General features: G+C 64.7%; 56 protein-coding genes (1 of these 56 only partly in view). 27 read left to right on the forward strand and 29 right to left on the reverse strand.

Annotation, left to right across the window (positions count from 1 at the left end):
* Positions 1-192: 192 nt before the first annotated feature.
* Complete coding sequence (locus P9272_RS07410; RefSeq protein WP_128256447.1) at positions 193-1,182, reverse strand: sugar-binding protein; 990 nt, start codon at positions 1,180-1,182, stop codon at positions 193-195.
* A gap of 57 nt (positions 1,183-1,239) precedes the next feature.
* Between P9272_RS07410 and P9272_RS07415 the strand changes: the two genes are divergently transcribed.
* The 12 genes from P9272_RS07415 (at position 1,240) to P9272_RS07470 (ending at position 11,662) form a co-directional block, all read left to right on the forward strand.
* A complete protein-coding gene (locus P9272_RS07415; RefSeq protein WP_278160010.1) occupies positions 1,240-1,509 on the forward strand; it encodes a hypothetical protein in 270 nt (89 codons plus the stop codon).
* 127 nt (positions 1,510-1,636) lie between these two features.
* Positions 1,637-2,380 (forward strand): ATP-binding cassette domain-containing protein, encoded by a 744-nt coding sequence (locus P9272_RS07420; RefSeq protein WP_128256449.1) that lies wholly within the window; start codon positions 1,637-1,639, stop codon positions 2,378-2,380.
* 40 nt (positions 2,381-2,420) lie between these two features.
* Positions 2,421-3,419 carry an ABC transporter permease gene (locus P9272_RS07425; protein ID WP_128256450.1) on the forward strand — a complete coding sequence of 333 codons (999 nt, stop codon included), beginning with the start codon at positions 2,421-2,423 and terminating at the stop codon, positions 3,417-3,419.
* Positions 3,420-3,565: 146 nt separating this feature from the next.
* Positions 3,566-4,393, forward strand: coding sequence for a helix-turn-helix domain-containing protein (locus P9272_RS07430; protein ID WP_278160011.1), 828 nt, complete (start codon positions 3,566-3,568; stop codon positions 4,391-4,393).
* Positions 4,394-4,498: 105 nt separating this feature from the next.
* Positions 4,499-4,942 carry an SRPBCC family protein gene (locus P9272_RS07435; RefSeq protein WP_278160012.1) on the forward strand — a complete coding sequence of 148 codons (444 nt, stop codon included), beginning with the start codon at positions 4,499-4,501 and terminating at the stop codon, positions 4,940-4,942.
* Between the two features lie 12 nt (positions 4,943-4,954).
* Positions 4,955-5,749 carry an FAD binding domain-containing protein gene (locus tag P9272_RS07440; protein ID WP_278160013.1) on the forward strand — a complete coding sequence of 265 codons (795 nt, stop codon included), beginning with the start codon at positions 4,955-4,957 and terminating at the stop codon, positions 5,747-5,749.
* A gap of 56 nt (positions 5,750-5,805) precedes the next feature.
* Positions 5,806-6,288 carry a (2Fe-2S)-binding protein gene (locus P9272_RS07445; protein ID WP_278160014.1) on the forward strand — a complete coding sequence of 161 codons (483 nt, stop codon included), beginning with the start codon at positions 5,806-5,808 and terminating at the stop codon, positions 6,286-6,288.
* Positions 6,289-6,299: 11 nt separating this feature from the next.
* Positions 6,300-7,667: a xanthine dehydrogenase family protein molybdopterin-binding subunit gene (locus tag P9272_RS07450; protein WP_278160015.1), complete on the forward strand. Its 1,368-nt coding sequence runs from the start codon at positions 6,300-6,302 to the stop codon at positions 7,665-7,667.
* Position 7,668: 1 nt separating this feature from the next.
* Positions 7,669-8,673 carry a molybdopterin cofactor-binding domain-containing protein gene (locus P9272_RS07455; protein WP_278160016.1) on the forward strand — a complete coding sequence of 335 codons (1,005 nt, stop codon included), beginning with the start codon at positions 7,669-7,671 and terminating at the stop codon, positions 8,671-8,673.
* Positions 8,674-8,680: 7 nt separating this feature from the next.
* Positions 8,681-9,562 (forward strand): MoxR family ATPase, encoded by an 882-nt coding sequence (locus P9272_RS07460; RefSeq protein ID WP_278160017.1) that lies wholly within the window; start codon positions 8,681-8,683, stop codon positions 9,560-9,562.
* Positions 9,563-9,638: 76 nt separating this feature from the next.
* Entirely contained in the window at positions 9,639-10,775 is a 1,137-nt protein-coding gene (locus P9272_RS07465) for a VWA domain-containing protein (RefSeq protein ID WP_278160018.1), read from the forward strand.
* Positions 10,775-11,662, forward strand: a complete 888-nt coding sequence (locus P9272_RS07470) for an amidohydrolase (protein ID WP_278160214.1) — start codon at positions 10,775-10,777, stop codon at positions 11,660-11,662. Before P9272_RS07465 ends, P9272_RS07470 begins: the two co-directional genes overlap by 1 nt.
* A gap of 7 nt (positions 11,663-11,669) precedes the next feature.
* Here P9272_RS07470 and P9272_RS07475 read toward each other — a convergent pair whose 3' ends face one another.
* From P9272_RS07475 to P9272_RS07505, 7 genes are all read right to left on the reverse strand, one after another.
* Positions 11,670-12,077 carry a carboxymuconolactone decarboxylase family protein gene (locus tag P9272_RS07475; protein ID WP_278160019.1) on the reverse strand — a complete coding sequence of 136 codons (408 nt, stop codon included), beginning with the start codon at positions 12,075-12,077 and terminating at the stop codon, positions 11,670-11,672.
* Between the two features lie 258 nt (positions 12,078-12,335).
* Positions 12,336-13,832 carry a sugar ABC transporter ATP-binding protein gene (locus P9272_RS07480; protein WP_278160020.1) on the reverse strand — a complete coding sequence of 499 codons (1,497 nt, stop codon included), beginning with the start codon at positions 13,830-13,832 and terminating at the stop codon, positions 12,336-12,338.
* Complete coding sequence (locus P9272_RS07485) at positions 13,832-14,887, reverse strand: hypothetical protein (protein ID WP_278160021.1); 1,056 nt, start codon at positions 14,885-14,887, stop codon at positions 13,832-13,834. Before P9272_RS07485 ends, P9272_RS07480 begins: the two co-directional genes overlap by 1 nt.
* A complete protein-coding gene (locus P9272_RS07490; protein ID WP_278160022.1) occupies positions 14,884-17,007 on the reverse strand; it encodes an SMP-30/gluconolactonase/LRE family protein in 2,124 nt (707 codons plus the stop codon). The genes P9272_RS07485 and P9272_RS07490 overlap by 4 nt, the downstream gene beginning before the upstream one ends.
* Before the next feature lie 82 nt (positions 17,008-17,089).
* Positions 17,090-18,115, reverse strand: a complete 1,026-nt coding sequence (locus tag P9272_RS07495; protein WP_278160023.1) for a sugar ABC transporter substrate-binding protein — start codon at positions 18,113-18,115, stop codon at positions 17,090-17,092.
* An 81-nt stretch (positions 18,116-18,196) separates the two neighbouring features.
* A complete protein-coding gene (locus P9272_RS07500) occupies positions 18,197-19,183 on the reverse strand; it encodes an ABC transporter permease (RefSeq protein WP_128256465.1) in 987 nt (328 codons plus the stop codon).
* A 280-nt stretch (positions 19,184-19,463) separates the two neighbouring features.
* Positions 19,464-20,906: an MFS transporter gene (locus P9272_RS07505; protein ID WP_278160215.1), complete on the reverse strand. Its 1,443-nt coding sequence runs from the start codon at positions 20,904-20,906 to the stop codon at positions 19,464-19,466.
* Positions 20,907-21,019: 113 nt separating this feature from the next.
* Here P9272_RS07505 and P9272_RS07510 point away from each other — a divergent pair, with 113 nt between their 5' ends.
* A complete protein-coding gene (locus P9272_RS07510; RefSeq protein WP_128256466.1) occupies positions 21,020-22,021 on the forward strand; it encodes an ornithine cyclodeaminase family protein in 1,002 nt (333 codons plus the stop codon).
* Positions 22,018-23,514, forward strand: coding sequence for a histidine ammonia-lyase (gene hutH / locus P9272_RS07515; RefSeq protein ID WP_278160024.1), 1,497 nt, complete (start codon positions 22,018-22,020; stop codon positions 23,512-23,514). Before P9272_RS07510 ends, hutH begins: the two co-directional genes overlap by 4 nt.
* Before the next feature lie 193 nt (positions 23,515-23,707).
* On the opposite strand, the gene P9272_RS07520 is transcribed toward hutH, so the two are convergent.
* The 9 genes from P9272_RS07520 to P9272_RS07560 form a co-directional block, all read right to left on the reverse strand.
* The gene (locus P9272_RS07520) at positions 23,708-24,769 is read right to left on the reverse strand and encodes an ABC transporter ATP-binding protein (RefSeq protein ID WP_278160025.1); all 1,062 of its coding nucleotides are present in this window, start codon (positions 24,767-24,769) and stop codon (positions 23,708-23,710) included.
* On the reverse strand, positions 24,769-25,557 hold the full coding sequence (locus P9272_RS07525; protein ID WP_128256469.1) for an ABC transporter permease: 789 nt from the start codon (positions 25,555-25,557) through the stop codon (positions 24,769-24,771). The genes P9272_RS07520 and P9272_RS07525 overlap by 1 nt, the downstream gene beginning before the upstream one ends.
* Positions 25,557-26,426 carry an ABC transporter permease gene (locus P9272_RS07530; protein ID WP_128256470.1) on the reverse strand — a complete coding sequence of 290 codons (870 nt, stop codon included), beginning with the start codon at positions 26,424-26,426 and terminating at the stop codon, positions 25,557-25,559. Before P9272_RS07530 ends, P9272_RS07525 begins: the two co-directional genes overlap by 1 nt.
* Before the next feature lie 28 nt (positions 26,427-26,454).
* Complete coding sequence (locus P9272_RS07535) at positions 26,455-27,519, reverse strand: ABC transporter substrate-binding protein (RefSeq protein WP_128256471.1); 1,065 nt, start codon at positions 27,517-27,519, stop codon at positions 26,455-26,457.
* A gap of 39 nt (positions 27,520-27,558) precedes the next feature.
* Positions 27,559-28,533 (reverse strand): PfkB family carbohydrate kinase, encoded by a 975-nt coding sequence (locus tag P9272_RS07540; RefSeq protein ID WP_278160026.1) that lies wholly within the window; start codon positions 28,531-28,533, stop codon positions 27,559-27,561.
* Positions 28,530-29,561: an ADP-ribosylglycohydrolase family protein gene (locus P9272_RS07545; protein WP_278160027.1), complete on the reverse strand. Its 1,032-nt coding sequence runs from the start codon at positions 29,559-29,561 to the stop codon at positions 28,530-28,532. Before P9272_RS07545 ends, P9272_RS07540 begins: the two co-directional genes overlap by 4 nt.
* A 2-nt stretch (positions 29,562-29,563) precedes the next feature.
* Entirely contained in the window at positions 29,564-30,289 is a 726-nt protein-coding gene (locus P9272_RS07550; protein WP_278160028.1) for a GntR family transcriptional regulator, read from the reverse strand.
* Between the two features lie 120 nt (positions 30,290-30,409).
* Positions 30,410-31,603 carry an MFS transporter gene (locus tag P9272_RS07555; RefSeq protein WP_278160029.1) on the reverse strand — a complete coding sequence of 398 codons (1,194 nt, stop codon included), beginning with the start codon at positions 31,601-31,603 and terminating at the stop codon, positions 30,410-30,412.
* Between the two features lie 109 nt (positions 31,604-31,712).
* Positions 31,713-32,483 carry an IclR family transcriptional regulator C-terminal domain-containing protein gene (locus P9272_RS07560; RefSeq protein ID WP_278160030.1) on the reverse strand — a complete coding sequence of 257 codons (771 nt, stop codon included), beginning with the start codon at positions 32,481-32,483 and terminating at the stop codon, positions 31,713-31,715.
* Between the two features lie 109 nt (positions 32,484-32,592).
* On the opposite strand from P9272_RS07560, the gene P9272_RS07565 reads away from it, so the two are divergent.
* From P9272_RS07565 to pcaF, 3 genes are read left to right on the forward strand one after another with little or no spacing between them, the layout of a single operon-like run.
* Complete coding sequence (locus P9272_RS07565) at positions 32,593-33,450, forward strand: CoA transferase subunit A (RefSeq protein WP_278160031.1); 858 nt, start codon at positions 32,593-32,595, stop codon at positions 33,448-33,450.
* Positions 33,447-34,250, forward strand: coding sequence for a CoA-transferase subunit beta (locus P9272_RS07570; protein ID WP_278160032.1), 804 nt, complete (start codon positions 33,447-33,449; stop codon positions 34,248-34,250). Before P9272_RS07565 ends, P9272_RS07570 begins: the two co-directional genes overlap by 4 nt.
* Positions 34,251-35,456: a 3-oxoadipyl-CoA thiolase gene (pcaF, locus tag P9272_RS07575; protein WP_278160033.1), complete on the forward strand. Its 1,206-nt coding sequence runs from the start codon at positions 34,251-34,253 to the stop codon at positions 35,454-35,456.
* Positions 35,457-35,469: 13 nt separating this feature from the next.
* On the opposite strand, the gene pobA is transcribed toward pcaF, so the two are convergent.
* The 6 genes from pobA to pcaD are packed head-to-tail and all read right to left on the reverse strand — an operon-like array spanning position 35,470 to position 40,274.
* Positions 35,470-36,642: a 4-hydroxybenzoate 3-monooxygenase gene (gene pobA / locus P9272_RS07580; protein WP_278160034.1), complete on the reverse strand. Its 1,173-nt coding sequence runs from the start codon at positions 36,640-36,642 to the stop codon at positions 35,470-35,472.
* A complete protein-coding gene (locus tag P9272_RS07585) occupies positions 36,642-37,694 on the reverse strand; it encodes a 3-carboxy-cis,cis-muconate cycloisomerase (protein WP_278160035.1) in 1,053 nt (350 codons plus the stop codon). The genes pobA and P9272_RS07585 overlap by 1 nt, the downstream gene beginning before the upstream one ends.
* An 11-nt stretch (positions 37,695-37,705) precedes the next feature.
* Positions 37,706-38,320: a protocatechuate 3,4-dioxygenase subunit alpha gene (gene pcaG / locus P9272_RS07590; RefSeq protein WP_278160036.1), complete on the reverse strand. Its 615-nt coding sequence runs from the start codon at positions 38,318-38,320 to the stop codon at positions 37,706-37,708.
* Positions 38,320-39,072, reverse strand: a complete 753-nt coding sequence (gene pcaH, locus P9272_RS07595; protein ID WP_128256483.1) for a protocatechuate 3,4-dioxygenase subunit beta — start codon at positions 39,070-39,072, stop codon at positions 38,320-38,322. Before pcaH ends, pcaG begins: the two co-directional genes overlap by 1 nt.
* A complete protein-coding gene (gene pcaC / locus P9272_RS07600) occupies positions 39,065-39,469 on the reverse strand; it encodes a 4-carboxymuconolactone decarboxylase (protein WP_128256484.1) in 405 nt (134 codons plus the stop codon). The genes pcaH and pcaC overlap by 8 nt, the downstream gene beginning before the upstream one ends.
* Complete coding sequence (pcaD, locus tag P9272_RS07605) at positions 39,462-40,274, reverse strand: 3-oxoadipate enol-lactonase (protein ID WP_278160037.1); 813 nt, start codon at positions 40,272-40,274, stop codon at positions 39,462-39,464. The genes pcaC and pcaD overlap by 8 nt, the downstream gene beginning before the upstream one ends.
* Positions 40,275-40,366: 92 nt before the next feature.
* Between pcaD and pcaQ the strand changes: the two genes are divergently transcribed.
* The 8 genes from pcaQ to P9272_RS07645 all read left to right on the forward strand — a co-directional run bounded on the left by pcaQ (position 40,367) and on the right by P9272_RS07645 (position 48,487).
* Positions 40,367-41,284, forward strand: coding sequence for a pca operon transcription factor PcaQ (gene pcaQ, locus P9272_RS07610; protein ID WP_128256486.1), 918 nt, complete (start codon positions 40,367-40,369; stop codon positions 41,282-41,284).
* A gap of 180 nt (positions 41,285-41,464) precedes the next feature.
* On the forward strand, positions 41,465-42,781 hold the full coding sequence (locus P9272_RS07615) for an ABC transporter substrate-binding protein (protein WP_128256487.1): 1,317 nt from the start codon (positions 41,465-41,467) through the stop codon (positions 42,779-42,781).
* A gap of 19 nt (positions 42,782-42,800) precedes the next feature.
* The gene (locus tag P9272_RS07620) at positions 42,801-43,541 is read left to right on the forward strand and encodes an ABC transporter ATP-binding protein (RefSeq protein WP_278160038.1); all 741 of its coding nucleotides are present in this window, start codon (positions 42,801-42,803) and stop codon (positions 43,539-43,541) included.
* On the forward strand, positions 43,538-44,266 hold the full coding sequence (locus tag P9272_RS07625; RefSeq protein ID WP_128256488.1) for an ABC transporter ATP-binding protein: 729 nt from the start codon (positions 43,538-43,540) through the stop codon (positions 44,264-44,266). The genes P9272_RS07620 and P9272_RS07625 overlap by 4 nt, the downstream gene beginning before the upstream one ends.
* Entirely contained in the window at positions 44,263-45,159 is an 897-nt protein-coding gene (locus P9272_RS07630; RefSeq protein WP_278160039.1) for a branched-chain amino acid ABC transporter permease, read from the forward strand. Before P9272_RS07625 ends, P9272_RS07630 begins: the two co-directional genes overlap by 4 nt.
* Entirely contained in the window at positions 45,156-46,217 is a 1,062-nt protein-coding gene (locus tag P9272_RS07635) for a branched-chain amino acid ABC transporter permease (protein ID WP_128256490.1), read from the forward strand. The genes P9272_RS07630 and P9272_RS07635 overlap by 4 nt, the downstream gene beginning before the upstream one ends.
* Positions 46,218-46,219: 2 nt before the next feature.
* Positions 46,220-47,005 carry a coniferyl-alcohol dehydrogenase gene (locus tag P9272_RS07640; protein WP_278160216.1) on the forward strand — a complete coding sequence of 262 codons (786 nt, stop codon included), beginning with the start codon at positions 46,220-46,222 and terminating at the stop codon, positions 47,003-47,005.
* A 36-nt stretch (positions 47,006-47,041) separates the two neighbouring features.
* A complete protein-coding gene (locus P9272_RS07645) occupies positions 47,042-48,487 on the forward strand; it encodes an aldehyde dehydrogenase (protein ID WP_128256491.1) in 1,446 nt (481 codons plus the stop codon).
* A gap of 34 nt (positions 48,488-48,521) precedes the next feature.
* On the opposite strand, the gene P9272_RS07650 is transcribed toward P9272_RS07645, so the two are convergent.
* The 5 genes from P9272_RS07650 to P9272_RS07670 all read right to left on the reverse strand — a co-directional run bounded on the left by P9272_RS07650 (position 48,522) and on the right by P9272_RS07670 (position 53,338).
* Positions 48,522-49,376, reverse strand: coding sequence for a sugar phosphate isomerase/epimerase family protein (locus tag P9272_RS07650; RefSeq protein ID WP_278160040.1), 855 nt, complete (start codon positions 49,374-49,376; stop codon positions 48,522-48,524).
* 1 nt (position 49,377) lies between these two features.
* Positions 49,378-50,154 carry an ATP-binding cassette domain-containing protein gene (locus tag P9272_RS07655; protein ID WP_278160041.1) on the reverse strand — a complete coding sequence of 259 codons (777 nt, stop codon included), beginning with the start codon at positions 50,152-50,154 and terminating at the stop codon, positions 49,378-49,380.
* Positions 50,151-51,143 carry an ABC transporter permease gene (locus P9272_RS07660; RefSeq protein ID WP_278160042.1) on the reverse strand — a complete coding sequence of 331 codons (993 nt, stop codon included), beginning with the start codon at positions 51,141-51,143 and terminating at the stop codon, positions 50,151-50,153. Before P9272_RS07660 ends, P9272_RS07655 begins: the two co-directional genes overlap by 4 nt.
* Before the next feature lie 67 nt (positions 51,144-51,210).
* Positions 51,211-52,200 carry a substrate-binding domain-containing protein gene (locus P9272_RS07665; RefSeq protein ID WP_278160043.1) on the reverse strand — a complete coding sequence of 330 codons (990 nt, stop codon included), beginning with the start codon at positions 52,198-52,200 and terminating at the stop codon, positions 51,211-51,213.
* A gap of 61 nt (positions 52,201-52,261) precedes the next feature.
* Complete coding sequence (locus P9272_RS07670) at positions 52,262-53,338, reverse strand: LacI family DNA-binding transcriptional regulator (RefSeq protein ID WP_278160044.1); 1,077 nt, start codon at positions 53,336-53,338, stop codon at positions 52,262-52,264.
* Between the two features lie 145 nt (positions 53,339-53,483).
* Here P9272_RS07670 and P9272_RS07675 point away from each other — a divergent pair, with 145 nt between their 5' ends.
* Entirely contained in the window at positions 53,484-54,515 is a 1,032-nt protein-coding gene (locus P9272_RS07675) for a hydroxyacid dehydrogenase (protein ID WP_128256497.1), read from the forward strand.
* Between the two features lie 6 nt (positions 54,516-54,521).
* Here P9272_RS07675 and P9272_RS07680 read toward each other — a convergent pair whose 3' ends face one another.
* Positions 54,522-55,208: a GntR family transcriptional regulator gene (locus P9272_RS07680; RefSeq protein ID WP_128256498.1), complete on the reverse strand. Its 687-nt coding sequence runs from the start codon at positions 55,206-55,208 to the stop codon at positions 54,522-54,524.
* Positions 55,209-55,346: 138 nt separating this feature from the next.
* Here P9272_RS07680 and P9272_RS07685 point away from each other — a divergent pair, with 138 nt between their 5' ends.
* Positions 55,347-55,917 carry the 5' portion of an amino acid synthesis family protein gene (locus P9272_RS07685; RefSeq protein ID WP_278160045.1) on the forward strand. 17 nt of this gene lie beyond the right edge of the window, so only the first 571 of its 588 coding nucleotides appear in the window; its start codon is at positions 55,347-55,349; its stop codon lies beyond the right edge, outside the window.

Below are 55,917 nucleotides of genomic sequence, written 5' to 3' on the forward strand. Positions count from 1 at the left end.
CCCCCCCCCCCCCCCCCCCCCCCCCCCCCCCCCCCCCCCCCGCCCCCCCCCCCCCCCCCCCCCCCCCCCCCCCCCGCGGCCGCCGCCCCCCCCCCCCCCCCCCCCCCCCCCCCCCCCCCCCCCCCCCCGGGCGGCGGCCCCCCCCCCCCCCCCCCCCCCCGCTTTTCCGATGGTTCCGGATGCAGCCTGCGCCTACTTCTGGATGCAGGTGTCGACCGTTTCCTTGGTGCATTCGTCGAGGCCGGTGAAGACCGGATCGTCGACCTTCTTGCCGCCGATGAGGTCGAGCATCACCGAAGGCGCCTTGTAGCCCATTTCGAACGGCCGCTGGCCTACCAGCGCGGTCACCAGGCCTTCCTTGGCGATTGCCACCTCGTCGCCGATCGTGTCGGCGGCACCGATGACGAACTCGTTCTTGGCGATCTTGTCGGCCATCGGCTTGAACAGATCGCGATAGGGCTGCGGGGCGCCGAACAACGGCCAGCCGCCCATGATGCCAAAGGCGTCGAGCTTCGGATTGGCGGCAAGGATGTCGGTCATAGCCTGCACGCCCTTGGCGCCGTCGTCGTTGGTGAACACCGGGCAGCCGGGGGCTTCGGTCCAGCCGCCTTCGCCGGCAAGTGCCGCGAGGCCTTCCTTGCCCGTCAGCGCGTCGCGCATGCCCTGCGCGCGGCGCAGGATGTTGTCGGCAGCCGGGTTGCCCTCGATGGTGCAGATCGTGCCGCCCTTCGGCTTGGCCTTCTTGATGTACTCGCCGATCTTCTTGCCCATCAGGTAGTTGTCGGTGCCGAGATAGGTCTTGCGAAGGGCGGCGTCTTCCTTGGTAAGGTCGGCGTCGACCGTCATGATCGGGATCGAGGGATTGGCGCTCTTGATCGTCTGCGCGATCAGCGGCGCGTTGGACGGCGAGATCGCCATCGCGGCCGTGTCGGGCTTGCTCAGCATGTCCTGCACGATCTGCGCTTCACCCGCCTCGTCCGAGGTCGATGCCGGACCGGTGTAGAAGCATTCATATTCCGCGCTGGCGTTCTCCTTGTTCCACTTCTCGCAGCCCTGATGAATGGCTTCGAAGAACGGATTGTCGAGACCTTTCACGACGATGACGAGCTGTTTCTTGGCCAAAGCCGGCCCTGCGCCCAACGCCATGGCGGCGACGGCGGCAAGCAAAAGTGTTTTCCTCATATCATTCCTCCCTTGAAACAAACGGACACCGCGTGCCCGCCACACCGATCAGACCCGATGCTCAAGAACGATGGCGAGCATCTTCGCAATGCTCGTGTCCCGGGCCGGGCTGATAAGCATTTGCCGATCCGTTTGCCCCAATACTGGCGCAGCCGAATCCTTGATCGTCAAGCCATTTGCCCCGTTCCACCCTATGCGCGGCTCGATGGGCAAATTGTTCCTCCGAGCCTAGCTAATATCGGCTTTTCGCCAACGGTCAATTCCTATTTGTCCTACAAAACCGATTTTTTGTCGAGTCTCGAAATTAATCGTCTGACAATTGATTGACGGCTTTGCCGGCTTTTGCCTTAATGCACGTATCGCGCCGTTCGTGAGGAGATGGACGGGCGGAACGCAAGCGGCGCCGGCGAGCCCGGCGAAAGGCTGCGTCAACAAATGGGGAGGCTTAAGGCTGGTGTCGGTTCTCGAACTCGCCAACATCTCGAAACATTTCGGCGCCATCCAGGCGGTCAACGACGTCTCGTTCTCGCTGGAGGCTGGCGAGGTCGTCGGCCTGATGGGCGATAACGGCGCCGGCAAGTCGACGCTGGTGAAGATGATCGCCGGCAATTTCCGCCCGAGCCACGGCACCATGCGTCTGGAGGGCAAGGAGATTGTCATGCATAAGCCGGCCGAGGCCCGCCAGCACGGCATCGAGATCGTCCACCAGGACCTTGCACTGTGCAACAATCTGACGGCCGCGGCAAACGTCTATCTCGGCCGCGAGCTGCGCCGCGGCATCGGCCCGTTCCGCATCCTCGACTACGCCGCGATGTACAAACGCGCGGGCCAGCTCTTTGCCGAGCTGAAATCCGAAACGCGGCCGCGCGACTTGGTCAAGCAGATGTCGGGCGGCCAGCGCCAGGCCGTTGCGATCGCCCGCACCATGCTGTCGCAGGCCAAAATCGTGCTGATGGACGAGCCGACGGCTGCGATCTCGGTCAGACAGGTGGCCGAGGTGCTCAACCTCATCCGCCACCTGCGCGACCAGGGCATCGCCGTCGTGCTGATCAGCCACCGCATGCCCGACGTGTTCGATGTCGCCGACCGCGTCATCGTCATGCGGCGCGGCCGCAAAGTCGCCGACAAGAAGATCGCCTTGAGCTCGCCCGAGGAAGTCACCGGGCTGATCACCGGCGCCATCGAACAGGTTGCGTGATCGCGTGGATCGAGCGTCACACCTTCAGGAAAGGTCGATAATGGCAGTTACCCTTGACCAGACGATCGCCCAGAAGCAGCACACCTTCCTGTCGCGACTCCTTGCCAACCAGACATTCTGGGTGGTGATAGCGGTCATTCTCGCCTGCCTGTTCCTCTCCTTCGCGACCGATTCCTTCGCCACGTCGAAGAACCTCTTCAACATCACCCGCAACGTCACCTTCGTCGCCATCGTCGCGCTGGGCATGACCTTCGTCATCATCACCGGCGGCATCGACCTGTCCGTCGGCTCGGTGCTCTGCCTGTGCTCCATGGTGCTCGCCGTCACCATGCATGCCGGCTATTCGATCGAGATCGGCATCCTCGCCACGATCGTCACCGCGCTCGCCATCGGCGCCTTCAACGGGGTGCTCATCGCCTATGTCGGCTTCCCGCCTTTCGTGGTGACGCTCGGCATGCTCTCGGTCGCGCGCAGCCTTGCGATGGTCGCCTCGAACAACACCGTGGTCTTCCAGTTCGGTCCGGATCACCAGAAGCTTCTGGCACTGGGCGGCGGCGCCTGGCTCTTCGGCATCGCCAACCCGGTCCTTTATATGATCATCCTGGCGCTGATCACCGGCTTCATCCTGCGCTGGACCAAGTTCGGCCGGCACATCTTCGCCATCGGCGGCAACGAGCACGCGGCGACGCTGACCGGCGTGCCGGTCAAGCAGATCAAGGTCGCCGTCTACATGATCTCGGCGCTGTCGGCCGGGCTTGCCGGCATCATCCAGACCGGCTGGCTGGGTGCGGTCACCACCAATCTCGGCACCGGCATGGAGCTGCAGGTCATCGCAGCCACCGTCATCGGCGGCGCCAATCTTGCCGGCGGCGTCGGCACCGCGCTCGGCGCCATCGTCGGCGCCGCCCTGATCGAGGTGATCCGCAACAGCCTCGGCCTGCTTGGCATCAACGCCTTCTGGCAAGGCACCTTCATCGGCGGCGCGATCATCCTGGCGGTGCTGTTCGACCGCATCCGCAACTTCAGGCGCAGCGACTAGCTCCTATCGCCCAGTCTGAAAATCGGTCCGGATGGGCGATGCGAGACGGCCATCATTCCTGCCCGCCTTGACGCAACCGCAAACTCAGCCGCACTATCCTCCGGCAGGCGAAGGGAGGCCAGTCGCCTGCGGGAGGAACGATACCCATGACGGACGCGATCAGGCTCTATTGGGGCCGGTTCGGACATGTTTCCGTGCTGAATGTCGCCAACGACTTCGTCACCCATGCCCATGGCGAGGCACATCTCATCATCTGGTTGGAAGGCACGGCAGGCGAAATGACCATCGGCCGCGAAACGGTCCGGCTTGGGCTTGGCACCGCAGCCGGCATCAATTCGTTCCAGCCGCACAGCCACGCCCTTTCCCGCGATGGCAAGCCCGGCCTCTTCCTGGCCTTTTACATTGATCCCGATTGGGCGCGCCGACGCCGCGACCTGCCCTCCTCGGCGCCGCTGTTCACGCGGGCCGCAATCACGCTGGAGCCCTGGCTGCACCAGGCGGCGGCCAACCTGCTCGATCATCTGACCGACAATGAGAGCATCGGCGACGTCGCCAATTACGAGATCGAGCGTTTCATCGACAGCGTGCTCGACGCGGCGGATGCCTCGTCGCCGCGGATAGCCCGCGAACGTATCAACACGATGCTCGACTTCCGAGTCCGCAAGGCGATCCAGTTGATGAAGGCCAATGTCTGCGAGCGCATCTCGTTCGACGATGTGGCTCGTTCGGTCGGCCTGTCCCGGCCGCACTTCTTCGCGCTGTTCAAGGAACAGACTAACCTGACGCCGAACGTCTACTGGAACACGCTGCGCATGGAGGAAGCTGTGCGGCAGCTGCAGTGGTCGCAGGAACCGCTGATCTCGGTCGCCTGCAATCTCGGCTTCACCACCCAGGGCAATTTCTCGCGCTTCTTCCGCGACCATGTCGGCGTGCCGCCAACGCTCTATCGTGAGGCCGCAAGAGTCACGGCCTAAGGCGTCTGTTTTTCCGACTGGTTGATACGCAGCCGAGACGAATTGATAAGCGCCGGCTCGACGGTCGCCCTAGCCTGTTCCCGATCGTTGCAAGGGAACCAGTCTATGGCGAAAGTAACCATTTCAAGCGTCATCGACGCGCCGGTCGGGCAGGTCTGGGCGCGCATCCGCGACTTCAACGGTCTCCCGGGCTGGCACCCGCGTATGGTGGAAAGCCATATCGAGGACGGCAAGGACGCCACCACGATCGGCTGCGTGCGTAATTTCAAACTGGTGAGCGGCGCTACGCTTCGTGAAAAGCTGCTCGAGTTCTCCGACGAGAATTTCCTGGTCAGCTATTCCATCCTCGAAACGCCGCAGCCGCTCACCAATCACAAGGCAACGTTGCAATTGCGCCGCGTCACCGACGGCGACCGCACCTATGCGGAATGGACGGCGAGCTTCGACGCGGCACCGGAGGACGCCGACAAGCTGGCTGACGGCATGGGTGCCAATGTCTTCCAGGGTGGCTTCAACGCTCTGAAGGCCCATTTCGCTGCCCAAAGCTGACGGGAGCGCGCCATGCCGCTTGCGCTGCAGACCTTCCCAACCGTGAAAGACGCCAATGCGACCTTGCAGGCCGCCGGCACGCGTTATCTCGGCGGCGGCACGCTGGTGATCCGCGCCGCCAATGAAGGCGATGTGTCCACATCCAGCCTGGTCCGCGTCACCGATCCTGGCCTTTCGCAAATCGCTGTTGCCGGCGGCAAGGTCCGGCTGGGCGCCTCCTTCACCATGGCCGCGATTGCCAGCCATCCCGAGCTTGCCGCGCTCGCGCCAGCCGCGCGCGCCGTCGGCGGGCCGGCGATCCGCAATATGGCAACCGTCGGCGGCAATCTGTTCGCCCCTGCCCCTTACGGCGATTTCGCGGTAGCGCTGCTGGCGCTGGACGCGACCGTCGTCACCGAAGACGGCGAGACGCCGGTAGAGACTTTCCTGGCCGTCCGCGACACCAGCCGCGCTATCGTTACCGCTGTCGGCTTTTCATTGCCCACGGCGGAGAGCTTCCGCTTCCTGAAAGTGTCGCGCGTCAAGCCAAAGGGTGTGTCGGTGCTGAGCATCGCCGCGCTTCTGGAAATGGCGGCCGACGGCACGGTGGCCTCGGTGCGGATAGCGATGGGTTGCATGGCCGATCGGCCGATTCGCGCTTTGGCCGCGGAGAAGGGGCTGCTCGGCCGCAAGCTCACGCCGCAGGGAATCGCGCCGGCGCTTGCCGCCGCGGCCGAAGGCACCGCGCCCATCACCGATCCGATCGCCAGCGCCTGGTATCGCGCCGAGGTGCTGCCGGTCTATCTCGGGCGGCTGTTGTTGAATTAGTCCGTGAGGGACGCGCGTCTGTTCGGTTCGTCCGGGCAGGCGCGCAAGGAGGAAAAATGGCGAAAGTCCCGGTTGAATTCACGCTCAACGGCTCTGAAAAGGCCGAGTTCATCGAGAGCGGCATGACGCTGCTCCACGCGCTCAGGGACAAGATCGGCGACACCTCGCCGAAAGGTGGCTGTCACCAGGGCACCTGCGGCGCCTGCTCCGTCATCATCGATGGTGAACTGAGGCTATCCTGCCTGACGCTGGCCGAGACCTGCAACGGCGCCAATATCAAGACCACCGCCGGCCTTGCCGAAGGCGGCGTGCTGCATCCGTTGCAGCGCGCCTTCCTAGATGCTTTTGCCACGCAATGCGGCTTCTGCACGCCGGGCATGATGATGGCGGCAAAGGTGCTGCTCGACCGCACGCCGAACCCGAGCCGCGACGATGTCGTCGAGGCGCTATCGGGCAACATCTGCCGCTGCACCGGCTACGAGCCGATCATCCAGGCAGTTTTGCTTGCGGCGCGCGCCAACTCGCAGAACGCCGCCTGAGGGAACGAGCCATGGAAATGCGCAAGGACTACTTCGCCGATGTGCGCCAGGACGGCCTGCACGAGATCGGCCAGGCTCGCCCACGGCTCGATTCGCCGGGACATGTCACCGGCAAGACTGCCTATTTCGCCGACCGGAATTTTCCTGGCATGCTGCATCTGAAGATGGTGCGCAGCCCGCACCACCATGCCCGCATCCGCTCGATCGATACGTCGGAAGCGGATAAGCATCCGGGCGTGGTGCGCGTGCTGACCGCCAAGGACGTGCCGCACAATGTCTACACCATCCTGATCCTGATCCAGGTCGGTCCCGAGGACGAGACAGTGCTCGCCGACGGCAAGGTGCGCTGGAAGGGCGAGGCCGTGGTGGCGGTGCTGGCCGAGACCGAGCGCGCCGCGCAGGAAGGTGCCGCCAAGGTCAAGGTCGACTATGAGGTTCTGCCGGCGGTCTTCGACATGGAGGAGGCGCTGAAGCCCGGCGCGCCCTTGGTCAACGAATATCACGGCCAGAACTATTATCTCTACGACAGCGGCGAATGCCGCAAGGTGCGCTTCGGCGATGTCGACGCGGGCTTTGCCCAGGCCGACCATATCCTCGAGCAATCCTACCAGTCCTCGCCGATCGAGCACGCGCCGACGGAGACGACCGGCTGCGTGGTAGCGCCCGAAGGCAATGACCGCTTCACCTGCTACACCAACACGCAGGCGATGTTCTTCACCCTCGACAACACCTCGATCATCCTGCAGATGCCGGGCTCCAAGCTGCATTTCGTCGGCGGCACGGTCGGCGGCGGCTTCGGCGGCAAGGTCGACGTCATCGTCGAGCCGATCGCCATCCTCGGCGCCAAGCTCACCGGACGCCCTGTCTCCTTCGTCTACACCCGCGAGGAGGAGATGCAGATCTCTTCGCCGCGCGCGGCCGAAATGGTCGTCATCAAGGACGGCGTGATGAAGGATGGCCGCATCGTCGCGCGCATGGTGACAGGCTACACTGACGCAGGCGCCTATTCGCGCCACTCGCCCTATGGCACGCAGAAGGGTGCCGCGCACTATCCAGGGCCCTACACGATCCCGAACGTCTGGATCGACACCTACTGCGTCTACACCAACCGGACGCCCTCCTCGGCCATGCGCGGCTTTGGCGTCACCATCGGCGACTTCGCGCTGGAGGTGCAGATGGACAAGCTGGCGCGGCTGATCGGCATGGATCCGCTCGAGTTCCGCTTCATCAACGCCTATCGCGACGGCGACATGAAAGCGCATCGCCAGCCGACCGAGGGGGCGGCGCTGATCGAATGCATGCAGGAAGCCTCGCGCGTCGCCAATTGGCCGGTGGCGGGAAAATACATGGCGATGTCCTCCTACAAGAAGGGAGCCTGACATGGCGATCCGGCGTGGACGCGGCGTCGCCGCGATCAACTATCCGACCGGCATGAACCTCGGCGGCGACCCGACCCAGGCGCTGGTGCATTCGACGCCGACCGGCAATTTCATGGTCACGCTTTCCAGCGTCGATCTCGGCCAGGGCATGAAGCAGATCATGGCGCAGATCTGTGCCGAGACGATCGGCGTGCCGACCGACCGCGTCATCATCGACACCGCCGACACCGACACCGGCCCGCACTGCATGGGCACCTTCGCCTCGCGCGGCACCCACCGCGCCGGCAACGCCGTCATCCAGGCGGCCAAGGAGGCCCGCCAGGTGATGCTGGAAGTGGCGGCCGAAGAGCTGGAGGTGAACGCCTCCGACCTCGAGACCGACGGTCAGGGGAACATCCAGGTGAAAGGCGCGCCGCAGAAATCGATCTCGATCTTCGATGTCGCGCTGTCGGCGCATTTCAAGCGCGGCCGCTCGATCTCGGGTCGCGGCATGTTCCTGATCCCGCGCTCCTATCCGGAAAAGGAGACCGGGGCGATGAAGCCATCGACCTGCTATGCTCATGCCTGCACCGTGGCCGAGGTCGAGGTCGACGACGAGACCGGCGAAGTGAGGGTGCTTAAGGTGAAGAACGTCTTCGAGATCGGCCGCGCGCTCAACCCGAAGATGGTCGAGCAGCAGCTTGTCGGCGGCTCCTGGATGGGCATCAGCCACGCGCTCTACGAAACGACCGAGCCCTATTATCCAAACCGCGACCACGGCGGCACCGATTTCAACCAGTATCTGATGCCGGGCCCCGGCGATCTGGCCGAGACCGAGATCATCGTGCTGGAGCGTCCTTCGGCCGACGGTCCGTTCGGCGCCAAGGGGCCGGGCGAGATGTGCGCCAACCCGCAGATACCGGCCGTCGCCAATGCCGTCTTCGACGCCGTCGGCGTGCGTATCGACACGTTGCCGATCACGCCGGAACGCGTCCTGCGCGCGCTGAAGGCGCAGGCCGCGGGCTGAGGGGACGATGGCAAACGCCGACGCTGTTGCGGTCGCGGCTTCACCAGAGGAGATAGCCGCGCGGCTTGCCGCCTCGCGCTATCTGGCCGACGACAGCCTTGCAACCGCGATCTTCCTGGCGATCCGCCTGCGCAAGCCGCTGCTCCTCGAAGGCGCGCCGGGCGTCGGCAAGACCGAGGCCGCCAAGGCGGTCGCCGAACTGCTCGGCCGCGAGCTGGTGCGGCTTCAATGCTATGAAGGCATCGATGCCGGGCATGCGCTTTACGAGTGGAACTATCAGCGCCAGCTGCTCGCCATCCGCCATGCCGGCGAGCATGAGATCGACATCTATGACGACCGCTTCTTGATCGCCCGGCCTCTGCTGCAGGTGCTGCGGGCGCCGGACGAGCGCGTGCTGCTGGTCGACGAGATCGACCGTTCGGACCACGAGTTCGAAGCGCTGCTGCTCGAATTCCTCTCCGACTTCCAGATCAGCATTCCCGAGCGTGGCACGATCCGCGCGGCAACGCAGCCTATCGTCATCCTGACCTCGAACCGCACCCGTGAGCTTGCCGAGGCGCTGCGCCGGCGCTGCGTCTACCACTGGATCGGCTATCCCGACGCCCAGCGCGAGGCCGAGATCATCATGCTACGCTCGGGTGATGTCGCCGAGGCGACGGCAAAAGCGGTGGCGAACGCAGTGCAGGAGATCCGCGCACGGCCATTGGCCAAGCCGCCGGGGATAGCCGAAGCAGTCGAATGGGCGAACGCCGCGACCATCCTTGAAAAAGGCGGCAGTCCGTGGCCGGAAGCCTTCCGGCGGGCCATCGGCGTGCTGATCAAGGACGAGGAGGATTTGTCCGCGATCGCGCCGGAGCTTGGGAGGATTGTCGAGGAGGCGCTGGCGTGATGGGCAATCGCAATGTGCTAGCGCAAAGCCCTAGGGTTAATTTACGCCGCCGGCAGTACAGAGGGAGCGCGAAGGAATGAGGCGCCCGCGAAGTCTGCGCCCTGCCGCCGCGCCTTTCCTCGGCTTCGCGCGTTTGCTCCGTGATCACGCCTTCCCCATCGCACCAGAACAGACCATCAGCTTCATGCAGGCGGTAACCCTGCTCGGCCCCCGCTCGATGGACGATATCTACGAGGCGGCGCTTGCCACGCTTGCGCCCTCGCTCGATCGCCGCGACGAATTCGAGGCGCATTTCCGCAGCTATTTCTACGGCGACGCCAAGCCCTCGATCGAGGGCCAGGAGGACGACGAAACCCGGATCAAGGACGACCGCGGCGCGCGCGAAGAAGAAAAACAAACCATCCGCCAGGAGAAAGGCGGCGAACTGTCCTCGGCGCTTGAACAATTAAGCAGCCGCGATTTCCAGCGCGATACCGATGGCCTCGGCCAGTTCCGCCGCAAGCTCGCCACCGCCGTGCCCGCGCGCCGTTCCTTCCGCGCCGAGCGCACCCGCTCACGCGGCACGCTCGACCTCAGACGTTCGCTCAGTGAAATCGTGAGCGCCGACGGCGACATCCCCTCGCCGCTGCTGCGTCGCCGCCAGACCATATCGCGGAAACTGCTCCTGCTTATCGACGTTTCCGGCTCGATGAAGCAGCACACCGCCGACTACCTCAAGCTCGCGCATGCGGCGGTGCAAGGCGCGCACCGCGCGGAAATCTTCACCTTCGGCACGCGGCTCACCCGCATCACCTCGGCCCTGCGCATCCGAGATCGCGAGCAGGCGCTCGCCCGCGCCGCGGCCTTGGTCGACGACTGGGACGGCGGCACCCGCATGGGCCCGACGCTGCTCGCCTTCCTGTCTGTGCCACGCTTTTCCGCCTTCGCGCGCGGGGCCTGCGTCGTCGTCCTGTCGGATGCGCTGGAGCGTGGCGACCATTGCGACCTCGAAACCGCGATGCGGCGGCTCAGCGCCCGCGCCTTCCGTCTGTCGCTGGCGAGCCCGCTCGCCGGCGATCCGCGCTTTCGCCCGGAAACTGCGGCGCTACGGGCAATCCTGCCGGTCCTCGACGATCTCGTCGACGGCTCGTCGGTCGGGAGTCTCACCGACTTCATCCTGTCGCTCGCCAGCTCTGCCCCGGCGGCCGAGACCATATGGAAAAGGGTATCGTGATGCAGAAAGCCATCGACGCACATTTTCACATCTGGCGCCAAAAGGACCAGCCCTGGCTGGTCGGGCCAATGGTGCCGCGCATCTTCGGCCCCTATGAGCCGATCCGCCGCGACTATCCAATCACCGAGTTCCTCGAAGACCAGAAAGGCTCGGGCGTCGAGAAGGCCGTCTATGTCCAGACAAACTGGGCCAAGGAGGATTTCGAGAAAGAGGTCGCCTTCCTGCAGAAGACCGCGGACGAAACCGGCTGGCCCCACGCCGTCGTCGGCTATGCCGACATGACTGTCGACGATGTCCGCCCGCAAATCGACCGGTTGATGAAATACAAGCTGCTGCGCGGCGTGCGCATGCAGCTGCATTGGCACGAGACGCCTGCCTTCCGCTTTGCCGCCTCGGCCGACCAGGTGATCGATCCGAACGTGCGGAAGAACGTGGCGCTGCTGAAGGACTACGGACTGACCTTCGACCTGCAGCTTTTCCCGGCGCAGATGAAGGACGGCCTGACGCTGGTCGGCGAGAACCCGGAGACGAATTTCATCCTCACTCATGCAGGCATGCTGACCGGCATGGAGCCGGAAACCACCGAAGCGTGGAAGGCCGGTCTCCGTACGCTTTCGGCGGCGCCCAATGTCTACGCCAAGCTGTCGGGGCTCGGCACGTTCGAGCACCGCAACGACCCGAAGCTCATCGCCTACATCGTCGACAACGCGGTCGAGATTCTCGGCAGCAACCGGCTGATGTACGGCTCGAACTTTCCGATCGAAAAACTCTGGACCAGCCATGCCGAGCTGATCAAGGCGTACCGCGCTGCTGTGGGCAGGCACGGCGCGAAGGCCGAGGCGGACATCTTCTGGAACACGGCGGAGAAAGTGTATCGGCCGGTTTAGGGCGGGCTCACTTAACCTCAAATTGCGGGTCGAGCGGGATCTGCATGGCTGTCACCAGATGGTTGGTCTGCCCCGCTAGCCCGATGATCGACACAAGCTCGCCATGCTGCGCGTCGGTCATGCCCTTGGCGCGGGCAGCGGCCGTGTGCGAGTGGATGCAGTAGGAGCAGCCATTGGCGGTCGAGACCGCGATGTAGATCATTTCCTTGGTCAACGGATCGATGACGCTGTCGGCGACCATCACCGCCTTGAGCTGCTCCCAGACCCGCTTTAGCGCCGCCGGATCGTTGGAGAGACCGCGCCAGAAATTGTTGACGAAGTCGGATTTCCGCGTCGCGCGGATATCGTCGAACACGGCCTTCACTGCCGGGATCTTTTCGACCTCTGCATCGCTGAGCAGTTTTGTGGTGGCCATGGTGTTTTCCCTTTCAGTTTTTGATGCCAGAGGATTGAATCAGATGCTTAATAGCCTCTGATAATCCACTCACTTGATTGGCATTTTCACTTTCTGCGTGGCTAGGCGCTGCCGCCGAGGTGTGTAGAGATTCAGGTCAGGCCGAGTCGAAAATGGTGGGCTCCGAGAACCGGAGCGGAACGTACTTTTCGTACGTGGGCACCGGAAGCGCAGGAACCCGCCATTTGCAGACCGGCCTCACCTGAATATCGCCACACCCTAATGCACCGCCGCATACATAATCTTCTCCTCCGTCGCCTCCGCCGGCGAGAATTCCTCCACGATGCGGCCCTGGCGGCAGACGAGGATGCGGTCCGACAGGTTCATGATCTCCGGCAGGTAGGACGAGATGACGACGACAGCGAGACCTTCGTCGGCCAGCCGGTTGATGATCTGGTGGATCTCGGCGATCGCGCCGACGTCGACGCCGCGCGTCGGCTCGTCGAAGATGACGATGCGCGGCTGCTGCACCAGCCCTTTGCCGATCACCACTTTCTGCTGGTTGCCCCCGGAGAGCTCGACGACGCGCGCATTGTCATTGATCGCCTTGATGTTGAGCGTCTTGGTCCACTCGACCGAGAGCTGCCGCATCTCCTGCTGGTTGATCACCCAGGCCTTTTCTCGGCCGGCGGCGAGCAGCCCGCCGAACAGGTTCTCGGCGATGCCCATCGTCTCGAAGATGCCTTCGCTCTTGCGGTCCTCGGTGACGTAGACGATGCCGTCGGCCACCGCCTCGCTCGGCACCAGGTAGCGTACCGGCTTGTCGTCGAGTTCGATCGCGCCGCCGCGCAGGAAATCGCGCTTGTAGATGCCAGACACGATCTTGAACGTCTCGGTGCGGCCGGATCCGATCAGCCCGAACACACCGGTGATCTGGCCCTCGAAGATCGAGAAGGAATTGTTGCGCACGATGTTGCTCATCGAGATGTCCTGCACCGAGAGCACTTTCTTGCCGGCCTTGCGCAGTTTCGCCTCGTCGCGCTGCCGGTAGATCTGCCCCGACAGCGAGCGGCCCACCATGGCGGCGACGATCCTGTCGCGGTCGAAGGCCGATGTCTCGTCGGTGATCACCAGTTCGCCGTCGCGCAGGATAGTGATGCGGTCGGCGATCATCAGCGCTTCTTCCAGCGCGTGGCTGATGAAGACGATGGATACGCCGCGCGCCTTCAGCCGGCGGATCAGCGCGAAGAAATGTCGCTTCTCCTCAGGGGTCAGCGTCGCCGTCGGCTCGTCGAAGATAATTATCTCCGCATTGTGGTGGACAGCGCGCGCGATCTCGACCATCTGCCGCTTGGCGGCGCCAAGCGTCGCCACCATGGCACTGGGATCGACCGGAAAATTCAGCGACTGAAGGAATTGCTGCGCCGAGATATAGGTGCCGCGCAGCCGGTTGAGGAATTTTTCCGTGCCGAGATAGAGGTTCTGCGCGACCGTCATCGACGGCACCAGGCTGGTCTCCTGAAACACCATGGCGATGCCGGCTTCAAGTGCTGCATGCGGCGAGGCGTAAGCCGTCTCGACGCCCTTGTGAAACATCTTGCCCGAACTGGCGTCGACGACGCCGGCGATGATCTTGGTCAGCGTCGACTTGCCGGCGCCGTTCTCGCCGAGCAGTGCGTGGATCTCGCCTTTCCGCAAATCGAACGTGACGTTCTTCACCGCCGGCACGCCGCGATAGGTCTTGGTGACGTTTTCCAGACGGACGATCGGTTCCATCAGAAACCTCCCGCGATTGCGTCGAGCGCCAGCACGCAATCGCCGCCTTTCGAGGAGACGAACAGGCGGCCGTCCCGTTCGGCCACGCTGCAGATGCCGTGGCGCCTGCCGTTGGCGCGGCTGTGCAGGCTGAATTGCGGCTGCAGAGTCCGGTCGAGCTTCACCACGAGGCCGTAGGAGCGGCTGGGTGACCACGGCTTGTGGATGCCCATGGTGCGGATGCCGCCGCATTGCAGCGGTTCGAGGAAGCTGCGGTTGGAGGCCAGCGCCGGCGCGATCCAGTAGGCCGGCGGCACTTGGTCGATCATGTCCTGGCGATAATGCGTTTCCTGCAGCACGAATTCGATCAGCCGGTTGCGCGGCGCAAACAGCGTCAGCCACGCTCCGCCGTCGCCAGCCGGCGAGAGCCGCGCGGGGTAGCCGGGCAAATGCGTGAGCACTGTCGAACGGTTTCCGTTCGCGCCGTCGAAGCGGACAAGTTGATGGCGCCAGCTTTCGCTCACCAGCACGTCGCCTCCGTTCGGATGCAGCCCATAGGGAAAGGCAATGTCGCCGGCGATCCTTTCAAAACCGATCCCCCCTGCCCCGCAGCGCCACAGCGACCCGGACGTGCCCTTCTTCATCAGGTCGGCCGCCCATTGCGAAGGCGCATGCTCGGCTGACCCATTGGCCAGCCACAGCGTGCCGTCATCGGCATAGGCAAGCGCGGTGATGCACCCTAATTCGGCCGGCAGCGAAACCTCCTTGCCGGCGATCAGCAGCTTGCCGCTTTCCAGCCCAACGGTCAGCTCGCCCGATGGCGACAGCGCCACCGCGGTGACGGGCGACTGAAAGGTCTCGACCACGACAGGCCCGGAACCGGCCGCGATCGCCAGGACGGCGTTGCCGCTGGATACGAGCAGCCGGCCATCGGCCGTCAGCAAATTATCCGGCTCGTTCAATTCGGCAAAGGCAGGCGCGTCGTCCAGCCGCCTGTTGGGACGGAAGGCACCATCGAGCGGCGGGATGGTGACCGCCTTGCCGCGAAAGACGTCCAGGATCGGATCGAGGATCATGGTTTCGCTCCCCAATAGGAAGCGGGGCCCGTCCAGTTCGGATCGGCGCCGGCGATCTTGTAGCGCCCGATGCGGTTGTTGAGGATGCCGCCGACGAAGAGATAGCCCTTGTGCTCGCGCATCGAGGTCACCATCGGATGCGCATTGCCGGAAAGATCGCCGAGCGTCTCGACGATGCCGCCCTTCTCGTTGAACTTCACCACGCCGCCGGTGTTGATGTTGGGGAACAGCCATTCGTCCTGCGGCAGGCGGCGCGTCATGCGCTTGCGCATGTCAGGATGGCGCAGCGACAGGTCGAAGCTCGGCGTGCGCATGCCGAGCCAGGCCATCCAGTAATTGCCGTCGGACGCGCGGTTGATGTTGTCGGGATAGCCCGGCATGTCGCGGATGACGCACTCGGCCGTTCCCGCCCTCGGCCCTTCCAACCAGTAGCGATGCACGCGGTAGGCCCAGCTCTCGGCGAAGAACAGCGACTTGCCGTCATGCGCCATGCAGACCCCGTTGGTGTAGCGATAGCCGTCGAGCAGCGTCTTGGTCGAACCGTCCTTCGGGTCGTAGACCAGGAGGCGCCCCGTGGCACGGTTCTCGATCGAGTCCAGCGCCCAGTCGTGGGCATCATAGCGCTTGGTCGAGTCCGTGAAATAGATACGGCCATCGGGCGCGATGTCGCAATCGTTCGGGTCGCGCAGCCTTGCGTCATCGACGATCGACGTCCAGGAGCGCGACGTTTCGGCCGACAGGCGCTTCACCTCCCGCTCCGGCGAGACCGAATAAAGCCCCATTGCGCCGACGCAGCTGATCAGATTGCCTTCCTTGTCGAAGGCGAGCCCCAGCGGAAAGCCGCCGATATGGGCAAACACTTCCGATTTCACATAGTCCGGCGCGAAGAAGCGGACGATCTCGCCATGGCGCGTGCCGCAATAAAGATGATCGTCGCGGTCGAGGATGACGTCTTCCGGCCCTTCCAACTCGCCGAGCCCGATATGGTCCGCGGCCGACAGCCGATTGTCGAGCTCGTAGCACGTTCCGGAGCCGGGCGCGGCCGATTGGGTCTCACCCATCTTGAGATAGACCGGCGCGACATAGACCTCGTTCAGCACCTTGTGGCGGTTCTTCAGCCAGCGGATGTCGATGGTGACGGCGACCGCGAGCAGAATGCCGAGCACCATCTGATTGGTGCCGGTGCCGTAGCCGAGCCGGATCAGCCCGTTGGTCATGGTGAGGACGATGATGGCGCCCATCAGTCCCTTGACCACCGAGCCGCGTCCGCCTCCGAGGCTGACTCCGCCCACCACCGCCGCCGTCAGCGCCATGATTTCCAGGTTGAGGCCGGTGCCCGGGCCTGCCCCGCTCAGCCGGCAGGCGATGAGGAAACCGCCGATCGATGAGCAGAAGCCGGAAAAGACATAGGTCATGAAGACGGTGCGGCGCACCCGGATGCCGGCATTATGCGCCGAGCGACGCGAACCGCCAACCGCCAGCACATGCCAGCCCAGGCGCGAGCGCGTCAGCGCTATATGAGTGACGATCGCGAGGATGGTCGCCAGCCAGACCGAGACCGACAGGCCCCAGAACGTGCCGTCGCCGATGAAGTCGAGCACCTCGGACGAGGCTTGGGAAAGCTGGACATCGGCGGCATAGGAGCTGACCAGTATGTCGAACAACGCCCGCCCGAAGATGAAGGTGACCAGGGTGGTGAGAAAGGCGCGCAGCCTCAGATATCCGACGAGGTAACCGTTGATGGCGCCGAAAACGAGCCCGGTGGCGAGCGCCGCGGCCAGCGCCAGCCATATCGACTGCTCCAGGATGAAGAAGACATAGACGGCGGAAAAGCAGGACAGCGCGAAGATCGAGCCGACCGAGAGGTCGATGCCGCCGCCCAGCATCACCACCGTCATGCCGATGACGACCAGCGAGAACTCGCCGAGCTGGCGTGTCGATTCCTGCAGCGAGGTGAGCTTGAAGAAACCCGGAATGATCGAGCCGAAGACGCCGAGCGTCGCCACCAGCGCCAGGAACGGTATGGCATTGTCGGTCCAGCGCTTGGTCAGGATCTCCCCGACCAGATGGTCGGGCACGAGATTGTAGCGCCAGGCCTGGAGGCGTTCACGAAAAGTCATTGGCGGCTGCTGTCATTCAAACGGGAAAAGAGGTGGCCGGAACGATCTAGCCACCTCGTGGAATGCGTTCTGGCTGGGGGGCTTATTTCGCCGCGGCTTCAGCCTGCAGCGCCTTCAGGTCCCAGCAGCTGTCGGGCTTGAGATCGGCCTTGGTCGTCGCCTTCTCCAGCGTGTAGATGTAGGTGTGCGAGGTGCCGGCCGGCTGGCCGCTCTGCAGCAGGAACTTGATGATGGCGTTCATGTCGCCCGACTGGCGGGCAAGGTCGGTCATCACCACGGCGCCATAGGTGCCGTCGTTCAGCTTGTCGCAGTCGGCCGCCTTCTCGCCGCCGCCGGTGGTGACCAGGAACACCTTGCCGTCGAGCTTGGCGTCGCGGATCGCGGCGGATGCCCCGGTCGCGTCGCCATCCCAGAAGTCGATGATCGAGCAGATGTCGGGATGCTGCTGCAGCATCGTCGTCGTTACGTTGCGCGAGGTGGTCGCATCCCAATTGGAATCCGGCTTGGCGACAACCTGGAAGTCGGGATGCTTCTCCAGCACCTTCATGATGCCGGCATACTGGTAAAGGCTGGACGAGTTGGCCTGGTCGCCCTGGACCAGCCCGATCTTTTTCGACGAGTTCTCGCCGCAGCCCTTGATCGCCGCTTCGGCCTCGAGCTGGCCGAGCTTGTCCCAGTCGCTGCCGACGAACGCGTCGGCCGGGAAGTTTGCCGGATTGTCGACCAGCAGCACATAGGTGCCGGCGGCCTGCGCCTTCTTCATCAGCTTCGAATAGGAGTTCAGGTCGGGCGCGTGGATGATCAGAACATCCGGCCTGGTGTCGGAAGCGATGGCGTCGGTGATCGCCTGCGCGCCGGCATCGACAACCCAGTTCGGATCACGGGTCTCGAACGTGCCGCCCCAAGCCTCGACTTCCTTCTTCAGGTAATGCGCCCAGCCTTGCGCCAGGTCGAAGCCCATCGCCAGCGGCACCAGCATGACGCGCTTGCCATTGAGCGCCTTGGCATAGGCGGCCGGGCCTGGATCGTCTGCGGCAAAGCTCGGCGCAGCGAAGGCGGCCACGGCGAGCGCCGTGGCGGCTGCGATCAATGCTCTGAGTAGTCTCATGTCACACCTCTGTTCGGTTTTCATTGCCGGGCGATCGTCACGATCGATCCGGGTACCCTAGAGCAAATGGGCCAATCTGCTCTAAATGTCGCCCTGTTGCGCGGTCTGCTCGTCGCGCGGATTGATGATGCCGTCGACGATGATGGCTCCGAGCAGGATCGCCGCCTTGATCAGGTTCTGGTAGAGTAACGGAATGTCGATGATGGTCATGGCGTTGAGCAGGATGCCGATCAGCGCCGCTCCCACCAACACGTTGCGCACCCCGCCCCTGCCGCCGGACAGCCCGATGCCGCCGATCACCGCCACCAGCACGATGTCGTAGAGCAGCGTCGAATTGACGACGCGCGTGTTGATCGAATGCAGGCTGGCCGCCGTCAGCAGTCCGGCGATCAGCGCCACCACGGCCGAAAGCGCGTAGCGCAGCACCAGCATGGGGCGCACCGGAATGCCTATGTTGCGCGCCGCGACCGGGTTGTCGCCGGCGAAATAGATGAAGCGGCCCCACTTGGTATAGCGCAGGAACAGGAAGACCAGGAACGCCAGTCCGGCGAAGACGAAGACCTCGATGGGGATGTCGAGGAAGCGCACGCCGCCGAGCAGCTCCACCCAGTGGCCCTGCGGCACCGGAACGGCATCCTGCGTGATCAGTTGCGAGCGCACATAGCCGAAGACGAAGGAGCCGGTCGCCAAAGTAACGAAGATCGCCGGAACGTCGGCATAGGCGACCAGAAAGCCGTTGAGCAGGCCAATGGCTAGAACGCCGGCAATCACATAGGCAAAGGCCAGTCCGTCCGAGGTGCCGGTGTTGAGCAGCTGCAGATACCAGGCAACCGACATCGCCATGATCGCCACCGCCGACAGGTCGATGCCGCGGCCGATTATGACGACCGCCATGCCGAGCGCCAGGATGCCCAGCACGGACACCGAGCGGACGATGGCAACCAGATTGTCGGCGGTCAGGAACCCGGGCAGGCCCAGCGCAGCGGCGGCGAACAAAAGGATGGCGATGGCAAAGACAATGCCCTCCTGATTGAGGCGCCTCCAGTTCGGCCGGCCGGTCGCATTCATTGCTTATGTCTTTCGCCCCGATGGCAAGGCCCTGTAGGCCGCCATCCCGCACGAAAGCTAATCGGCTCAACAGCGGCTCGTCAAATGAATCCGCGTTCAAGAACCGCGCCTCTCCGACTATTTTCCGAGTGGACGCATCGATTGGCGTAACTGGCGCAATAGGCGGAAACTCTTAGCCTTTTGGCGGTTAGTTGCCGCGATCGTCCGGCTGACAGAAGAGCCTGTTCGAAGGTAGCGCGGCCGGCGCAATTTGAGTCCGCAAAATGCGCCCGGCGCGACGTCAATTGTTCGTCGGATGCCCGGAAACCTCGGCGCCGGCATTGGCCGGCAGCACCAGGAAGCGCATCGCCGCCGCGAACCCCAGCAGGCCGATCGTGACAAAGGTGATTCTGAAGTCGACGAGCTCGGGCAAAGCTTCGCCTCTGACGATCTGCGACAGATTGAGGATCGCCGCCGCGATCGCCACGCCGAACAGCATCGATATCTGCTGCAGCATGCTGGAGAGCGTCGCCGCCGAGCTCCGCTGCGGCGCGTCGATATCGGCGAAGGCGAGCGTGTTGAGCGCCGTGAACTGCATCGAGCGCGTGAGACCAGCCACCAGCATCAGCGCGACCACCAGCACCTGCGGCGTCTGCGGCGAGATCGCGCCGCAGGCCATGACCGCCAGCGATGCGATCGCCCCGTTCACCACCATTACGGTGCGGAAGCCGTGTCGCCTGAGCGTCGGTGTCGTCATCGTTTTCATGCCGAGATTGCCGAGGAAATAGGCCAGAACCAACAGGCCGGCATCGACCGGACGCAGACCAAACCCGACCTGGAATAGCAGCGGCAGCAGGAAGGGCGTGGCGTTGATGGCGACGCGGAAGACCGTGCCCGCGGCCAGCGTCGAGATCGCGAAGGTCAGCACCTTGAAGGCCGAAAGGTCGAGCAGCGGATGCCGAGCCTGCACAAGGTGGCGAACGGCGAACCAGCCGATCACGATGCCAATGCCGATGGAACCAATCGTCGGCAGCAAGCCGTCCTCGGGATGTGCCAGGCGTTCGAGCCCGTAAAGCATCACCGCAAGGCCGAGCGAGGTGAGGAAAAAGCCCGGCCAGTCGAATGGCTTCGCCCCGGAATCGCGGTCGCCCGGCACGAACCAGGCGACCAGCGCAAGCCCGGTCAGTCCCAGCGGCGCGTTGATGAAGAAGTTCCAATGCCAGGAGAGATAGGTGGTGATGAAGCCGCCAAGCACCGGCCCGACCACCGGGGCGAACAGCGCTGGCCAGGTGATCAGCGCTGTCGCGGCGATCAACTCGGACTTCTCGGCGTTACGCAACACCAGGATGCGGCCCACCGGCGTCATCAGCGCGCTGCCCAGGCCCTGCACGATGCGGGCGGCGACGAACTCGGCCAGGCTCTGTGAAAAGCCGCAGGCAACCGACGCCAGCGTGAACAGCGCGATCGCGACGAGGAAAATGTTGCGCGCGCCGAACCGATCGACAAGCCAGGCCGACAGCGGCACGAACACCGCCATGGTCAGCATATAGGCGGTGATGCCGATGCTCATCGCCACCGCAGACACGCCGAAGGACTGGCCCATCTGGGGCAGCGACGTCGAGATGATCGTCGAATCGAGCAGCTGCATGAAGAAGGCGACCGCCACGATCAGCGCGACACGACGCGCCTGACGCGAGGAATTTGCGGGCGGGGACACGGCTGCGTTGTCGGGAATGCTGGTCATGACGCGGTGGTTGAACAGCATAAGCCCGGTGCAGTCCAGAACTTATCCAACAAACTTCCGTGTCCCTGTTTGGCCTGTTATGGATGAGCCGCGGGGGTGGCCGAGGAAACCGCATGAAGCCCATCTATATCGATTACCTCAATGCTCTCGACATCGAAGCCCTTGCGATGACCGACGCCGAGATCATCGGCGCCGTCGAAGCCGGGCTGGTGGCGCAGGGCAACGGTCGGACGGTGATCGAGCCGCGCGTCCATCTCGAGCCCGATCCCTCCTTCCATGGCCACTTCAACGTGCTGCGCGGCTATGTGGCGCCGCTCGACGCCGCCGGCGTGAAGATCGTCGGCGACTATGTCGACAACTACAAGCACGGCCTGCCTTCGGAATTCGGCATTCTCAATCTTTTCGATCCGCGCACCGGCACGCCACGCGCCATCCTCGACGCCACCGTTATCACCGACATGCGCACCGGCGCGATCACAGCCATCGGCGCCAGGCATCTGGCGAAGAAGTCGTCGAAGGTGCTCGGCCACATCGGCGCGCGCGGAACCGCCTATTGGAATGTCCGCCTGCTCGATCATCTGTTCGATTTCGACGAGATCCGCGTCCATTCGCGCCGGCCTGAAAGCCGTGACTCCTTTGCCACGAAGCTCGCCGCCGATCTCGGCAAGCCGGTCCTGGCCGTGTCCGACTGGAAAAGCTGCATCGAAGGCGCGGACATCGTCGTCGAGGCCTCGCGGCTGCCGGAGCCGCAGCCGCTACTCAAGACCGAATGGATCAAGCGCGGCGCGCTGGTGGTGCCTTACGGCACGATGAGCGCGGTCGAGCTGTCGCTGACCGACATCATGCAGAAGATCGTCGTCGACGACTGGGGCCAGTGCAAGGGCGGCAAGTTCGGCTCGCTGCGCGCCCATGTCGAGACCGGACGGCTGAGCGAGGCAACCTTGCATGCCGAATTGGGTCAGATCGCCGCCGGCCTCAAGGCCGGCCGGCAAAGCGATGGCGAGACGATACTGTTCTGGCATCGCGGGCTCTCGCTGTCCGACATCGCGCTCGGCCAGGCCATGCTCGCCAAGGCCGGCGCAAACGGCATCGGCCAGAGGCTGCGCTTCGCATGAGCCCGCTCGTTCTCACCGGCGCCGGCGTCAGCATCGAGGATGTGGTTGCCGCCGCGCGGAACGCCTGCAAGGTCGAGGTCACGCCCTCCGTCCTCGAAAAGCTCAGCAAGGCGCGCCAAGTCCTTGATGCCGCCGCGGCCGGCGGCCAGCAGATCTACGGGCTGAACACCGGGCTCGGCGCCAATCTTGTCACCGCGGTCGAAGGAGACGCGAGCGCCTTCCAGCGCCAGTTGATCGAAGGCCGCAGCGCCGCGGTCGGGGAGGCCCTGCCGATGCCGGCGGTGCGGGCGGCGATGTTCGCCCGAGTCGCCATGCTCGCCGCCGGCGGCTCGGGCCTGTCGCCGCGTGTGTTCACGGCGCTGGTCGAGGCGCTCAATGCCGGCGTGCATCCGGTGATGGGGTCGCTAGGCTCGATCGGCGCCGGCGACCTTCTGCTGATGACGGCGATCGCCCGCGTGCTGGTCGGCGATGGCGAAGCCGAATACCAGGGCCGGCGCATGCCTGCCGCCAAGGCGCTGATGATGGCGCGGCTTGCGCCCGTCACGCTCTCGCCGAAGGACGGTCTCTCCCTGATCAACGCCTCGGCGGTTTCGACCGGTACGGGGGCGCTGGCGCTGACCGATGCGCTGTCGGCGCTCGACCAGCAGCAGCAGGCCGGCGCGCTGACGATGGAAGGCATCGGCGCCAACCGCTCCATCCTCGATCCGCGCCAGCATCAGGCCCGCCCGGGCGCCTGCCAGCAGCTTGCGGCCAAGGCGCTGCGCGACCTGCTGGCGCGCGACGAGGCGCCGGCGCCGACCACCATCCAGGATCCGCTGTCGATCCGCTGCATGCCCTCGATCCATGGCGCGCTGATCCAGGCGATCGACCATGCCAGGCTGGCGGTCGAGATCGAGCTCAATGCCGCCGCCGACAATCCGCTGGTGCTTGCCGAGGATGAGGTGGTCATGTCGACCGGCAATTTCCACACCGCCTCGCTCGCGCTCGCCTTCGAGACGCTTGGCCTGGCGATCGCGCAATGCGCGGCGGCGTCAGCCGCCCGCTTCATCCAGCTAACCGGCTCGACCCGCCAGGGCCTGCCGAAATACCTCTCGCCGGTCGGCGGCGCTTCCGCCGGCTTCGTCCCGCTGCAGAAAACGGTGACGGCGATCCTGGCCGCGATCCGCCACAAGGCCAATCCGGTGATGCTCGACTTCCTGCCCGTGTCCGAGGGCGTCGAGGATCACGCCACGCAGACGCCGCTCGCCGTCGCAAAATGCGCCGAGATGATCGTGCTGTGGCGGCGGCTGATCGCCTTCGAGCTGATGGCTGCCGCGCAGGCCGTCGATTTGCGCCAGGGCGCAAAACTCGCGCAGGCCACCGGCGCCATCCACGCGGCCGTGCGCGCGCATGTGGCGACGCTCAAGGAAGACCGGCCGCTCGGCATCGACGCTGAAGCGCTTTATGCCGCTCTTGCCAGCGGAATCTGGCAAGGCCCTCCAGCAACGGGCTGACGCTTTTCAAACCTTGCTTCATGGCTCCGGCGGCCGCATCACCGCGATCTCGGCGTCACGGCCGACGATGATGGTGTCGGTGTGATGGCGCGCATGGCTCCAGCGCCTGCGCATGGGCGGCGAGATGGCATTCGGCCATGATCATGCCGGCGCCGATGCAGCCGATCCGGTAGTCGTTGACCCATCAGCGATATCAGGCGATAAGCACAGTGCTGTCCGGCGACCAGCTGAGCACGACAGACTGACCTTCCGCCAGGCGTTCGGCGCCGGTGTTCTGGACGATCACCTTCAGCGTCTGGCCGTCCCGCTCGATGAAATAGGTGCTGTTGTTGCCGGCAAAGATGCGCTTTGAGACCTGTCCAGTGAGCGTGTTGGCATCGGCAGGATCCGGCTTTGCTGCGCTGGTCGAAATCCGGATGCGCTCCGGCCGGACCGCGCAGCTTGCCTTGACGCCGGCCGGCACCGACGCGCCTGTCGAAGCTGCGATCGTCGTGCCGTCGGGCAGCCTGATCCCTGTGCCGGTGGCATTGCCGCGAAAGATGTTGGCATCGCCGAGGAAAGTGGCGGCGAACTCGCTTTGCGGCCGGTCATAGATCTCCTCCGGCGGCCCTTCCTGCACCAGCCGGCCGTCGCGCAATATGCCGATGCGGTCGCTCATCGTCAGCGCCTCTTCCTGGTCGTGCGTGACGAAGATGGTGGTGATGCCGATCTCGCGCTGGATGCGCTTCAGCTCGATCTGCATGTCGACGCGCAGCGCCTTGTCGAGCGCGCCGAGGGGCTCGTCGAGCAACAGCACGCGCGGCTTGGTGACGATGGCCCGCGCCAGCGCCACACGCTGGCGCTGGCCACCGGAAAGCTGATGCGGCTTGCGCCCGCCGAGCTTGCCGAGCTGCACGAGATCGAGCGCGCGCTGCACCTCCGTGGCGATCGTGGCCTTCGCCTCGCCGCGCACCGAAAGACCGAAGGCGACATTGTCGGCGACGCTCATATTGGGGAACAGCGCATAGTTCTGGAACACCATGCCGATGCGCCGCTTCTCGACGGGCACGCGCTCGACGCTTTCACCGCCGATGGCGATGCGCCCGGCATCGGGGAAATCGAAGCCGGCGATCTGGCGCAGCAGCGTGGTCTTGCCGCTGCCGGACGGCCCGAGCAGCGCATAGAAGCCGCCATCGGCGAAATCGATCGAAACGTTATCCAACGCCTTGTGCGCGCCAAAGCTGCGGGAGACGTTCGCGACCTGGACGCCAGCCATTATTTCTCTCCGCCGAATTTGAAGAAGCGCGCCGTGAGCAGCATCAGCGCCATCGACACCACAATGATAATTGTCGAGACCGCGTTGATCTCGGGCGTAAAACCCTTGCGGATCGCGGCATAGATTTCGACCGGTAGCGTCGTCTGGCCAGGCGTCGACAGGAAATACGAAACCACGAACTGGTCGAACGACACGGCGAAGGCGAACAGCCCGCCGGCGATCACGCCGGGCATGATCCACGGCAAGGTCACGCGCATGGTCACCTGCCACTGATTGGCGCCGAGCGAGCGCGCCGCCTCCTCCAGCTCCGGCGCGAAGGTCTGCAGCCGCGCCGATACGACGACGATGACGTAAGGCAGCGCCAGCGCGACATGGCCAAGCAGGATGGCGATGAGCCCGCGACCGATACCGACGCCGAAGAAGAAGATCAGCATCGCCGTGCCGGTGATCAGCCACGGAATGGCGATCGGTGGGAAGAGCAGCGCCTGCAGGAATTTCTTGCCGCGGAACTCGTAGCGATAGAGCGCGAGCGAAGCCATCGAGCCGAGCGCGGTCGAGATCAAGGTGGTGATGATCGCGATCTCGATGCTGTTCCAGGTCGCCGCGATCAGCTGATCGTTCTGCCAGAGCGAGATGTACCAGTCCGTCGTCCATTCGAACGGCAATTGGTAGAAGGGCGAGGCGTTGAAGGACATCGCCGCCATGATGACGATCGGCAGATAGAGGAAGCCGAGCAAAAGCACGATGTAGAAGCGCCCGAGCCATTCGAGCACGCGCGTTGTCGCCATCACGCGGCCCTCCGCAGGACGGGCGCGGCCAGCGCCAGGATGATCAGCACCACGGCGAGCAGGATGAAGGAAAGGGCTGCGCCCAGCGGCCAGTTGAAGACCGCGACGAACTGGTCCTCGATGACGGTGCCGTAGAAAGTGCCGGTGCGGCCGCCGAGGATGCGCGGCTCCATGAAGGAGCCAACCACCGGCACGAAGATCAGCGCGGCACCGGCGATCAGGCCCGGCATAGATAGCGGGATGATCACCCGCCACAGCACCTGCCGCCGCGAGGCCCCGAGCGAGCGGCCCGCCTCGATCAACGAGTCGTCGATGGCCTGCAGCGTGAGATAACAGGTGAGCACCATATAGGGCACATAGGAGTGCACCAGGCCGATGATGACCGCAGGGTAGGAATACATGAGATCGATGTTGATCTTGAACGGCAGCACCGCGTTGAGCGCCGTGTCGAGGATGCCGCCTTCGCGCAGCACCATCGCCCACGAGAAGATGCGCACCAGCCCGTTCGACCAGAAGGGCAAGATGACGAGCAGGAAGATCGCCTCTCGGCTGCGCCCCTTGAGCACCTTGGCCAGCACATAGGCCGCCGGATAGCCGATGACGATGCACCACAGCGTCACTTCAAGCCCGAGTCGCAGCGAGGCGAACAGCAGCGTCGAGTAGAGGCTTTGCGAGAAGAAGGCCGCGTAATTGCCGAGCGTGAAGGCCCACTCTTTGCCTGCCAGCGGCAGGTCGGTCATGAAGGAGAAAAAGACCATGGCCGACAGCGGCAGGAAGATCGCCACCGTCAGCCACAGATAGGCGGGAAGGAGAAGCGGCAGGGCAGGCCTCAGTCCGCGGCGCGAGCCGATCGCACGCTGGTCAGCCATTCTGCCTCTCCCTCCCGAAAGCCCACGATTACTTCACGTTGACCTTCAGCTCCTGCCACAGCGCCAGATACTTCTCGCGCTGCTCGTCGGTGACCGGCGCCTGGAACTGGATGCGCTTGGCGACATCCGGGCTGCCCATGACCTTGCGGTTGAAGGCATCCTCGGGCAGCGCCTCGACCGCCTTGGTATTGGCCGAAACCGGCGCGCCGACCTTGGTGACCCATTCGACATAAAATTTCGGGTCGATCATGTAGTTGATGAAGGCCTCGGCGCCCGCGACGTTCTTGGAACCGACGGGGATTGAGAAGGCATCCAGCCAGGCGACGGCACCTTCCTGCGGGATGACCAGCGAGACCGGCAGCTTGAAATGCGTCTTGGCGCGGTCGGCCGAGCCGCTCCAATAGGTGCCGATGTCGATCTGGTTGGAGGCGACCATCTGGTTCCAGTCGTTCTCCGAGCTCCAGAAGGTCTTGATCTGCGGCATCAGCGAGGTGAGCTTCGCCTTGACTGCGTCCATATCCTTGATGTCGTTGATGTTCTGCCCCGAAGCGATCGCGCCGAACTGCACCGCCTCGACCGCGTCGTCACGGATGATGACCCGGCCCTTATGCGCCGGGTCCCACATCTCGGCGATCGACGTCGGCGGCTTGTCGAAGGACTTGTCGTTGATGGCCAAAGCGGTCAGGCCCCACACCCACGGCACGCCGTAGACCTTGCCGTCATGGTTGAGCATCGGCGACCCGGCCTTGTCCTTGGCGATGTCGGCATAGTTGGAGAGCTTCGAAACGTCGATCGGCTGGATCAGCTTGCCGGCCATCGCCTGGTCGTTGAAGGCGGCGTTGATCATGACGACGTCGTAGAGGCCGGGATTGGTCCGGATCTTGGTCAGCATCTCCTGTTCGGAGTTGAAGAAGTCATTGACCACCTTGAAGCCGGTCGCCTTCTCGAAATTGGCGACCGCCCACGGCTCGTCGGCGCCATAGCCTTTCCAGTTGAGCACATGCACTTCCTCGGCGGCTTGCGCTGCAAGTGTGAAGGCGGAGACGAAGACGGCGGTCGCCGTCAGAAAAGCGGTCAGTCTGGGCATGCGCATGTTCTTTTCCTCTCATTATTTGCCCGGTTGGCGGGCTTGTTAAGTTGCAGTCGCTTCCGCCCGGCCAAGTGCGGTCGTCGCTTCGCCGCGCTCAGTCAGGAATTCCTGGATTTCCGAGTCTGTCGGCGCCGAGGACCCGCCATGGCGGGTGACCGAAAGCGCCGCGGCCGCATTCGCGTAGCGTGCCGCCTCACAAGGGGACATGCCGCGCGAAAGGCCACTGACGAAGGCGCCGATATGCGTGTCACCGGCCCCGTTGGTATCGACGGCTTGCACCTCGAAACCCGGCACCGCGCGGGTGCCGCCATCGGCCATGCGCACGAGGCAGCCATGTGCGCCGGCGCGGATGACGACGCCTTCGGCGCTGGGGCAATGCTCGGCGAGCAACCGGATGGCGACGGTCTGGGCGTCGCCGGCTCCCGCTATTTCGGCGGCCTCATTGGTGTTGCAGCTCAGCCAGGTCGTGCGCGCCAGAACCCTGTCCAGGATCGGTCGCGGAATGTCGGCGATCACCGGCGTCGGATCGAAGACAAAAGGGATGCCGGCCGGCAACGCCTCGATCCAGTCCGCCAACGCTTCGCGGCTGCCGGGATAGCTCAGCGTATAGCCCGAGGTGAAAACCCAATCGCCTGGAACGACTTGGACCGGCTTCATCATGTCCGCCGTGAGCCGGCTCTCGGCGCCCGGCCAGGAGACGAAAGTGCGTTCGGCGTCGCTGCTGATCATGGCGACGCAATTGCCGCTGTCCATCAAGGGCGATGGCGGCGTCAGCGTTTGGATGTCTTCGGCGGCGAAAGCGGCGCGCAGGAAGTCTCCGTCCGGCCCGCTGCCGAGCTGGCCGCCGAACACCACCTTCATGCCGGTGCGGCTTGCCGCGACCATCATGTTGAATCCGCCGCCGGCGACGCGGGCGTAAGCCGACGCGGTCTTTTCCGTGCCGGCTGCCGGCAACGCGTCGATGCGGTAGACGTAATCCACCACCGCGCTGCCGACATGGACGAGACGCCCGCTCACGTCGCGTCCTCCTTGCCTGGACCGGTCTTGGCTGTCCGGGCCGCGACCAGATCTTCCGCCAGCACGCGGACCTCCGCGATGTCAATGCCTTTCAGCTCGGCGATGCGGTGCTGCGGCAGGTTCGACAGGCCGGCGCAGGCGCCTGCCATGCCGGCGGCAATCGCTCCGATCGTGTCGGTATCGCCGCCGAGATTGGCCGCGATGACGGCAGCCCGCCAGGCATCGCCCCGCGCGACCTCCAACACTGCGAAGGCCGCCGGCACCGATTCCTGGCTGGCGACGCCGGTACCGATCAGGTCGACGATCAGCTTGATGGCTTCCTTCTCGACCTTGCCGCGGACGAGCTCCTGCGCCCAGACAATGCGCGCGGCGATGTCGCCGCCGGTGACCCAATGGCCAAGATTGGCGCCAAGTCTTGCCGCCGCGACCGCATGGCCAGAAGCGGCGCGCCAGTCACCCCCCGAGATGCCGAGACTGACAGCGGCGGCAACGGCGCTTGCGGAAGCTATCGCGATGGATGTGTTGTGCGTGGCCCGGCAGGTTTCAGCCACCTTGGCTACCAGGGCGTCGAGCGGCTCAGGCGGCATCATGATGCCGACCGGCGCGATGCGCATCGCAGCGCCATTGGTGTCGCCGCCGCGCCCCGCCTCTTCGGCCGGCACACCGCTATTGATGGCATCGATGGCACGCTTGGTTGATGGTCCAAGCAGATCGTAGCTGCCGCGCGCCTTGACGTCGCGCTCCCAGTCGAGCAGCGCGCTGACCCAGCGCGCATGGTCGAAACGCTCACCGGAGTCGACGAGGATGCGGCCAAGCAGCAACGCTTGCTCGGTGTCGTCGGTGATCGCACCGGCCGGCAGCCCTTTCGACACCGGGTGATCGGCTGAGGGCGCGACGAAGTCCTCGACATGGCCGTAGAGATCGGCGATGCGGGCCGGGGGCAGAAGCTGCGTCGGCATGCCCAGCGCATCGCCCAGCGCCCCGCCGACCAGCGCGCCCATTGCCCGATCCATCTCCTCCCCCGCCATGCTCAAAACTCCAGATGCAGCGCGAAATGCGCGGGGTTGAGCAGGCTGGTGACGAATTCGATGGCGCGACCGTCGGCGGCGCGCGTCAGACGGCGCGCGCGCAGGAACGGGGTGCCGGGCGCGCAGGCGAGGATCGCGGCGTCGGTGGCGCTCAGCATCTCGATATCGACCCATTCCTCGCCGTGGTCGGGCACCAGCCCTGCCCCGCGCAGCGTCTGGTGCAGCGTGCCTTCGCGCAGGCCGCGCAGGGGCATGTCTTCCAGTTCGGGCGACAGCGGCAGGCGGCTGCGCTCGATCGAGATGGCGTGGCCGTCATCGGCATTGGTGCGAGCGCGGTCGACGGCGATGAAGGATGGGCTCTCGACGCCGAGCCTTGCCGCCAGTTCGGCGTCCTCGATGATCTCGAGCCGGAGGGTTCGGGTCTCGGCATTGGCGCCGGCATTGGCAAGCGCGCGCGACCAGCCGATCGCGTCGTCGACCGGCATGCCGTCGAAGGTCACGAAGGAGCCGATGCCGACCTTGGTAGTGATGAGCCCCCGGCTGGAAAGTTCTTCCAGCCCTTTGCGCACCGTATTGCGGCTGACGGAGAAGCGCTGGACCAGTTCGTTTTCACTCTGCAGGCGATCGCCGAAGCCAAGCACGCCGGAGCGTATCTCATGCTCCAGAACCGTCGCGATCTGCTCGGGTTTGCCCGTGCCGGGTGAGATCTGCATGGGGCGACGGGCCATATCAATACCTGTTCAATGAACCTGTGTAATCCTGTTCAATACGGTAATTGAATGGTGGCGTCAATCGGGAAATGGGTCCCGCAAGGGATGCCGAACTTTCAGCAGTTCGGCCCGTTCTCGTCAGCGTTCCTCCGGAGGTTTCAGGCTCCGGAATTGTGCCAGCAGCAGGAGATCGTAGACGATCTTCAGTGTACCGCAGATCAGTAGCGGCCATGCCCGGAATGACGCAGCAAAGAGTGCTCCGGCCAAGACAGGGCTGATCGAGGCGGCCAGGCTGCGCGGCACCGACGTGAAGCTCGCAGCGGCCGCCCGTTCCGCCTCAGTAACGACGGCCATGACATAGGACGAGCGCGTCGGCACATCCATCTGCGACAGCGCCGCCCGGATCAGCAGGAAGAAAAGCGCTAGGGGCAGCGTCGGCGCCAGCGCAGCCAGCATCAGGGCGACACTGGACGGAATGTGCGTGAACACCATAGTGTTGACCAGACCGATGCGGCGCGAAAGCCGGGCGGCCACCGGAAACGAGAATGCCGACAGCATCCCCGACCAGAAGAAGAAAGCACCCGCCTGCGAAAGCGAGAGGTTGAATTGCTCGAACAGCCAAAGGGCGACTAGCGATTGGACGACGAATCCCCCTGCAAAGGCATCGAGGCTGAACAGGACCGCAAGCTTGAGAACGACATGGCGCGAAGGGCCAAGCGCAGCGGCAGTTCCGGCGGCCGGCACCGGGCGGCGCGGGATCAACGTGTAGAGCGAGCCCCCCAACAGACCGAGAAGCGCATAAAGGACGAACATGGCCTGGATGCCGGCAAGCCGGTCCAGGCCAACCGGGGCCAAATGGTCAGGCATCGCGGAAGCAAGTCCACCCGCGGCGGCCGCAAGCGCGCCCGCGAGGCTGTAGCGCGCGAACATCCCGGTGCGCTCACGCTCCGTGACCTCGCGCGCGAGCACCGCGTGCTCCAGTGGCACGAACACACTGACACTGCCGGCCGAAGGGTTGATCGTGCCGGCAAGCGCAACGACCAGAAGCAGCGCATAGTCATGGACCACGGCGAAGGCCACACCCGTGGCAATCATCAAGCCGGCGCCAGCCAGCAGGAGCTGGCGACGATCGTGCCGGGCGCCGAGAAACCCGACACCGATTGTCAGCAGCGCGGAACCGAGCAGCGACGCTGTCGCGATGACGCCGACCTGCAGGGGAGTGAATCCGAGGGCAAGCAGGTAAACCGGCAGCAACACGGCAACGAAGCCGTCGCCGAAGTCTCGCAAGGCGCGGGCGGCAAAGAGAAAAATCGCTGGATGAATCCGCTGCACCGGTCTCGTCCTTCGACAATTGCACCCAGCAGCGCGACGGCTTCGCAGCCGGCTCTTGGCTGGAGTTAAGATATCATGCCGGAGTGCGAACGAACGAGATTGGCTTTCACTAAACGAAGAAGAACTCCTCCACCCGCTGCTTGGCCTGCCGCAGCACCGGCAGGATGTCGCGCTCCATCGCCTCGACCGAGAAACGCGCCGACTGCGTCGAGACGTTAATGGCGGCGACTTTGCGGCCAGCGCGGTCGACGATCGGCACCGCGATCGAGCGCAGGCCGAGCTCCAGCTCCTGGTCGACGATGGCGAAGCCTTCCGCCCTCGCCTTGTCTATGGCCTTACCAAGCGCGGCGCGGCCGGTGATCGTCTTCGGCGTGCGCCGCTCGAGGGTCGCTTGCGTCAGGAAGGTCTTCAAATCATCCACCGCCAGACCGGAAAGCAGCACCCGCCCCATCGACGTGCAATAGGCCGGCAGCCTGGTGCCGACATCGAGCGCGACGCTCAAGATTCGCCGCCCGGGAATGCGCGCGACATAGACGACGTCCTCGCCTGACAGCACCGCCGCATTGCAGGCTTCGTCGAATTTTCCCGCTACCTCGCGCATGATGGGCGCCGCGAAGGTCCAGAGCGATGCACCGCCGAGCCAGGTCCGTGCGACCATCAAAAGGCGTGGCGACAGCGAGAACAGCCGTCCGGATTGCGACGCATAGCCCGTGGCGACCAATGTCAGCAGGAAGCGGCGAGCCCCCGCGCGGGTGAGGTCAGCCTCTTCGGCCATCTCGGTCAGCGTCATGCCGGCCGGATGGCGCGCGAGGATTTCCATCACCGTAAGGCCTCTTTCCAGCGAGCCGACATGGTCGCGCGAAATGGATTCCTCTTCCACGGACGACTCCAGGCCGGCGTTGACTCAATCGACGGGTTGGAGTTAGAAGTATCTCATACAAAACATATGTTCGCAATGCGAACTTTTTTTGCGTCAATGGAGCCTCGAGATGGTCAAGTTCCTGCCGCTGAAGGAGGCGGTCGCGGAGAACCTGCATGACGGCGACACAGTCGCCTTCGAGGGCTTCACCCATCTTATTCCCACCGCCGCCGCGCATGAGGCGATCCGCCAGGGCTTTCACGACCTTACTCTCATCCGCATGACGCCGGACCTGATCTACGACCAGATGATCGGCATGGGCATGGCGAGGAAGGTCGTCTTCTCCTATGTCGGCAATCCGGGTGTCGGCCTGCTGCGACGCGCCCGCGACGCCGTCGAGAACGGCTTTCCGCGCGCCATTGAGGTCGAGGAGCACAGCCACGCCGGCATGGCCAACGCCTATGAGGCGGGCGCCGCTGGCCTGCCCTGCGCGGTGTTCCGCGGCTATCGCGGCGCCGGTCTGGCGTCGGTCAATCCGAACATCAAATCGGTCAGCTGCCCTTTCACCGGCGAGGTGCTGGCCGCCGTCCCGGCGATAAGGCCGGACGTCACCTTCATCCACGCGCAGAAGGCGGATCGGAAAGGCAATGTGCTGGTCGAAGGCATCATCGGCATCCAGAAGGAAGCTGTTCTTGCCGCAAAGCGTGCCGTGGTGACGGTCGAGGAAGCGGTCGACAATTTCGACGACCTCCACCCCAATCTCACCGTGCTGCCGAACTGGACGATCGCTGCGATTTCCGTCGTGCCCGGTGGCTCGCATCCCTCCTACACGCATGGCTATTACGAGCGCGACAACGCAGCCTATCTCGAATGGGACGAGATCGCCGCCGACCGCGACCGTTTCCAGGCGTGGATGCACAAGAACGTTATCGAGAGCAGCGCCGAGGACTTTGCCGGCCGCGTCGAGCATCTGAGGAAAGCCGCATGAGCGACGCTGATAATCTGGGCTTCACCCCCAACGAGATGATGACGATCGCCGCCAGCCGCGCCTTGAAAAGCGACGATGTCTGCTTCGTCGGCATCGGCGCGCCATCGGCGGCCTGCAACGTCGCGCGGCTGACGCACGCGCCCGACATCACGCTGATCTATGAGAGCGGCACCATCGGCACCGCGCCTGACGTCTTGCCGCTGTCGATCGGCGACGGCGAATTGTGCGAGACGGCGGTCACCACCGTCGCGGTGCCGGAGATGTTCCGCTACTGGCTGCAAGGCGGCCGCATCTCGATCGGCTTCCTAGGCGCCGCCCAGCTCGACAAGTTCGGCAACATCAACACCACCGTCATCGGCGACTATGCGCGTCCCAAGACCCGCCTGCCCGGCGGCGGGGGCGCGCCGGAGATCGCCACCTCATCGAGGCAAGTCTACATCACCATGGCGCAATCGAAGCGCGGCATGGTCGAGAAGATCGATTTCTTCACCTCTTTCGGCCATGGCGAAGGTGGCGACCATCGCAAGCGGCTCGGCATCGACACCGCCGGGCCGACGCTTCTGATCACCGACCTCGCCATCTGGAAACCGGACCCGGTGACCAAGGAATTCACCGTGGTGTCGTTGCATCCCGGCGTCAGCCCCGAGCAGGTGCAGGAGACTTGTGGCTGGGTCGTAAAATTCGCCGAGGCCCTTGACGAGACGCCGGCCCCGACGGAACTCGAGCTGAAGACATTGCGCGACCTGCAGGCCCGCACCAAGGCGGCGCATCAAGCGACCGCCAAAGGGAAAGCTGCATAAATGGCTGAAGCCTTCATCTGCGATTACATCCGCACGCCCATCGGCCGCTTCGCCGGTTCGTTGTCCTCCGTGCGCGCCGACGATCTCGGCGCCATCCCGTTGAGAGCGCTGGTCGAGCGCAACAAGGGTCTCGACTGGACCGCCATCGACGACGTCATCTATGGCTGCGCCAACCAGGCGGGCGAGGACAACCGCAACGTCGCGCGCATGGCGCTGCTGCTTGCCTGCCTCCCGCAGGACATTCCCGGTTCGGCGGTCAACCGCCTGTGCGGTTCGGGCATGGATGCCATCACCATCGCCGCGCGCGCCATCAAATCAGGCGAGGCCGAGCTGATGATTGCCGGCGGAGTGGAATCGATGAGCCGCGCGCCCTTCGTCATGCCGAAGGCGGACACCGCGTTCTCGCGCAATGCCGAGATCTACGACACCACCATCGGCTGGCGCTTCGTCAATCCGCTGATGAAGAAGCAATATGGCGTCGATTCCATGCCGGAGACCGGCGAGAATGTCGCCGAGGATTTTTCCGTCTCCCGAGCCGATCAGGACGCTTTCGCCGTGCGCAGCCAGGACAAGGCGGTGGCCGCGCAAGAGAATGGCCGGCTAGCGAAGGAGATCACGCCGGTGACCATCCCGCAGAGGAAAGGCGACGCGATCGTCGTTTCCAAGGACGAGCATCCACGCGCCGGCACCACCATCGAAACGCTGGCCAAATTGCCGACGCCGTTCCGCCAGGGCGGCACGGTCACCGCCGGGAACGCATCCGGCGTCAATGACGGCGCGGCTGCCCTCATCATCGCCTCCGAAGCGGCGGCAAGGAAGCATGGGCTGACCCCGATCGCCCGCATCCTCGGCGGTGCCGTCGCAGGCGTCGCGCCGCGCATCATGGGCATCGGACCGGCGCCGGCCACCAAGAAGCTTTGCGCCCGCCTCGGCCTGACGCCCGAACAGTTCGACGTCATCGAATTGAACGAGGCCTTCGCCTCGCAAAGCATCGCGGTGCTGCGCCAGCTCGGCATCGCCGAGGACGCCGCGCACGTCAATCCGAACGGCGGCGCGATCGCACTCGGTCATCCGCTCGGCATGTCGGGGGCACGCATCACCGGCACGGCGGCGCTGGAGCTCAGCGAGCGCAGCGGCGGGCTGGCCCTGGCCACCATGTGCATTGGCGTCGGCCAGGGGATTGCCATCGCGCTAGAGCGGGTCTGACCGCCCAGGCTAGTCAATAAGGCAGACCGACATAGTTTTCGGCCAATGCCGTGCATGCGGCTTTCGAATGTACGAGATAGTCGAGCTCGGCTTCCTGTATGCGTTGGCCGAACTCGCCCGTCTCAGGGAAGCGGTGCAGCATCGTCGTCATCCACCAGGAAAAGCGTACAGCTTTCCACACGCGCGCTAAAGCCTTGGCTGAATAGGCGTCGAGCCCGGCCTCTGACTTCCCGCCGTAGAATTCGCGAAGTCCGGCAAAGAGATAGCGCACGTCGCTGGCAGCGAGGTTGAGGCCTTTGGCGCCGGTCGGCGGCACGATATGGGCGGCATCGCCGACCAGGAACAGCCGGCCGAAGCGCATCGGCTCGGCGACGAAGGAGCGAAGCGGCGCGATCGACTTCTCGAAGGACGGCCCGGTGGTGACGGCGGTCGCTATCTGCGGCGGCAGGCGGCTGTGCAGCTCGTCCCAGAACCGGTCGTCCGACCATGCCTCGACCCGCTCGTCGGCCGGAACCTGGACATAGTAGCGGCTGCGCTGCGGCGAGCGCATCGAGCAGAGCGCGAAGCCGCGCTCGTGATTGGCATAGACCAGCTCGCGATCGGCCGGCGGCACCTCGGCCAGCACGCCCAGCCAGCCGAACGGATACTGCCGCTCGAACGTCTTCAGCGCGCCCTCCGGCACCGATGCGCGGCTGACGCCGTGATAGCCGTCGCAGCCGGCGATGAAGTCGCAATCGATGCGATGCGTCGCGCCGCCCTTGTCGTAGGTGACGGAAGGCGAAGCGCCGTCGAAATCATGCAGAGCGACATTCGAGGTTTCGAAGACGGTTACGAGCCCCGCCGCCTCGCGCTTCTGCATCAGGTCGAGCGTCACCTCGGTCTGGCCATAGACGGTAACGTGCTTGCCGCCGGTGAGCGCGCTCATGTCGATGCGATGCGCGCGGCCGCCGAAGGCGAGCGAGATGCCTTCATGCGGCAGGCCCTGGGCGTGCAGCCTGTCTGCAGCGCCCGCTTCGCCGAGCAGGTCGACGGTGCCCTGTTCGAGCACGCCGGCGCGCACACGTCCGAGCACATGCTCGCGGCTGGAACGCTCGAGGATGATCGTCTCGACGCCTATGCCGGCGAGCAACTGGCCGAGCAGCAGGCCGGATGGTCCCGACCCGATGATGGCGACCCGCGTGCGCATCAATGACCGAGGCTCTCGATCTGGGCGGCAAGCCCGGCGGCAAGCCTCAGCGCGGCCGCGGTCGCCACGACCATCTGCGGCAGGATGAGCCATTCCAGCATCCAGGCCGCACCCGAGCGCTCCTGCTCATGCACCAGCGCCTGATGCATGCCGGAAAGCTGTGTGGCGTTGAAGCGCGCCAGCGCCACCAGCGCTTCCGCCTTCACCGGATTCTGCTTATGCGGCATGGCCGACGAGCCACCGCCACCGGACAGTTTTATGTCGGCGCCCGCTTGCGCCATCAGCGCGACATCCTGCCCGAACTTGCCGAGGCTGCCGGTGACGAGCGACAGCCAGGATGCGAACTCGGCCAGTGCATCCCGCTGGCTGTGCCATTGCGGCGCGTCGGCAAGACCGAGTTTGGCGGCCAGCGCGGCACGCACGGCGGAGGCCTTGTCGCCGAGCTTTTCCAGCGTGCCGGCGGCGCCGCCGAACTGCACCACCAGGAGCCTGCCGGAAAGCTCTTTCAAGCGTAGCTGGTGAGGTTGGAGCGGCATCCGCCAGGAAGCGACCCGGTGGGCCGCCGCGATCGGTATCGCCGGCTGCATGCGCGTCATCGCCGTCAGCGTCATGACCCCGAACTCCTGTTCGAGGCTGACAAGGCGTACGATATTCTCGCTCAGCAGCAGGCCGATATGCTCGACCGCTCGGCGCAGCCTGAGCACCAGCGAGGTGTCGATGACATCCTGGCTGGTCGCGCCGAAATGCACATATGCATCGTGCGGCTCACCAACCGCCACCCTGATCTGCCGCACCAGTTCCGGCACCACTACGCCATCCCTGGCGACGCCTGCCCTCAGCTTGGCCGTGTCTGGCCGGAACGCGGCCAGCGCCTTCACGATCGCCGTCTCGGCATCACGCGGGACCACATCCAATTCCGCTTCCGCCTCGGCCAGCGCCCGCTCGAAATCGAGCATCGCGCCGATATCAGCTTCGACGGAAAAATGCCTGGCCGCCTCCTCGTCGCCGAGCAGGCCGGAAAGCAGCGGATGATCGAAGGGCGAAACGGTCATGGCGGCCACGGTCAGCTGTCGAAGAAGACCGTCTCCTTTTCGCCCTGCAAATGGACATCGAAGACGTAGGTATCGCCCTGGCGCTCGGCGATCAGCGTCGGCACGCGAACGCGATGTTCGATGCGGGCAAGGATCGGATCCTCGGCATTGGCCTTCTCCTCGTCGGAGAAATAGAGCCTGGTGTTGAGGCCGATATTGATGCCGCGCGCCACGATCCACAGCGTGATATGCGGCGCCATCAGCCGGCCATCGCGGAACGGCACGCGACCTGGCTTGATCGTCTGAAACCGGCAGACGTCCGTTTCCATGTCGCTCGGCTGCCGGCCCCATCCCAAAAAGTTGGGATCGGCCGGGCCGCGCATCTCCGCCGGCGAATTGTAGAGCCCGCTGGCATCCGCTTGCCAGATCTCGATCAGCGCATCCTTGAGCGGCGTGCCGGTGCCGTCGAGCACGCGGATGCGCAACTCGATGCGCTCGCCCCTGGTCTCGCTGTTGACCATCGTCGAGCCGAGGTCGCTCTGATAGACGCCGTCGATGCCGCAGAAATTCGGTGTCAGCCCGATATGCACGTAAGGGCCTGCGGTCTGCGAAGGGCTCTCCTTCAGCCGGTCGAGCGACTGCGCCATCAATTGCCCTCCGGCCTGTTCTCGAACAGCGTCGAGCGGCGCCCGCGCAGCACGATGTCGAACTTGTAGGCGAGCGCATCCATCGGGATCGTCGACTGCATATCGAGCGCGGCGATCAGCGCCGCGATAGCTGCCTTGTTGGAAATGCCGCCGACGATCGGACAGCGCCAGATCAGCGGATCGCCCTCGAAATACATCTGCGTGATCAGCCGCTGTGCGAAGCCGTGGCCGAACACGGAAAAATGGATATGCGCCGGCCGCCAGTCATTCGGACCGTTCGGCCACGGATAGGGCCCAGGCCTCACCGTGCGAAAGGCGTAGCCGCCATCCTCGCCGGTGATGGTGCGGCCGCAGCCGCCGAAATTCGGATCGAGCGGTGCGAGATAGCCGTCCTTCTTGTGACGGTAGCGGCCGCCGGCATTGGCCTGCCAGAATTCGAGCAGCGCGCCGGGCACGCCCTTGCCGCGCTCGTCGAGCACGCGTCCATGGACGATGATGCGCTCCCCGATGGCGCTATCGCCGGCCTTGGCGAAATTGTGGATCAGGTCGTTGTCGAGCTCACCCAACATCGCGTGCCCGAATACCGGGCCGGTCAGTTCCGACAGCGTGTTATCGAACGACAACAACGCTTTCTGCGGCGAGCGCAGCACCGAGCTCTTGTAGTCCGGCGTGAAGGCCGCCGGATGCCACTGGCGGTCGCGCTGGAAGAATGCGCCGATTTCCGGCGCGCGGTTTGAGCCGGACTCAGCCATGGGCGGTCTTTGCTCCGTCCATCTGAACGAACACCTCCTTGGCGATCTTGAAGGCGCGGTTCGCGGCCGGCACGCCGGCGTAGATCGCGACATGCAGGAAAACCTCGCAGATGTCGTCGCGCGTTGCGCCTGTATTGGCGGTGGCGCGCACATGCATGGCGACTTCCTCGTCATGGCCGAGTGCCGCAAGCAGCGCCAATGTCACGATCGAGCGCTCGCGTTTCGACCAGCCGGGGCGTGCCCACACCGTCCCCCAGGCGGCTTCGGTGATCAGCTGCTGGAACGGCCGGTCGAAATCGGTGGCGGTATCCTCGGCACGGTCGACATGTGGATCGCCGAGCACGGAGCGACGGACCTCGAGACCGGTCCGGTAGCGGTTCTTCGTGACATCATCCATGAGCAGGCCTTCCCTCGGGCAACGAGGCGACGAAATCGCGGATCAAACTGACGAGCGCTTCGGGCTGCTCGATGCACGGGATGTGCCCGGCATCGCGGATCACCTCGAAACGCGCGCCGGGGATCAGTCCGGCCAGCGAGCGGACAAGGTCCGGCGGCGTCGAACCGTCCTGGTCGCCCACGACGCACAGCGTCGGCACCGCGATGCGCCGCGCGCTGTCTGTGAAATCGGCATCGCGCACCGCCATGCAGGTGCCGGTGTAGCCGGGCAGCGCCTGCCTCGTCAGCATGTTGCGGCAGCCGGCCAGATCGGCCGGGCGCGCGGCGTGGAAACCCGGCGTGAACCACACTTTCATGATGCCGTCGGCAATCACGTCAATGCCGTCGCGCTCGACGGTCGCGATGCGCGTGTTCCAGCTCTCTGCGGTGCCAATTTTGTGCGCTGTGTCGCTGAGGATCAGCGCCTCGACACATTTGGGATGGCGCGTATAGAGGCGCTGCGCGATCAGGCCACCTACCGACAGGCCGTAGAGCACCACCCTGTCAAAATCGAAATGATCGATGAGGCCCAGCAGATCGTCGACATGGTCGTCGATCGAGCGCACGCCGCTCCCGATATCGGAAAGCCCGTGGCCGCGTTTGTCATAAACGAGCATCGGGATTTCGCCACTCAGCTTCGCGACGACCTCATCCCAGATCCGGAAATCGGTGCCGAGCGAATTGATGAAGATGATCGGACGCGACGTGCCGGTCGCCCCGATGAAGCGGTGATGCAGCGTGACGCCGCCTATGCTGACGAATGGCACGATTTCGATCCTCCAAAGCCACATTGCATCAGCAATTTGGTTCGGTAAAATGATATTTTGCGGCGTTTCATTAACTTCGGGGTTATCGAACCATGGCCGAAAGCCGGATCCGCTTCCGCCACCTGCAGGCGTTTCTCGAAGTCGCGCGACAAGGCAGCGTCGCGCGCGCGGCCGACTTCCTGCATGTCAGCGCGCCGGCCGTGACCAAGACCTTGCGTGAGCTGGAAGAAGCGCTCGGCGTCGCCGTGGTCGAGCGCGACGGACGTGGCATCCGTGTCACGCGTCTCGGCGAGATCTTCCTCGGACATGCGGGCTCGGCGATTTCGGCGTTGAGGCGCGGCGTCGATTCCGTCCGCCAGGACGGCGCCCTCAACCGCGACCCGATCCGCATCGGCGCGCTGCCGACCGTCTCGGCGCGCGTTATGCCTCTCGCCATGAATCTGTTTCTCGAGGAAGACACCGGCGCCGCGCTCAAGATCGTCACCGGCGAAAACGCAGTGCTTCTCGAGCAATTGCGTGTCGGCGCGCTCGATCTCGTCGTCGGCCGGCTCGCTGCGCCGGAGCATATGACCGGCTTCTTCTTCGAACATCTCTATTCGGAGCAGGTGCTGTTCGTGGTGCGGGCCGGGCATCCCCTGTCGGAATCCGGGACAGACATCTTCGCGCGGCTCGACGACTTCCCCGTCCTGATGCCAACGCGGGAATCCGTTATCCGGCCTTTCGTCGACCGGCTCTTCATCACCAACGGCATGACCGCGCCAGCGACCGAAATCGAAACCGTATCCGACTCCTTCGGCCGTTCCTTCATGCGCCAGAGCAATGCGGTGTGGATCATCTCGGCCGGCGTCGTCGCCAACGAGATCGCGAGCGGCGCCTTCGTTGCCTTACCGGTGGACACGGAAGAGACCAAAGGGCCGGTGGGCTTGACGATGCGCACCGACACCGCGCCCTCGCCCGCCTTCACCATCCTCTTGCAGACGATCCGCGAGGCAGCGCGTCACCACGCGTGATGATCGGCCCTGGCAGTTCGAATTCACTAACCCAGGGGTTAATAAAACACCGTAAAATATCATTTTACCGAACCAAACCGCTAGTGCAATGTGACCTCGGAGGATCGAAAGCCGTGCTGTCCGGCCGCAAACGGAAGACCCGTTTGCCGTCATGTCGAACGGCCACTGAGGGAGGAGCAAATGTCTCGCATTATCGGCAGCAAGCCCGCCATATCGAGTATTTCACGACGCCGGTTCATCGCCACGTCGATGGCCGGCGGCGCAGCACTGGCATTCGGCCGCGGCAAGGCCTTCGCGCAAAGTGCCGACACGCTCAAGGTGGGCTTCGTCAGCCCGCGCACCGGCCCGCTCGCGGGCTTCGGCGAGACCGACGGCTATGTGCTCGACCTCGCCCGCAAGGCCTTGGCCAACGGCATCGAGCTCGGCGGCAAGAAATACAGCGTCGAGATCCTCGACCAGGACACCCAATCCGACCCGTCACGTGCCGGCCAGCTGGCAAAAGACCTGATCAACAACCAAGCCGTTGACCTGATGCTCGCCGTCTCCACGCCGGAGGTCATCAATCCGGTGGCGGATGCCTGCGAAGCGGCCGGCGTGCCCTGCCTTTCCACCGTCATGCCATGGGAGGCCTGGTATTTCGGCCGCGGCGCCAAACCGGGCGCCCCCTCGCCTTTCAAATGGACCTATCATTTCGGCTTCGGCGTCGGCGAATTCTTCAAGACCTACATTTCGCAGTGGAACCTGATCGAGACCAACAAGAAGGTTGGTGTCATGTATCCGAACGACGCGGACGGCAACGCCATCCGCGCCAACCTTGCGCCGCTGCTGGCCAAGCAGGGCTTCACCATCGTCGATCCCGGCGCCTACGAGACCGGCACCACCGACTATTCCTCGCAGATCGCGCTGTTCAAGCAGGAAGGCGTCGAGATTTTCAACTCCTTCCCGATCCCGCCCGATTTCGCCGCGTTCTGGCGCCAGGCAGCACAGCAGGGTTTGACAAGGCAGATCAAGATCGCCCAGGTCGCCAAGACAGGCCTGTTCCCCTCCGACATCGAGGCGCTGGGCGACCTCGGCATGAAGATTGCGAGCGCCGCCTATTGGCACAAGGCCTTCCCCTACAAGTCGCCGCTGACCGGCGTCTCGGGAACGGAACTGGCCGATGGCTACGAGGCGGCGAGCGGCAAGCAGTGGACGCAGCAGCTCGGCGCCTCGATGTCGCTGCTCGACGCCGGCTTCGAAGCCCTGAAGGCGAGCGCCAACGCCAAGGATAAGGCCGCTGTTGCAAAGGCGCTGAGCACGCTCAAGACCGAGACGATGATCGGCAAGGTCGACTTCACCAGCGGCCCGGTCGCCAACGTCTCGCCCGGCCCGATCATCGGCACACAGTGGGTCCCCGCCAAGGAAGGCTCGAAGTTCCCGCTCGATTATGTCGTGACCGAGAACGCCACCGATCCGAAGGTTCCGGTCGAGGCCAAGCTCCAGCCGTATAACGGCTGATTAAGTCGAGGGCCGCATCGTGAACGCCACGCCCAACGGTGCGATCCTCAGCGCCGCCGGCATCCACAAGCGCTTCGGCGCGCTTGTGGTGCTCGACGACATCGACTTCGTCATGGGTGCCGAAGAGGCGGTCGGCATCGTCGGCCCCAATGGCGCCGGCAAGACGACGCTGCTCAGCGTGCTTTCCGGCGCCTATCCACCAAGCGCCGGAACGATTGCCTTCAAGGGCAGCGACGTGACGGCGCTGCCGGCCACGCAGCGCTGCCGGCTGGGTCTGGTCAGCACCCATCAGGTACCGAAACCCTTCGGCGGCATGACCGCTTTCGAGAATGTCTTCGTCGCCGCTTCGCATGGCGCCGGCCTCGGCCGCGACGAGGCCTATGAGGAAGCACTCGGCTCGCTGAAGCTCTGCGGCATGCTGGGCGTCGCTAACCGGCGCGCCGAGACGCTTGGCCTGCTCGACCGCAAGCGACTGGAGCTGGCGCGTGCGCTGGCGGCGAAGCCGTCGCTGCTTCTGCTCGACGAGATCGGTGGCGGCCTGACTGACGGCGAGGCCGGCGAGCTCGTCGAGACCATCCGCGAATTGCGCCGCCGCAGGATCGGCATTGTCTGGATCGAGCACATCGTCCACATCCTGCTGCAGGTGGCCGAGCGACTGATCTGCATGGATGCGGGAAAGATCATCGCCGACGGCGACCCGCAAGCGGTAATGGCCGACCCGCTGGTGATCAGCGCCTATCTCGGCGGAGGCCCGAAATGAGCCTGCTGTCGGTCGAGGATCTGGTTGTCCGGCACGGCCTGCTGCAGGCGGTGCGCGGCGTGACCTTCAGCATCGAGCGCGGCGAGACCTTGGCGCTGGTCGGCGCCAATGGCGCGGGAAAGACGACGTTGCTGCGGGCGATCGCCGGCGCCCACCAGGCCACTTCGGGCCGCGTGGTCTTCGACGGCGCCGACCTTTCCGGCGTGCCTTCGCATGAACGCGTCCGCAAGGGCGTGGCGCTGGTGCCCGAAGGCCGGCGGCTGTTCGTGCAGATGACGGTCGAGGAAAACCTTCTGCTTGGCCGCACCGCCGGCCGCCCCGGCGACTGGAGCGTCGAGCGCGTGCTGGAAACCTTCCCCAACCTCAAGCCGCGCCGCCACGCCAAGGCCGGGCATCTCTCCGGCGGTGAGCAGCAGGCGACGGCAATCGGCCGCGCGCTGATGAGCAATCCCGACCTGCTCCTGCTCGACGAGGTCTCGCTCGGCCTGTCGCCGCTGGTCGTCGATCGCGTCTATGCCTCCCTTCAGGGTCTGATCAGCTCCGGCACCACGATCGTCCTCGTCGAGCAGGATCTCAACCGTGCCCTCTCGGTCTCCAACAAGGTCATCTGCATGCTGGAGGGCCGGGTCGCGCTTGCAGGCGACAGCAAGAACGTCTCGCGCGACGAGGTGACCAAAGCCTATTTCGGCCTGCACCGCAAAGCCGCCGGAGGCGTGCCGGCATGACCAACCAGATCGTGCAGGGCATCCTGCTTGGCGGCTATTACGCGCTGATCGCCTGCGGCCTCTCCTTCATGTTCTCGGTGATGCGCATCATCAATCTCGCGCATGGCAGCCTCGCAATACTCTCGGCCTTCGCGCTGTGGCTGCTCGCCTCGCGCTTCCACATCTCGCCTTTCCTCGGCCTCGCCATCGTGTTGCCGCTGATGGCCGTGATCGGTTGGGCTTTGCAGCGCTTCCTGCTCGAGCGCAGCGCCCGCGGCGGCGCGCTCCTACCGATCCTCACCACCTTCGGTCTGGCCATCGTCATCGACAATGTGCTGTTCGAGCAGTTCGGCGCCGACACGCGCTCGCTGGCGCCCTTTATCGGCAGCCTGTCCTACGATTCCTGGGAATGGCCGGGCAACATTTATGTCGGCAAGCTGGCGGTGATCATCTTCTTCGCCGCCGTCGTCCTGCTCGGCGGATTACAGTTGTTCCTCACCCGCACCGGTCTCGGCCGATCGATCCGCGCCACGTCGGAAGACCCTGACACCGCTGGCCTAGTCGGCGTCGATGCGCGCCGCGCCAACGCCATCGCCGCGGCGATCGCCCTGGTCACCGTCGGGCTCGCCGGCGCCTTCCTCGGCATGCGCGCGACCTTCGATCCCTATGCCGGCGCGACGCAGCTTCTGTTCGCCTTCGAGGCGGCCGTCATCGGCGGCGCCGGCTCGCTCTGGGGCACGCTGATCGGCGGCATCGTGCTGGCGCTCGCCCAGACGCTTGGCGCCAAGATCCACCCGCAAGGTTTTCTCATCGGCGGCCATGTCGCCTTCCTGATCGTGCTGTTCATCCGGCTCTCCACCTCCGGCCTCGGCCTGCGCGGCTTGCTGCATCTCCCCACGGGGAAGACGCCATGAGCGCCGCCTCCCCCGTCATCGAACGCGGCACCGCCGCATCGCGCATCGCCGGCATCGGCGTCATTGCGATCATCTTGCTGCTCGCCCTTGCGCCGCAGTTCCTTTCCGCAGGCGCGGTCGATCGCATGACCGCTTTGTTCATCTATGTGATCCTCGCCGCGATGTGGAATGCGCTCGCTGGGTTCGGCGGACTGGTCTCCGTCGGCCAGCAGGTGTTCTTCGGCCTCGGCGCCTACTTCGCCGTCCGTCTCGCCAATGCCGGGCTCAATCCGTTCGTCTCGCTGTTCGTGTCGGCGGTCGTCGTCGGCGCCGTATCCTGGCCGATCTCGCTGTTCATGCTGCGCTTGAGGAACGGCGAGTTCGCTATCGGCATGTGGGTCATAGCGGCACTCACCCACCTTCTCGTCAATCTCGACCGGCTGATCCAGGGCGAGACCGGCACTTCGCTGATCTCGCTCAATGTCTATGACGCGTCAACACGCAGGCTGATCATTTACTGGCTGGCGCTGGCCTCGATGACGGCGCTGCTCGCGATCCTGTTCGGCTTGCTGCGCGGCAGCACGGGCGCTGCCATCCGCGCCATCCGCGACAATGAGGACGCGGCAGCCTCGATCGGCGTGCGCGTCACCGGCACCAAGCGGCTGCTCTTCGTGCTCGCCGCTTTCGGCATCGGCGTCGCCGGCGCGCTGTGGCTGGCGACCGCGATCACCTTCCAGCCGAAAACCTATTTCAGCGTGCAGTGGACGGCCTACATGATCTTCATGGTGCTGGTCGGCGGCATCGGCACCTTCGAGGGCGCCATCCTCGGCGCGCTGCTGTTCTTTCTCATCGAGACGTGGTTCGGCGGCACCGGCGTCTGGTACCTCATCGGCCTCGGCGCCACGGCGCTGGTCTTCTCGCTGCTCTTGCCGCGCGGTCTGTGGGGCACGCTCGAGGAACGCTTCGGCTGGCGCCTGTTGTCGGTCGGCTACCGTGTCAGGCTTCCTATCAACGCAAGCGACACTGCCGGTGGGACCGCTTCGCCGGGACAGGTATCAACATCTCGGGAGAAAGCGTGAGCATGCTGTTCGGCAAGACGATCCTCGTCACCGGCGTCGCCTCGGGCATCGGCGCCCGCACGGCGGAACTGGCGGGCCAACTTGGCGCCGATGTGATCGGCGTCGACATGCGCGAGCCAGCCGATCATCAGGGCACCTTCGTCAAGGCCGACATCTCGACCAAGGCCGGCGTCGATGATCTCGTCGCGCGGCTGCCGCAGCGTCTGGACGCGTTGTGCAACGTCGCCGGCCTCTCCGGCAACACCGGTGCCGCGGCGACGCTTGCTGTCAACTTCTATGGCCTGCGCGCGCTTTCGGAAGCGCTGGTGCCAAAACTTCGCGAGGGCGGCGCCATCGTCAACGTCGCCTCGATTGCCGGCTTCGGGTGGCGCGCCAACTTGAACCGCGCCGCCTCGATGGTCAGCGTCGAAGGTTTTCCCGATGTCGCCAAGGTGATTGCCGACCACGCGGTTAAGAACGAGGAAGGCTATCCGGTCTCGAAGGAGCTCTTGCTCCTGTGGACGTTCCGCGCCGCGCATCAGGACCTGTTCAAGAGCCGCGGCATCCGCGTCAACGCGGTCAGCCCAGGCCCGGTCGAGACGCCGATCCTGAAACAGTTCCGCACCGTGTTGGGTGACGCCCGCGTCGACAGCGATATCGCTCGGGTCGGCCGCGCAGGGACATCGGGCGATATCGCGCCCGTGGTGCTGTTCCTGTGCTCGGATGGCGCACGCTGGATCAACGCCGCCAATGTGCCCGTCGACGGCGGCCTCGAAGCCTCTATCAACGCCGAAGTGCTCGGCTTCTGATTTTGCGACGCTCCATCGGGAGCGAGGGAGAGAACAATGGATATCGGACTTCTGATCGACGGCGACGAGCGGGCGGCCACCGGCAAGGCCTCCTACGAACGTCTGGACCCGTTCACCGGCAAGCTGGCGACGCGCGCCGCGGCGGCCAGCATCGCCGACGCCAATGCCGCCGCCGAGGCGGCAGCCGCTGCATTCGATGCCTGGTCGAAGACCGGCCCGGGCGAGCGCCGCGCTTTGCTTTCCAAAGCTGCCGACGTCATGGCTTCCAAAGTCGGCGAGTTCACGCGGTTGATGATGGAAGAGACCGGCGCCACCGGCCCCTGGGCCGGCTTCAACGTCATGCTGGCGTCCAACATGCTGCGCGAGGCGGCGGCGATGACGACGCAGATTTCCGGCGAGGTTATTCCGTCCGACAAGCCCGGCACGCTCGCTATGGCGATCCGTCAGCCGGCCGGCGTCTGCCTCGGCATCGCGCCGTGGAACGCGCCGGTCATCCTCGGCACGCGCGCGCTTGCCATGCCGCTCGCCTGCGGCAACACGGTGGTGCTGAAGGCGTCCGAAATGTGCCCCGGCACGCACCGCCTGATCGGCCAGGTGCTGGTGGAGGCCGGCCTACCCAAGGGCGTCGTTAACGTCGTCACCAACGACCCGAAGGACGCGGCGGCAATCGTCGAGGCGCTGATAGCGCATCCGGCGGTGAAGCGCGTCAACTTCACCGGTTCGACCAAGGTCGGCCGTATCATTGCCGAGATCTCGGGCCGGCACCTCAAGCCCGCTTTGCTCGAGCTCGGCGGCAAGGCGCCGCTGGTCGTGCTCGACGACGCCGATATCGACGCAGCGGTGAATGCCGCAGTTTTCGGCGCCTTCATGCATCAGGGCCAGATCTGCATGTCGACAGAGCGACTGATCGTGGATGAGAAGATCGCCGACGAATTCGTCGCCAAGCTCGCTGCACGTGCATCGAGACTTCCGGCCGGCGACCCGCGCGGCCATGTCGTGCTCGGCTCGCTGATCAGCAGCCAGGCCGCCGACAAGATGGAGGAGCTGATCGCCGACGCAACTGCGAAGAGCGCGACGCTCGCAGCTGGCGGCAAGCGCACCGGCACGGTCGTGGAAGCCACGCTCCTCGATCACGTGACGCCCGCAATGCGCGTCTACGCGGAAGAATCCTTCGGCCCGGTGAAGCCGGTCATTCGCGTGAAAGGCGAGGACGAAGCGGTACGCGTCGCCAACGACACCGAATACGGCCTGTCGTCCGCCGTCTTCAGCCGCGACATCCGCCGCGCTATGGCTGTCGCCGCGCGCATCCAGGCCGGCATCTGCCACATCAACGGCCCGACGGTCGGCGACGAGGCGCAGATGCCGTTCGGCGGCGTCAAGGGTTCGGGCTATGGCCGCTTCGGCGGCAAGGCCTCGATCGCCGAGTTCACCGACCTGCGCTGGGTGACGATCGAGGACCCGGGCCAGCACTACCCGTTCTGATTGTTCCTTCCCCTTGCGGGGGAAGGAAAGTCCCTCACCCCAGCGTCAGCCCCGCCTTCCTCGCTTCCTCGCGCAGGAACGGCAGCCCGACCTCGATGACGTCACTTGGATCCTCGGCCACCGGCCGCCACACCGCCAGCCCGCCGGCAATGTCGACATCGACATGGTTCATGCTCTCGAGCGTGATCGCGCCCTGATAGCCGATGTCGGCGATCGCCTTCATGCAGGCGGCCCAGTTGAGCATACCGCGCCCCGGCACGCCGCGATTGGCTTCCGACACATGGACGTAGCCGAGATAGGGCGCCGCCGCCTCAAAGCCGGCGGCAAAACTCTCTTCCTCGATATGCATGTGGTAGGTGTCGAGATGGATGAAGATGTTTTCGGCACCCACCCGCTCGACGATCCGTGCTGCATCGACGCCGCGATTGATCAGATGCGTCTCATAGCGATTGCAGGGCTCGATGCCGACTTTGAGGCTGCGGGACTTCGCCGATTTCGCCGCGCGTTCGAGGAAGCGGCACATGCCGTCGATCTCGCGCTGCGTCGGTGCCCGTCCGGTGGTCTTGCCGATGGTGCCATAGGTGACGCCGCCCAGCGCCTCGGCGCCGATCTCGTTGCAGATCTTGAAGGCAGGTTGCAGGAAGTCGAGCGCCTCGTCGGGCCGTTCGACAACGTCGAGAGCGCGCGGCAGGCCGAGCGACGGGATCAGCTCAACGCCATAATGATTTGCGAAACCTCGCGTGCGCTTGGTGTCGATCTCCTCCGGTCGCAACAGCGGGATCTCCATCAGGCCGATGCCAAGTTCCTTCAGCCGGTCCATCTGCGGCTCGATGCGGGCGAGATCCCAGACCGGCGCGATGGCGAAAGTGTGCAGTCCGAACGTGTTCATATCAGCCTCGCTGTTCATGCGCCGCCGCGGCGGCAATGTCGCCGCCGCCGACGATGCGGCTGACGACTTCGTTCATGTTGGTCCTGGCGGTGACGAGATCGGCATCCGCCCTGCCGTGGCGCAGCACGACGATGCGGTCGGTGACCGACAACACGTCGTTCAGCCGGTGCGAGATTAGGATGACGGCGATGCCTTCAGACTTCAGCCGCCTGATGAGATCGAGCACGCTCTGCACCTCACGCACGGCAAGGGCTGCCGTCGGCTCATCCATGATGACGAGCTTCGGGTTGAAGGTGAGCGCCCGCGCAATCGCCACCGTCTGCTGCTGGCCGCCGGAAAACGACCCGACGGAGCGGTTGATCGACGGCAGATGCGCGCCGAGCCGCTCGATCATTTTTGCGGCCTGGCGGTCCATCTCGCCTTTGTCGACGAAGCCGGGGAACAGGCCGAACAGCCGCTTCGTCGGTTCGCGCCCTAGGAAGATGTTCGCCGCCACGTCCTGCTGCTTGGCCAGCGAAAGATCCTGGTAGATCATTTCGATGCCAAGCTGGCGGCGCTGGCCGGGGTCGAGCGCAAGGATGTCCTTGCCGTCGAACTCGATCGAGCCCGAGTCGGCGCGGTAGATGCCGGTGATGGTCTTCATCAGCGTCGACTTGCCGGCCCCATTGTCGCCGACCAGCCCGACCACCTCCCCGGCCGCGACTGACAGATCGACGCCATGCAGCACGTCGACAGCGCCGAAGCTTTTGCGGATGCCGCGAAGCGAAAGGAGGGTCATACGCGCGACTCCTTCCGCACCTGGTACTGGTCGATGAAGACCGCGAGGATCAGCACCGCGCCGATCGCCATCTGCTGATAGTAGGATTGCACCGCAAGCAGCGTCAGCCCGTTCTGCAAGACGCCCATAATCAGCGCGCCGATCATCGTGCCGAGGATAGAGGCGCGGCCGCCAAACAGATTGGTACCGCCGATGATCGCCGCCGTAATCGCGGTAAGCTCGTAATTAATGCCGGCCGTCGGGTCGCCTGCGTTGACGCGGGCGGTGAAGAGGAGACCCGCAAGTCCGGCGAGCGCGCCGGAGAGCGTGTAGATGATGCGGCGGTGATGCTCGACGCGGATGCCGGCCGCACGCGCCGCGCCTTCGCTGTCGCCCAGCGCCAGTGTGTGGCGACCGAAGCGTGTGTAGGCCAGCACCGCATGCGCGACGATCGCCGTCAGCACGAAGATGATGACCGGCATCGGAATGCCGAACGGCCTGCCTTGGCCGATATAGACGATTTCGGGCGGCAGGCCGTAGATCGCCCTGCCCTGCGAGATGACAAGCGCCAGACCGCGCGCGAGGCCCAGCATGCCGAGCGTGACGATGAAAGCCGGCACGAAGGCACGAGTGACGAGCTGGCCGTTGATGTAGCCGGCGAGCGCGCCGGCGAGGATGCAGGCGAGCACCGCGAGAACCGACGGCCAGCCGAGATTGACGGCCACGAAGGCGCCCGCGACGCCGGCAAGACCCATCACCGAGCCGAGCGAAAGATCAAGCCCGCCCGAGCCGATGACGAAGGTGGCGGCGATCGCCAACACGCCGATCGTCGATGTCGCCAGCAGAATGTTGAGGAAATTGCTGAGCGAAAGGAAATAGGGCGACAGCAGCGCCATTACCGTGCTCAACGCCAGAAGCACCACCAGCGACTCCAGCCTGATGTGGAGCCTTTCGACGGATGCGCGCTGCACCCGAGCCCAGAAGCCGGGCTGCGCCATTTCGGAAGCCATATCGCCTCGCTGTTGCAAAGAAAGTTGGCTGGCGCAGCGTAAACCCGCGCCAGCCAGTCCGGGAGGACTATTTCACATATTGCAGCATCGGCTCCTTGCCGGCGTCGATCACGTCCTTGGTCAGCACCAAGGTCGGCACAGCGATGCTGTCCTGGACCTTCTCACCAGCCAGAGCCTTCTTGACGTTCTCCACGGCCTGCTTGCCAACCAGGTAAGGAAGCTGCGCCACCGAGGCGTTGAGGCGGCCTTCTTTGATCGACTTCACCGCGTCCGAATTGCCGTCGACACCAATGATCGTTACCTGCGAACCCTTGCCGGCGGAGTAGACCGATTCCACGGCGCCCAGCGCCATGCCGTCATTGGCGCAGAATATCGCGACGAGATCGGGATGCGCGGTTAGCGTGTCGGTAGCGATGGATGCGGCCTTGCCGCGGTCCCAGTCGCCCGGCAGCGAAGCAACGATCTGCAATCCAGGCGCGAGTTCCTTAAGCTTGTCGGCAAAGCCCTTGGCGCGCTTCTCGCCTGTGATGTTGCCGGATAGGCCTTCGATGACCAGCACCGGACCCTTGGCATCCTTGCCGAGCTTGTGGGCGAGGTATTCGGCGCCCTGGGCGCCGGCGGCGATGTTGTCGGAGCCGATATGGAACGTCACCTTGACGCCTTCCTTGTCGAGCACGGCCTGGTCGAGATTGTTGTCGAGATCGACAATCTTGATGCCGGCATCCTGAGCCGACTTCAAGCAAGGCAGAAGATTGGTCGAGTTGATAGCGGCGGTGATCATCGCCACCGGTTTGCGCTCGAGCATCGTGTTGCACAGATTAAGCTGCGGCTCGGCCGCCTGGTCGCTCTCCGCAGCCTGCTGGAAATACTTCACCCCGGCTTCCTTGGCGCCGTCCGCGACGCCCTGTGCCATCGCACCCCAGAACGGGTTGGCCAGCGTCTTCATCAGCACGCCATATTCACCGTCTTCCGCCTTGGCGGCGCCGATGGCGGAAAACGCAAGCGCGACGCCGATGGCAAGGGTAAATCGATTTATCTTCAGGAAATGCGATGCCATTTGATCCTCCGTTCGATCCTTGGCGCCGGATGCCTTGGCCAGGGCCGGCGCATGCTTCCGTTCACGACAATGGGGGCTGTTGTCGGTCTCCTCCCCCGGAATGCGGGCCGCTTCCTGGCGAGCCAACGGATTCCCGCATCAACACCTGGCAGGGTTCGAGCCGCGCCGTGGGTGGTCCCACGGCGCCATCGATCCTGCGAAACAAGAGGTTCATCGCCTCGCTAGCGATCTGGCGCACCGGTTGCACCACGGCGGCGATCGCCGGCCATGTCACCTGCATCCATTCGGCGTCGTCGAAGCCGACCAGCGAGATATCGTTCGGGCAATGCCAGCCGCGCCGACGGAATTCGGACAGCGCGACAAGCGTGCCCTTCAAAAGCAGCGAATAGACCGCGGTCGGCCGCTCGCCCCGCCCGAAATAATCGCGCAGCGACGATCGCAATGGCTCGACGCTTACTTCCGAGGTGATCACGTCGATGCGGATGGACGGGTCGAGCGTCAGCGCCTGGGCGCGAAAACCCTCCAGACGAGCACGCACGGTTGCCGCGCCTTCGGCAAGACCGATGATCAGGATGTGCTTGTGGCCCTTGCCGACTAGCATCCGCGCCACCTCGGCGCTGGCGGCGGCGCTGTCGGCCGAAACGGTATCGAAAGCGTCGTCGGACAAGACGCGGTCGATCAGCACGCCGGTCATGCCGTTGGCTTTCATGAAGGCAGCCGCCGGCCCGTGCTCGTTGCGCACCGGCGCCAGCACCACGCCGGCGACGCGCCAGTCATGCATGCGAGCAAGGATCTCCTTCTCGCGCTCTTCCGATTCACGGCTCGATGCCGCGACCAGCGTATAGCCGCGCTGCTCGGCAAGGCCTTCCAGTTCGGTGACCATCTGCCCAAAGAACTCGCTTTCGAATTCCGGCATGATGGCGCCGATGATGCGGCGCTTGGCCCGGCGCATATCGGAAGCCAAAGGATCGACGCGATAGCCCAGGCGCTCGACGGCATCGAAGACGCGCTGCGCATTTTCCGGCTTCACCGTGGTGACACCGGCCAGCACCTTGGAGACGGTGGCCGCGGACACGCCGGCATGGCTTGCCACGTCGTGGATAGACGGACGCCGCTGCCGGGCTTCCTGTTGCGCCATTGACCTCCTCCCGAGGGCAGACAGTCGATTTCGCTGCCTTACCAGCTAATCGATAAATCGATTTTTCGTTCTTGTAAATCGTTTCATCGCGGGTAAGACTTGAAGATGTGATTGATGCGGTCCAATCGTGTCCCGGGAGGTAACCATGTCCGACAACACCTTGCCGCTGGTGATCAGCGCGCCCGAACCGCGAACGCTCGACCTGATCTTCACGCCGCCACAGCTTGCGCGCCTGCGCAGCCATTATCGCATTGTCGAGACCACGCCGGAAGGCGTTTCCGCCCTACCCGCCGAAACGCTGGCCGAGGCGCGCTACATCATCGGCCAACCGCCGATTTCGGCAGAGACGCTGGGAAAACTTAAGGCGCTTCGCTGCATTTTCAATGTCGAGACCAACCTCCTTAACAACATGCCCTATGAGGTGCTGTTCGCGCGCGGAATCCATGTCGTCACCACGGGCCTTGTTTTTGCCGAACCGGTGGCCGAGCTCGGCCTGGCCATGGCGCTCAATTTGGCCCGCAACATCGTCGACGCCGACCTCGCTTTCCGGCAGGGCGAGGAATTGTGGGGCGGCGACGGCAACCAGACCGCGCGGCTTCTCTCCGGCGCCGATGTCGGCATCATCGGCTTCGGCGACCTCGGCCGCGCCCTCAACCGCCTGCTGACCGGCTTTCGCACTCGCACCAAGGTCTACGATCCGTGGCTGCCGCCATCGATCCTGGCCGACAATGGCGTCGAGCCGGCGTCGCTGGATGCTGTGCTGTCGCAAAGCGATTTCGTCTTCGTCGTCGCTTCGGTCACCAGCGAGAACCAGGGTTTTCTTGGCGCCGACTCTTTTGCCAAAATGCGCAAGGGCGCAGCCTTCATCCTGCTCAGCCGCGCCGGCGTCGTCGACTTCCCGGCGCTGATGCAATCGGTAAAGAGCGGCCACATCGTCGCCGCCAGCGACGTCTTCCCGGAAGAGCCGCTGGCCAAGGACCATCCCGTCCGCACCCTCCCCGGCTTCCTGCGTTCAGCCCATCGCGCCGGCGCGCTCGATGTCGCCTTCAAGCGCATGGGTGACATGGTGCTGGAGGATATGGACCTCGTCGACCGCGGCCTGCCGCCGCTGCGCTCAAAGCGCGCCGAACGCGAGACGGTTTCGCGCATGCGCTCGAAGCCGGTCGACAGGAACTGAGTTCGATCAACCCGTCTGCACGGTGCCCAGCCGAAGCGCGTCGCGCGCGATTTGCCAGGCCGACTCGACATGCCGCCGCGCTGCAGCCTCCGCGGCCTCCGGCTTGCGCGAGCGGATCGCATCCATGATCGCGTGCATTTCGGCGATCGCCGGCTCGCGGCGGTTCTGCGACAGGATCGTCATGGAGCGCAACTGGTTGATGCGGACGTTGAGACCGGTGACGATCTCCCAAGCGATGCGCTTGTCAGCAGCTTCGAACAGGACCTCGTAGAAGCTCGCCGTGGCGCGCATTACCTCGGCCGGCACGCCCGATGCCCAAGCCTCGAGCAGCTTCGCCAGCGCCGTATCGAGCTGAGCGATCTGATCGTCGGTGGCCGATGTGGCGCAGGCCTTCGCCGCTATTCCTTCCAGCAGCGCGCGCAACTCGTAGATCTCATCGGTCCGGCCGAGATCGGGCTTCGCCACGGCCGGCCCATGCCCGGGAATCATCTGCACCAGCCCTTCGGCCTCCAGTTGCCGCAACACCTCGCGCACCACCGAGCGGCTAACCCCGAGCTGATCGCATAATGGCCGTTCGACCAGCCTCTCGCCGGGCTGGAAATGGAAATCCATGATCGCCTCGCGCATGCGCTCCAGCGCCAGCGTCCTCAGCGTCTTGGCGGAGCGGTCGATGCGAAGCGTGTCGTCAGCCATTTTCCTCAGATCCCTAGCCTCGTCACAAAAACAGATTCCACGACCGGTTGACAAGGTCTTCTGCATTCCATAGCATGGTATACCATAAGACGATATAGAAATCGATGCGGCCCAGAGCGGCTCACCCTGAGGAATTCTATGCAGCCGGACATCCGCAAGATCGTGACCTATACCGAGACCACGCTGACCGAAGGCGGTAAGGCAGCGCCGCGTCCGCTGCGCATGATCGGCGTCGCCGCGGTGCTGACCAATCCGTGGGCTGGCCGCTGCTTCACCGAGGATCTTTCACCCGAAATCCGAGCTTTCGCGCCCGTGCTTGGCGAAAAACTGACCGCGGAGGTCATCAGTGCGGCAGGTTCGGGCGAGGCGATCGAGGGGTACGGGAAGGCCGCAATCTGCGGCACGTCGGGCGAGATCGAGCATGCATCGGCATTGATCCACACGCTCCATTTCGGCAACCATTACCGCCGCGCCATCGGCGCCAAGACCTATCTCGCCTTCACCAATCTACGCGGCGGTCCCAACACGCCGATCGTGATCCCGCTGATGGACAAGAACGACGAAGGTCGGCGCTCCCATTATCTTACAGTGCATTTCCAGATCGGCGACGCACCTGCCCCGGACGAACTGGTAGTGGCGCTGGGCGCGTCGATCGGCGGCCGTCCGCACCATCGCATCGGCGACCGCTACCAGGACCTCAAGGAGCTGG

The sequence above is a fragment of the Mesorhizobium sp. WSM4976 genome (assembly GCF_029625685.1).
In the GTDB taxonomy this organism is placed as follows: domain Bacteria; phylum Pseudomonadota; class Alphaproteobacteria; order Rhizobiales; family Rhizobiaceae; genus Mesorhizobium.

Excerpts from the sequence above, each read along its gene's own strand:
- P9272_RS07410 (WP_128256447.1), bottom strand. The coding sequence starts at position 1,182 with ATGAGGAAAACACTTTTGCTTGCCGCCGTCGCCGCCATGGCGTTGGGC.
- P9272_RS07415 (WP_278160010.1), top strand. The coding sequence starts at position 1,240 with ATGCTCAAGAACGATGGCGAGCATCTTCGCAATGCTCGTGTCCCGGGC.
- P9272_RS07425 (WP_128256450.1), top strand. The coding sequence starts at position 2,421 with ATGGCAGTTACCCTTGACCAGACGATCGCCCAGAAGCAGCACACCTTC.
- P9272_RS07430 (WP_278160011.1), top strand. The coding sequence starts at position 3,566 with ATGACGGACGCGATCAGGCTCTATTGGGGCCGGTTCGGACATGTTTCC.
- P9272_RS07435 (WP_278160012.1), top strand. The coding sequence starts at position 4,499 with ATGGCGAAAGTAACCATTTCAAGCGTCATCGACGCGCCGGTCGGGCAG.
- P9272_RS07440 (WP_278160013.1), top strand. The coding sequence starts at position 4,955 with ATGCCGCTTGCGCTGCAGACCTTCCCAACCGTGAAAGACGCCAATGCG.
- P9272_RS07445 (WP_278160014.1), top strand. The coding sequence starts at position 5,806 with ATGGCGAAAGTCCCGGTTGAATTCACGCTCAACGGCTCTGAAAAGGCC.
- P9272_RS07450 (WP_278160015.1), top strand. The coding sequence starts at position 6,300 with ATGGAAATGCGCAAGGACTACTTCGCCGATGTGCGCCAGGACGGCCTG.
- P9272_RS07455 (WP_278160016.1), top strand. The coding sequence starts at position 7,669 with ATGGCGATCCGGCGTGGACGCGGCGTCGCCGCGATCAACTATCCGACC.
- P9272_RS07460 (WP_278160017.1), top strand. The coding sequence starts at position 8,681 with ATGGCAAACGCCGACGCTGTTGCGGTCGCGGCTTCACCAGAGGAGATA.
- P9272_RS07465 (WP_278160018.1), top strand. The coding sequence starts at position 9,639 with ATGAGGCGCCCGCGAAGTCTGCGCCCTGCCGCCGCGCCTTTCCTCGGC.
- P9272_RS07470 (WP_278160214.1), top strand. The coding sequence starts at position 10,775 with ATGCAGAAAGCCATCGACGCACATTTTCACATCTGGCGCCAAAAGGAC.
- P9272_RS07475 (WP_278160019.1), bottom strand. The coding sequence starts at position 12,077 with ATGGCCACCACAAAACTGCTCAGCGATGCAGAGGTCGAAAAGATCCCG.
- P9272_RS07480 (WP_278160020.1), bottom strand. The coding sequence starts at position 13,832 with ATGGAACCGATCGTCCGTCTGGAAAACGTCACCAAGACCTATCGCGGC.
- P9272_RS07485 (WP_278160021.1), bottom strand. The coding sequence starts at position 14,887 with ATGATCCTCGATCCGATCCTGGACGTCTTTCGCGGCAAGGCGGTCACC.
- P9272_RS07490 (WP_278160022.1), bottom strand. The coding sequence starts at position 17,007 with ATGACTTTTCGTGAACGCCTCCAGGCCTGGCGCTACAATCTCGTGCCC.
- P9272_RS07495 (WP_278160023.1), bottom strand. The coding sequence starts at position 18,115 with ATGAGACTACTCAGAGCATTGATCGCAGCCGCCACGGCGCTCGCCGTG.
- P9272_RS07500 (WP_128256465.1), bottom strand. The coding sequence starts at position 19,183 with ATGAATGCGACCGGCCGGCCGAACTGGAGGCGCCTCAATCAGGAGGGC.
- P9272_RS07505 (WP_278160215.1), bottom strand. The coding sequence starts at position 20,906 with ATGACCAGCATTCCCGACAACGCAGCCGTGTCCCCGCCCGCAAATTCC.
- P9272_RS07510 (WP_128256466.1), top strand. The coding sequence starts at position 21,020 with ATGAAGCCCATCTATATCGATTACCTCAATGCTCTCGACATCGAAGCC.
- hutH (WP_278160024.1), top strand. The coding sequence starts at position 22,018 with ATGAGCCCGCTCGTTCTCACCGGCGCCGGCGTCAGCATCGAGGATGTG.
- P9272_RS07520 (WP_278160025.1), bottom strand. The coding sequence starts at position 24,769 with ATGGCTGGCGTCCAGGTCGCGAACGTCTCCCGCAGCTTTGGCGCGCAC.
- P9272_RS07525 (WP_128256469.1), bottom strand. The coding sequence starts at position 25,557 with ATGGCGACAACGCGCGTGCTCGAATGGCTCGGGCGCTTCTACATCGTG.
- P9272_RS07530 (WP_128256470.1), bottom strand. The coding sequence starts at position 26,426 with ATGGCTGACCAGCGTGCGATCGGCTCGCGCCGCGGACTGAGGCCTGCC.
- P9272_RS07535 (WP_128256471.1), bottom strand. The coding sequence starts at position 27,519 with ATGCGCATGCCCAGACTGACCGCTTTTCTGACGGCGACCGCCGTCTTC.
- P9272_RS07545 (WP_278160027.1), bottom strand. The coding sequence starts at position 29,561 with ATGGCGGGGGAGGAGATGGATCGGGCAATGGGCGCGCTGGTCGGCGGG.
- P9272_RS07550 (WP_278160028.1), bottom strand. The coding sequence starts at position 30,289 with ATGGCCCGTCGCCCCATGCAGATCTCACCCGGCACGGGCAAACCCGAG.
- P9272_RS07565 (WP_278160031.1), top strand. The coding sequence starts at position 32,593 with ATGGTCAAGTTCCTGCCGCTGAAGGAGGCGGTCGCGGAGAACCTGCAT.
- P9272_RS07570 (WP_278160032.1), top strand. The coding sequence starts at position 33,447 with ATGAGCGACGCTGATAATCTGGGCTTCACCCCCAACGAGATGATGACG.
- pcaF (WP_278160033.1), top strand. The coding sequence starts at position 34,251 with ATGGCTGAAGCCTTCATCTGCGATTACATCCGCACGCCCATCGGCCGC.
- pobA (WP_278160034.1), bottom strand. The coding sequence starts at position 36,642 with ATGCGCACGCGGGTCGCCATCATCGGGTCGGGACCATCCGGCCTGCTG.
- P9272_RS07585 (WP_278160035.1), bottom strand. The coding sequence starts at position 37,694 with ATGACCGTTTCGCCCTTCGATCATCCGCTGCTTTCCGGCCTGCTCGGC.
- pcaG (WP_278160036.1), bottom strand. The coding sequence starts at position 38,320 with ATGGCGCAGTCGCTCGACCGGCTGAAGGAGAGCCCTTCGCAGACCGCA.
- pcaH (WP_128256483.1), bottom strand. The coding sequence starts at position 39,072 with ATGGCTGAGTCCGGCTCAAACCGCGCGCCGGAAATCGGCGCATTCTTC.
- pcaC (WP_128256484.1), bottom strand. The coding sequence starts at position 39,469 with ATGGATGATGTCACGAAGAACCGCTACCGGACCGGTCTCGAGGTCCGT.
- pcaQ (WP_128256486.1), top strand. The coding sequence starts at position 40,367 with ATGGCCGAAAGCCGGATCCGCTTCCGCCACCTGCAGGCGTTTCTCGAA.
- P9272_RS07615 (WP_128256487.1), top strand. The coding sequence starts at position 41,465 with ATGTCTCGCATTATCGGCAGCAAGCCCGCCATATCGAGTATTTCACGA.
- P9272_RS07625 (WP_128256488.1), top strand. The coding sequence starts at position 43,538 with ATGAGCCTGCTGTCGGTCGAGGATCTGGTTGTCCGGCACGGCCTGCTG.
- P9272_RS07630 (WP_278160039.1), top strand. The coding sequence starts at position 44,263 with ATGACCAACCAGATCGTGCAGGGCATCCTGCTTGGCGGCTATTACGCG.
- P9272_RS07635 (WP_128256490.1), top strand. The coding sequence starts at position 45,156 with ATGAGCGCCGCCTCCCCCGTCATCGAACGCGGCACCGCCGCATCGCGC.
- P9272_RS07640 (WP_278160216.1), top strand. The coding sequence starts at position 46,220 with ATGCTGTTCGGCAAGACGATCCTCGTCACCGGCGTCGCCTCGGGCATC.
- P9272_RS07645 (WP_128256491.1), top strand. The coding sequence starts at position 47,042 with ATGGATATCGGACTTCTGATCGACGGCGACGAGCGGGCGGCCACCGGC.
- P9272_RS07650 (WP_278160040.1), bottom strand. The coding sequence starts at position 49,376 with ATGAACACGTTCGGACTGCACACTTTCGCCATCGCGCCGGTCTGGGAT.
- P9272_RS07655 (WP_278160041.1), bottom strand. The coding sequence starts at position 50,154 with ATGACCCTCCTTTCGCTTCGCGGCATCCGCAAAAGCTTCGGCGCTGTC.
- P9272_RS07660 (WP_278160042.1), bottom strand. The coding sequence starts at position 51,143 with ATGGCTTCCGAAATGGCGCAGCCCGGCTTCTGGGCTCGGGTGCAGCGC.
- P9272_RS07665 (WP_278160043.1), bottom strand. The coding sequence starts at position 52,200 with ATGGCATCGCATTTCCTGAAGATAAATCGATTTACCCTTGCCATCGGC.
- P9272_RS07670 (WP_278160044.1), bottom strand. The coding sequence starts at position 53,338 with ATGGCGCAACAGGAAGCCCGGCAGCGGCGTCCGTCTATCCACGACGTG.
- P9272_RS07675 (WP_128256497.1), top strand. The coding sequence starts at position 53,484 with ATGTCCGACAACACCTTGCCGCTGGTGATCAGCGCGCCCGAACCGCGA.
- P9272_RS07680 (WP_128256498.1), bottom strand. The coding sequence starts at position 55,208 with ATGGCTGACGACACGCTTCGCATCGACCGCTCCGCCAAGACGCTGAGG.